Genomic DNA, 44,508 nt, shown 5'->3' with positions numbered 1-44,508 from the left:
CGGTCGACCTCGGTCCGCTGACCGGTGTCGCAGTGGCCGCGGGTGTAGACGCTGTAGTCCTCGCCGTACTCGTCCACGGGGACGGCGGGGTTGGCTTCCAGGAAGTCGGCCAGGGCGCGCAGGCCGGTGATGGTCTGGTGGCGGGCGAACAGGTCACCGGGAACGATCGGGTTGGCGGTCATGTAGATACCTCCCAGGTAGGGGTCAGGCGGCGGACTGGTCGCGGATCTGGCGGAGTAGTTCGGAGGCGAGCTGGTTGGAGACGCCCAGCCGGGCGCGGAGGGCGTCGCGGGTGATGGGGCGGCCGTGTCGGGTGTGGTGTTCGTCGGCCACTCGCCGGGCGAACTCCACCAGCGGCCCCGCCAGACCCGCCGGACCCGTCGCGGAGGCCGGGCGGGCCGGGGCGGGACGGCCGGAGTCGTCCGGCCGGGACGAGGCCGCCGGGTCGGCAGCGGGGAGCGGGACCTCGGTCTGCCCGTCCTCGACCAGGGCAGGGCCGGGGGCGGCCAGTTCGGGACGGACACGGTCCCGGACCGCCGAGACCGGCGACGAGGACGGCGACGAGGACGGCGACGAATCGGCGGGACAGCCGAAGGACGGCGGGACGGCCAGCCCATCAGGGGCCGACGCGTTAGAGCGAGCGGCAGGGCGCGCGGCGGGACGGTGGGCGGCGCGGCGTTCGAGCATGGAGACAGCGACCAGGAAGGCGGCGGCCGGGGTGCCGGCGGTGACCCAGCCCCACACGGTCGGCTCGGCCTGGGCCAGGTTGGCGGCCAGCGACAGCAGGATGCCGCCGACCAGGACCAGCGTTGGCCACGACAGCGGCCGGGTAGCCCGTGCGGTGCGCTTGTCGCGCTGCCGTTCCCGAGCGGCCATCACGCAGGTCAGGTCGATGCAGACCGCCACCGCCCAGGCCATCCACCCGTGCTGGCCGTGCTCACGAGCCGTGTCGCGGATGTGGGTGAACGACCCGGCCGCCGCGATGGCGGCCAAGATCATCACCGGCCCGGAGTCGGCCACGACCGGGAGTACGCGGCGGGTCATGCCGCCGTCCCGCCGGTCAGGTCGGCCAGCAGCGCGGCCAACTCCGCATCGCACTCGTGGTCCTCGGCCCAGCCGTAGGCGCGACCGGCCGAGACGGCGGTCATGGTCTCGGCGCACCGGCCGCAGGTGGCGGTGTGCAGGCCGCGGACGCCGTCCCACTCCACCACCGGCCCCACCAGGACGGACGAGCCGGGGCGGCGGGACGGCAGCGGACGGACCGGGACGGGGCGCGGACGCGCCGGGACGGGACGAGGACGGACCGGAGGACGGGTCAGGCGACGGGGCCGCAGGACGATCACGCGGGCGGTCACGGGCAACTCCATCGGGTCGGTTTCGGACATGGGTCGGGGAGGGACATAGCGCGATCAGGGCTCACGCCAGCCGGAAGAAGGGAGAGGGGGGAGGGCAGTGCCGTTAGGCGGCGGCCGGGCGGATCGTGGGCGGTCCGCCGATCAGGTCGGCCCAGTCCGGGGCCAGGTGCGCGAAGGTGCGGGCGGCCTGTTCGGCCTCGTGTTCGGGGACGTAGACGGAGCGGGCGCGGTGCCAGGTGCCGTCTTGGCCGGCCACCACGCACACCCCCGGGGTCTCGGCCGGGATCGCGCGGGCTGCGTCGAGGGCGGCGGGGTCGAGGTCGCCCAGGGTCATGGTGGCGGTTTCGGGGTCGTTGACCCGATGGCAGACGCGGCCGGACAGTTGGGAGCGCAGGGCGGTGACGCCAGGGCCGAGGTCGGAGCCGATGCGCTGCCCGCACACGATCAGGTGGACGGCGAACGCGCGGCCGAGCTGGGCCACCCGCAGCAGCGCGGTACCGGTCTTGGCCACCTGGTCTTTTTCGCTTTTGTCGGCCATGAGGAACAGTTCGGCCACCTCGTCCACCAGGACCACGATGGGCACGGGCCGCAGGTGGTCGGGCAGGTTCCACACGTTTCGCGCCCCGTGCGCCCGGCAGGTGGCCATGCGGGTCTCGACCTCGGCGACCAGGTCACCGAGCAGGCCCACGCATTCGGCGCGTGTGGTGGCCAGCGCCGACAGGCGGGGCGCGTACGGGGTGAACTCCACCCCGCCCTTGAGGTCGAAGCCGACCAGGGCGACCGGCTGAGGCGCCAGGCCCTTGAGGATGGCGTTGGCCAGGTTGGACTTTCCCGATTGGGTGGCTCCGGCGTTGAGCCAGTGCGGCACGGTGCGCAAGTCGATCACCCAGTCCGCGCCGTTCTCCAGCTTCCCGGGCCGCACGGTCAGCAGTTCACCGGTCTCCGGGACCGTTGTGACCTCGGTGAGGGGGTCGCGCATGGTCGCCCACAAGGTGACCTTGCCGGGGCGGACGTCGACCACGCGGACGGAGTGGACGCGCCAGGCGTGCGCGATGCCTTCGGCCGCGCGTTCGTAGTCGGCGGGAACCTGGCCGTCGTGCAGCCGGACCCGCACCCGCCAGCCGAGCCGGGTGGGGCGCAGCCAGCCCAGGCGGGGCGCCCGCTCGACGTCCACCCGCCGCATCCGCCGCCTGTAGGTGGCCACCGTGACCGACCGGGCCGCCGGCCCTGCCACCGGGACGGCGTCCAGGGTCAGGCGCCAGCGCCGCCGCCTGCGGGACAGCCCGCAGCCAGAGGCCACGTGCGCCCAGGTCAGATACACCAAGACCGTGCGGGAGGGGTAGCCGACGCCGTACCAGAACGACGCCGGGTGCCAGCGGCGCCAGGCCCACAGCCCGGCCACCATGACGGCGGCCGAGACTGCGAGCATCAGGACGTGATCGTTCATCGCCGGACCGCCGTTCAGGCCACGTCCGCCGACACCGGCACCGCCGAGCCCACCGACCCGACCGAGGCCGGGGCGGCCTGGACGGCCGGGATGATCTGCTCGGCGCGGTAGGCGATACCCCACCGCATTCGGCCGCCGAGCTGCTGCTCCCACGGGAAGGCGACCAGCCCCACCGGGGTGACCACCTGGCCGATCGACACCGCCGGGTCACCGGCCACGGCCACCTTGACCAGGTCGACGTTCCCCGCCTCGTCGGCCGCCGACAGACCCACCGTGTAGACCGTCTGCCCGTTGCGGTCCACCCGGACCTCACCGGTGTTCTGGTCGACCAGCTTGGGACGCGGCGGCGACACGCACACGAACGTAAGCGCCGAGACGTCCACCGGGATGTTTCGCATGAGCACTCCGCTTGTCGAGGCCCCTAGACAGTGCTCTCGACCCCATGCCGAGACTGTCTAGGGGGGTACTCAATCAAGGTAAGCGACGAGGTGGCGAACTGTCTAGGGGGGTCTACAAAATCTCAGTCGGTCAGTGCCCAGTAGACGGCGGTGGCGTCGTCGGAGGCTTTGCCGCGCGGCCAGCGTGCCCCGTCTGGGTCGCTGGCTTCGGCTTCGCGGGTCCGGGCGATGAGTTCGGCCGGTCCGCTCTTGTCGAGGACGGCCAGCAGGTCGGGCCAGGTCATCAGGCCGAAGCGGTCGGCCAGTCGGCTTGCCCCGTCGCTGAGCAGTGCGACGGCCTGCAACTCATCCAGCGGGGTCGAGCCGGTCAGCGCTTGCTCGGCCGCTTCGGGTTTGGTGCCGGCGACCCAGAACCCGCCAGGTCGGTTGCGGTACGCGGCATGCTTCTGCACTCGGCTGAGCAGCCCCGCCGCATGCTCGGAGGTCCCCAGGAGAGGCCGCTCGTCCGGGTCATCGAGCTTGCGGTTCACCTCGGCCAGCCGGTCATCACTGATCACCACCGGATCAGCGCCCGTCCGGTCCAGGACGAGGACCGAGTCCGACAGCACTAGATGTTCGAGCCGGTCACCCACCACCCGAGCGGCCACCACGGTCGCCGAGGGTGAGCCGGGATGGCGGAGATCGCACGTCCCCGAGTGCAGCGCGTTGACCCGCTCGATGCTCGCGGCCAGGGCATCCGCAAGGCTCAGCTTGGTCTCGATGGCTTCGGCCAGCAGCAGCCCGCCGAGGGTCCGGGCGTACCAGGACACCGAGTGCGAGCACCCCGACTCCAGCCCGGCCGGGGCGCCGGCCCCGTCGATGAGGACTCCGAGGCCGGGTGCCGCCGCCGCGAAGTCTTCGTTGTCCCGTCCTGGACGGGCCGCTTCGCTGGCGATCAGCACCCGCATCCTGTCTCCTTAGGCCGCCTCGTCGTGCCGGTAGAGGGGCGTCAGCAGTTCAGTCCGTACCGGCTCATGGGTGTTCGGGTCGTACTCCGTACCCACCACCACGGAGAACCGATCACCGCCGACCTGCCCCCACAGGGAACCGATGTCAGTGGTCAGCAGATGCACCACCCCAAGTGACCCCTCAGGATGGATGCCCGCGATCGCCAGGAACGAGCCCTTCCCATCCGGCCGGGGGAGCCGCCCCAGGTACCCGACGTCATACGGCCGCACCGGGTCCTCCTCCTGTCCGCTGCGGAACTCCTGACCTGCCCGGGTGTCGCGCAGCAGCCACCCGACCTCATCCCGCTCCCACTCCAGCACGGGGTCCTTCCCGTACGCCTCATGCATCGCCGGAGACATCCGAGGCCCGCAGATGACCAGCAGCCCAGCCCGGTTCAGGTCGATCTCACCCGACAGCGAAACATGGTCATAGCTGACCGACAGATCGAACGTGCGCGCCAGCTCTTCCAGCCGCTTGCCCGTGGTCAGGTCATCCAGCGCCACATACGTCCGGTCACTGGCCGGGTCGGGCCGCAGCGGCGTGACCACCGTGACCTCACCCGAGCCGAGGAACGCCCCCTCAGGCGCCGGCCCTGTGTGCCGGATCTGGTGGATACGCCCGCGGCTGAGCCCGGCCGCCGAGGCGATCTGCGCATACGACAGCCCTTGCGCGTGCAGCTCTTGAATCAGCCGCCGCCGCAACCGCGCCAGCTCCGTAACCTCCTGCTGTGCCTCAGCCAGACGTTCGGTCGCCGCGCGCAGCAGTTCGTACGGGTCCTCTATCTGCGCGATGCGCTCGAACTCGCCCGGCATGGCACCCTCTCCCGCTTCTCGCAGCGAGTCTAGGACTCTAGACATCACGCGGGAAAACTCGGCCCCTGTCGAGGCGCTCACCGCCCGCAGCCGTCGCCGACGACGCGGGATCGGCGGACCGCTCACGAACCGCCCCGCCGTTCCGACTCCCCGGCCGTGATCGCGTCGGCCACCTCGTCGGCATACAGCGCCTTGAACTCCTCACGATGCCGCCATGACAGCCGTACGAGCGCCCGCTCGTACGCCTTCGCGAGCACCGCCCAATCAGGCCCCTGACCGTTCCGCCAGTACGCCCTACGGCAGTCATCACACGGCCGCTCACCCTTACGAAGGTGAGCGATGTACCCGTCCCGGGTCCCGCACCGGGAGGAACGAGGCCACCTCATCACGCCTCACACGCGATGTCGGCCCACACCCGCAGCCCGACCCGCACCCGCTCACAGCCCCACTCCTTGGACAGCGCCCGCACGATGTGCAGCCCACGCCCGCTGAGCGCCGTCACGTTCGCCGGGTCGTCCCCGACGAGGACCGGTCGACTGTCCGCCCCCATGTCGATCACGGCCACCTCGACGCGATCGGGGAAGACCTCCAGTTGGACCACGAACAGCCCGTCCAGATCCCCACTGCTCGTGTGCTCCAGGGCGTTCGTGGCCAGCTCACTGACGACCAGTTCGACCGTGTCGGCCAGGACGTGATCCACCAGCACCAGCCGGGCGAACTTCCTCGCCAGACCGACCGACTCGGGTTTGCCATCGAACAACCGGGACCAGCGCGCCATACGCATCACCACCCAGGCGTCTAGGGGGCTACACACCCCAGGGCGATGCAGCGTATGACAGATCCAGGGGGCTATTCAATACGTTCAGTGAATAGAGCCTAGGGCCTTTCCAAGATCCCGGCCCGCCCGTTCCACCAGCCCGAGCGCCTCATCCCCGAACACCGCCGACCGCGCGAACCCCTTGAAGATCTCCACATACGCCCGCACGTCGGCCTCACCGGTCAGCGTCAGCTCACGCGTGAACGTCTCCACCGTCACCGCCGCCTCGTCATACAGCGTGAACCCATGCAGCGGCACCCCCGACCACCCCGAGTCCACACCCACCCCCGCGGGCACCACCCCCAGCCGCACATTCGGCCGCCCGGCCACCGCCACCAGATGAGCAAGCTGCCCCGGCATGCACGCCCCCGACCCCGGCCACGTCCGCAACACGTGCTCACTGATCACGAACGTGAAGCGGCGCCCCTCATCCCCGAGCACCGCTGACCGCTCCACCCCGTCCCCGGCCGAGACCGGTTTAGCGGCCTGGACGTAGCCGGCCGTCCGCAACAGCCCAGGGACCACCATCGCCTCAAACGACCGCACCACCGAGGCCGCCCGCTCCAGCTCCACCGCCAACCCCCGCCGGAACGACACCCCCGCATCCACCCGCCGAGGCACCGACCCCGCATACGCCTCACGCACCACCGAGGCCAGCCGCTCGAGCTCCGCCGGTGCCAACTCCAGCCCACCGAGCAGCCGAACCACCACCTCGACATCAGCCACCCGCCGACCTGTCTCCACCCGGGACACCGTCGGCTGAGGCACCCCAGCCCGCCGAGCCAACTCCATCCCGGACAGCCCGGCAGCCATCCGCAACCGCCGAAGCTCCCGCCCAACCTCAGCAAGCCGGTCCTCACCCATAACCGAGCGTTCTACCACCAGCGAGCACGGCAGCCGACCAGGACAAGTCAACCCGCACACTGTCACGCATCAGCTGAGACTCACCCGTCAACCATCAGCCGGGACAGTCCGCCCTCACAGGCTTCTCACCTGCGGATATTCAGAATAGGGGTCTGCCCGATGAGGACTTTCTCTACGTCTTCAAGGGCGCCGCTACGCGCCGCCGCCGGTCGGCCGGGCCGGGCGTGCGGCCTCTCCGGGCCGGTCCCGCCCCGGCCGCCCGGCTCCAACCCTGTGGAGATGGAGCACATGGCCACTCCAGCGTGGGATCCTGTAGGGCAGCATTGAACTCGTGGAGGTACTTCAGGATGGCGCTGGTTGTATCTGGCCAGATAAAACATCCTCCGATGCAGCCATCCGATGTGCATGCCTCTCTTCGTACCCAATTGCCGGGGTTGACAATAAGTGGACTTGATTTTGCTATAGATCTCAATAATTGCAAGGTTGAATTCTTTTGCAATACCACATCGACGTTGGATTTTACGGTGACTGTTCCGGCAAGTGGCTTGCCCGTTCCGGCAGCAGTTGCTCTGTTGGTCCGCGAGACTGATGCGTTGACGTCGGCACTGATCAGCTCTCTTGGAGGCCGATTCAGGAGAGCGGAGGTGAAGTACTGCCTTCTTGAGGACCATAGATCCCGTAGCGAGTTGCTTAGCTGGTCCGAAGAAGAATCTCCGATGACCTCTCGCCCGGCCAAGCTCTCTTATGTCATCAGTGTCCTTCTCATAGTCTTGGCAATCTTTCTAGTAAAGGGTCAGCTGGATCAGCCTCAAAGCGATGCCCGCGACTACAATGTCCTCTCCCTTATCCTCGCGATAGGATTGCCAGCCTTGACCCTCCCGCTCCCGTTCATATTTGAGCAACTGAGACCGCGCATAAGAGGGCGGTGGACGTTCTCCCACCGGCCGTGAGGACAATCATGATGAATTCGCCTCAAAACGAGTCACAGGTGGTCGCGTCTATCCTGCGCGCGCTGGAGAATCTCGGATGGTCCGAAGCCCGCGAGATAGCACCGGCCGGCTGGCAGCCAGATCTTGTGGCCGTTAATGGTGGGGGATCGCTGCTCTGCATGGAAATACGACTTGGCCGTCAGCCACTCCACTCCCAAATAGTCCGGCTTCTTGAACAGGCGCGAGCAGATCTGGCATCGAGTTGGCCCGGTCGATCAATTGTTGCATTGCTGACCACTAATCCAGTAAGTGCGCGCCTGCGTTCCGTGAGCACTTCATCAGGGATTGTCCTCATTGAAGCAGAATCTACTCATGATTATCGGCAGCTACCTTCAGAGCTAGCTCAAGCACTGGAAACTCTAGAAAATCGCCCATCTGGCGAAGTTGGACTCACCAATAAAGCCACTCTAGCAATCCAGGCAGAGAGGTGGAACGACGCGCGCGACCTCTATGTTCAGATCCTTGAGGGTCAGCGGAATATGTTGGGTGATGATCACCCGGTCGTATTGGAGACAAAGCACCGCCTAGCATTTCTCTTGACTCAAACAGGCGACCCTGATGGCGCGGTTCGGCTCTACGAGCAACTTGCTGAACAGCGTGAGCGTGCACTCGGAAGTGGACATCCAAAAACCATTGAATCTCATAGCAACCTAGCTTATTCCTATGAAACAGTAGGTGATCTAGGTCGAGCTATACCGCTCTATGGGCGCGTCCTGAGTGAGCGCGTCCAAGAACTCGGCGAGGACCATCCTGACACTCTTACCGCACGAAACAACCTCGCCTACGCCTATCAGGAGGTTGGCGATTTTGCCAAGTCGATTCCTCTCTTGCAAACCACGCTTGCCGACCGTGAGAGGATCCTAGGGAACGAGCATCCAGACACTCTTGTGTCGCGTAACAATCTCGCTTATGCATACTACGCAATCGGTGACCTCGAACGTGCTGTCCCGCTACTTGAGCAAGTGGCAGTCGATCGAATGAGAATTCTTGGCCCCGATCATCCGGACACTCTGACTTCGCGTAACAATCTCGCTAGCGCCTACGAGGCAATCGGTGACCTCTCGCGAGCTGCATCTCTTTACGAAGGCACTCTCAGGGATCGAATCAGAATATTGGGTTCGGATCACCCGGCCACTCTGACTTCGCGGAATAATCTCGCCAGCGCTTACGAGGCGATCGGCGATCTCTCGCGAGCCATTTCTCTGTATGAGGATGTGCTCACCACAAGCGTTCGCGTGCTGGGCGAGCATCATCCGGATTCCCTAACCGTCCGAAACAATCTTGCATATGCCTATCAAGCAGCGGGCGACGTAGACCGAGCGATCTTCCTGCTGGAAGACGCACTCGAGAAAAGTCTGCGCGTCTTTGGAGACAAGCATCGATTGACTGCAACTATTCGCAGCAATCTCAACCATCTAAGGCATGACGAGAATTAGATGGCGCCCAGGGACAGTGTGACACCACAGGCCGTTACGATCGCGTGGGTGGTTGAGTGCCGTTGGTGGTTGGGGCGATCGCTGCCGCGCCGCTTCCGGTGCTCGGGCCGTGGCCGGCCCTGCGCTCCGGGTCGGCTTGCCCTCTGAAACGTCGGGTACTGACGTAGGGCACGCGGGTTACTGCACAGCAGACAGGTACAGCAAGGGGGACACAACGGCTCACGTGCCCACACGTCGACACACGTTGCGAGCTGAGCAGAGCCGCGAAGGCCAATGATCGCCGATAGTTCGGGACGAAGAGGTATCGGTAGGTGACGCGGCCGGTTCGCATCATGGGCGTGGATCTTGCTAACCCCAGTGCTAACAACGGTCCTGGACAGCCGTGGATAGGGCTGGACGGCGCAGCGGCTCGACACCAGCTCAGTGGACGAGTGCGGACATCCCTGGACATTGCTGATCTTGCTACGGATCAGAAGGTTAGGGGTTCGAATCCCTTCGGCGGCGCACCAGGTCAAAGGCCCCTCGCGAGCATCGCGGGGGGCCTTTGCGTTGGCGGTGGGAGCCACGTTGGGAGCCACCGGTCGGTCAGGTCCCAAAGAGAGCGTTGGTCATCGACTCGGCCGCCGCGCGCTTGTCGTCCACCATCAGGTGTCCGTAAACATCCTTGGTGATGGCGATGCTCGCATGGCCGAGGATTTCCGACACCACGTGCAGCGGCGTGCCCTGGGCGAGCATGAGCGAGGCCCCCCGAGTGCCGTAGCTCGTGCGGGTGCCAGTGGCCGAGCCTGGCACGCTTGGTCAGCTTGGAGAAGGTGTGGGAGAAGTTGTCCGGGTCCATCGGAGTCCCGACCTCGGTGGCGAAGATCAGCCCGTGCTCCCGCCACAGCTCGCCCATGGCGATCTTCGCTTTGGCCTGCTGGGCGTGCAGACGCCGGAGCTTGCCGAGGATCTGCGGCGTGAGGACGAGCGTCCGCCGTGACTTGGGCGTCTTCAGCTCACTGATCACAAGCCGGGTCTTGCGGGCGCTGGTCTTGTCGCGGTTCTTGATCCGCTTCACCGCGTGCGTCAGCCGGATCGTTCCGGCGTCCCGGTTCAGCGCTGACCAGTGCAGGCCAGCACCTCACCGCGCCGCAGCCCGTACGCCGGCGCGATCATGATCGCGACCTCGAAGCGGTGGCCGGCCACCTCGGCAAGCAGCGTCTTGGCCTGGTCGAGCGTGAGCGTCCGTCCTTCCTTGGCCACTACGTGAGGCGCTGCCGAAAGCGCGGGAGCCAGGTGCAGCCGTACCGTGTCGTTGTAGTCGTCTTCGGTCGATTCGGCCACCGAGCCGGGAAGGTTGTCCGTCAGCCACCGATCAAGGGCGGCGGCGCTTCGCGCCTCCGCACCGTCCGCCCGGCGTCGCCGGGGCGGGCGTGCGGCGTGGGCGCCGGTCCCACCCTGGCGGGCCGAAGGCGGCCGCGCGAAAGCCACCGCCCACGCCCAGCCGCCCGGCTCACGGTCGCCATGGAGTACGCGTCGCCGCCGAGCTGGAGCACGCCAAAGGGATCAGGTTCGAACATGCCTCCGGCGGGGGCCTCCGACTCCGGGAAGACTCTCCCCCGCACCGTCGAGGCGGACGAGGTCTGAGGTGGGGAGCTTCCCGTCCGCCGCCGTCCCGATCGGAGATCTACCGGACCAGGGCCAGGGCACCAAGGTCGTTCGTCCGGTGGGACGCTCCACCTCGGCACCCTGGCCCCGCCCTGGTAGTGCAGAGCACGGGACGATGGCGGACGGGAAGCTCGGGGCTGAGGTGCGCTAGCGCAAGTCACACCTCATCGCAGCGAACAGCTCGACCTTGCTCCGGGGCGTACTGCCGTTCCCTCAGACAAGCCCCTCGCGAAGGAATCGCGCTCAGCGCCTTGTCTCATACCTGGTCAAGACCACGCCGCCGGGGAACGTCCGCGTCTCCACCAGGTTCAGGTTCACCCAGCTTTCCAGCGCAGTGAAGAACGGTGTGCCGCCGCCCACGAGGGCCGGATGGGTGACGATCTCGTACTCGTCGATCAGCCCGGCCCGCATGACCGCCCCGGCGAGCGTTGCGCCACCGACCCTCATCGGCCCGCCGTCCTCGGCCTTGAGCCGGGTGATCTCGGCGATCGCGTCGCCGGTGACCAGGCGAGTGTTCCAGTCGACCTTGTCGATCGTTGAGGAGAACACCACCTTCGGTGTGTCCCGCCAGTTCCGCGCGAACTCGATCTGCGCCGGGGTGGCGCCCGGCTGCTGGTCGCCGGTCGGCCAGTAGGCGCTCATGTTCTCCCACAGTCGGCGCCCATACAGAAACAGGCTGATCACCCGCTCCTGATCGAGCCACCACTGGAACAGCTCATCGCTGGGCTCGCTCCAGCCGAGGTCGTCGCCGGGCGCGGAAATGTAGCCGTCCAGGGTCAGGTTCATGCCGTAGATCAGTTTCCGCATAGCGCCATGCCTTCCGTCAGTCGGTCTCGAAGACTAGACCGGTCGAGCGGAGGAAACTGATCGGTGCGCACTCTGTTCATACGGACCGGCTCCTGACCCTCGCTCAAGACTTCCAAGCCGCTCGTCCCGTACACCTTGGTTCGTGATGGCACGGCCCTCGTGACGGCACACGGGACATACGCGGGATGGCGGACCGACCCATCCGGGTCACGACAGACACCCATCGAGGTCAGTGCACTAGCCTGCCCGAGATCATCAGCGCTCTTGAAAGCCGCTGGAGCGTGGATCCTGGGAGCCAGGGTGGGAGCCACGCGGGCGGGTGATCTTGAACTCGCGTGAACGAGTCCGGACAGGCGGCAGGTCGGCGGCCCAGCGTGCGGACTGATCCGAACGGGTTCGGTGATCGTTTGGGGATCTACGGATCAGAAGGTCAGGGGTTCGAATCCCTTCGGCTGCGCCACAGGTCAGAGGCCCCTCGCGAGCACCGCGAGGGGCCTCTGCCGTTGCCCGTACAGCGGCGGAGTACGGCCACACCACCGGATCGGGATCTCCGGGCCGCAGGCGGCGTTGGGCCGTCTTGGCCGTCAGGCTGATCGTGCGCGTCTCTGGGGCTCCGCCGCCTGATGCAGTTGCCTTTGGTACGCCCGATGCGCCGGGGCGGTGCGCCGCCTTGATGGCTCCGGGGCGCCGATCACACGCGTGGCCGGGTGGCGTTCAGACGGCTCCGCTGGTCGTCGCTCAGCCGCAGGCTTGCTGCGGCGACGTTCTCCTCCAGGTGTTCGATCGAGGCGGTGCCCGGGATCGGCAGTACGACCGGCGAACGGTCGAGCAGCCAGGCGAGTGCGACCTGAGCCGCGGTGGCACCGAGCTCGGCCGCCACGGTGGCGATCTCCCCTGGGGGCTCGGCGGCCGCGGGGAGGACAGGCCTCCAGGGCAGGAAGGCGATCCCCGCCGCGGCGCAGGCCTCAAGCACCGCATCGTGCTCGCGGTCGAGCACGTTATAGCGGTTCTGCACGCTGGCGACATCGATGATCTGCCGTGCCTGGTCGAGCTCGGCGACGGTGACCTCCGACAGCCCGATATGGCCGATCTTGCCTTCGGCCTGCAGCTCGCCCAGCGTCCCCACCTGGTCGGCCAGCGGTACCTCCGGGTCGATACGGTGTAGCTGGAGCAGGTCGAGCCGGTCGACCCGCAGCCGGCGCAGGGCCCGCTCGACCTGATCCCGCAGGACCTCCGGGCGCCCGCACAGAGCTGCCTCGCGCGGCGGGTCCGGCGGTACGACTCCCACCTTCGTGGTGATGAGCACCTCGTCCGGATAGGGATACAGCGCCTCGACGAGGAGTTCCTCGTTCGCGCCCCACCCGTAGAGGTATGCGGTGTCGATCAGCGTGACGCCCAGCTCGACGGCGCGCCGGGCCACCGCGATGGAGGCCTTGCGGGCTTCGTCGGGTTCGGTCGGCAGCTGCATGGCCCCGAACCCGAGCCGGCGCACGGTGATATCGCCCCCGATACGGAAGCTGTCGGATGTCATGTGTCGGTCTCTCCCTTGTCGCCACGGTAACGGTCATTCCGACCCAAGATCGCCGCTTTCGTCATGGGATCAGGAGTCGGGTCTTGCGGTTGCCGGTCTTGCCGCGGTTCTTGAGCCGCTTCACCGCGTGCATGAGCCGGGTGGTGCAGGCGTCCCGAGCAGTGCAGGTCCAGTACCTCGCCGCGCCGTAGCCCGTACGCCGGCGCGAGCGTGACCGTGATCTCGAAACGGTGGCCGGTGCCTTGGCCTGGTCAAGGGGCGGCGGTGCTTACGCCGCCGCCTGGTGCGCCTCGTACCGCCCGCCTGGTCGCGTGGCTGACGGCGGTCATCGGGACTACGCCGCCGCAGTGATCAGCCGACTCCGTGGTCGTTGATCCGCCAGGGCTGGTCCGCGCCGGTGCGGACCAGGATGTATCCCCAGGCTGTGTGACCGTTCGGCATCGACACGACTTCGCGCTGCTTGAGGATGAACGTCACGGGGACGTACACGGCGTCCTGGTAGCGCTTGCCGTCCGCCGACTCATGGCCACCGTTTGAGAGGGGAGTCTGGACCTGCAAATGAGAGATCTCCACGATGTTCCTGAACTGATCGTCCTCGCCGCCCTCCTGCTGCTGGGCGAAGTGCGGGGTCGACAGCCTGCGCCCCGCCTCCTTGTCGTGCGCGTTGATCGCCGCCACGTACGCCGTGACGACCTCCTGCGGCGATGCGCCGACCGGAGGAATACCGACCCGCGACTTCGGGCCCTCACTCCCGCAACCGGTGACCAGGGCGACTCCAGCGAGCAGAACGAGCAATGGTATACGAACGCCGCCTAGGCCAGGCTCCACATGATCTCCTTCGCATGTTGCGTCGTAACTTATAGGACCGCTGAGTTCGTTTCCGGCGGAGGCACTCCGGCTCCGGGAAGCCGGGGGCACATACCTTCTGGCTGCCGGTGGTGAAGATGTAAATCTGGTCTTTCCATCCTTCGACGTCCTTCGTCCTTGGACGAGCCGAGCCGAGCCGAGCAGGCCAGGCCAGGGCGCGAAGTCCGTTCTTCCAACGGGGAACTCCATTTTCACGCCCCGGCCCGCTCCCTGGAGGAACGACGCCAGACGGGCCGGCGGCCTTCCTCGACTTTCGTTACTCGCCCCGCTGTGAAGGCGCAGGGCAGGGACGTGATCTTCCGGACTTGGCCCTGGCCTTTTCCTGCGTGGGCAGGCCGGTTCCGATCACGGGGTCGGCCTTTTTGGTGACCGGGTGTGTCGGCGGTGCCTGCGGTTGGTGTCGAGTTCGTTGGTGGTTCCGGTGCTCGGCTCGTGCTCGCAGGGGTGAGGTGTGTCACGTCGGGGCGCTGTGTCACATCCGGGCGGTCTGTCTCGTCAACGAGGTGGAACCGTCCAACGGCAAGGAGATCGTCATGGAAGCTCGGCTCGACTACATCGGTAGTGACGTCGCGGGGAAGGCCCTCAAGCACCTCGTCTCGATGAACAAGGTCCTGGCGAACTCGACGCTGCCGATGGCGACCCAGGAGCTGGTGAAGATCCGGGCCAGCCAGATCAACGGCTGCGGCTTCTGCCTCGACATGCACACCAAGGACGCCGCGCACGCCGGGGAGACCGCCGTCCGGCTCAACATGGTCGCGGCTTGGCGGGAGGCGAAGGTCTTCACCGAGGCGGAGCGGGCCGCGCTGGAGCTTGCCGAGCAGGGCACCCGCCTCGCCGACGCCGCCGGTGGTGTCAGCGACGAGGTCTGGGCGAACGCGGCCAAGCACTACGACGATGAGCAGCTCGCGGCCCTGGTGTCCCTCATCGCCCTCATCAACGCCTTCAACCGGATAAACGTCATCATCCAGCAGCCTGCGGGCGACTACCAGCCGGGGCAGTGGGGGTAAGTAAAGCGGATCCCGGATCAGGCCGGGTCGGGCGAGGGCAGCCCGACCCGGCCTGACGCGTCTGCTGCGGAGTACTGCGGAGCCGAGGGAGGGATGCGCCACATCGGGCAGCGCGAGGACGAGCCCGCCACATCGGCGTCCGGTAGGGAGCCGTCAGGGCCGCGGCGTCAGACGGCCGCACCATGACGGCTTACCCCTGCCGGACCTGAGGGACTGCGGCGGGCACCAGGATCCGGCCTTAAAATAATGTTCTAGAATTTCGTTCGAGTAGAGGTCGGTGTCCCGCCGGCCGCCCCTGCACCAGCCGTACGAAGGGAGCGCGTCGTGCGCCGGACCCTGTTCAATGAGGACCATGAGGCGTTCCGGGAGACGATCCGGGACTTCATCGAGGCCGAGGTCGCCCCGGTCTACGCGGAGTGGGAGGCCGCCGGGCACCCGCCGCGCGAGTTCTACTACAAGCTCGGTGAGCTGGGCGTGCTCGGCATCCAGGTGCCCGAGGAGTACGGCGGCGCGGGCGAGACCAGCTTCAAGTACCAGGCGGTGATCTCCGAGGAGTGCGCCCGTGCCGGGGTGAGCCTGGGCGGCTACGGCGTGCATGTCAACCTGGTGCTGCCCTACCTGCTCAAGTACGGCAACGAGGAGCAGAAGAAGCGCTGGCTGCCGCCGTTCGTCTCCGGCGAGATGATGACGGCGATCGCGATGACCGAGCCGGGCACCGGGTCGGACCTGGCGGGCATGCAGACCACCGCCAAGCGCGACGGCGACCACTACATCCTGAACGGCGCCAAGACGTTCATCACCGGCGGCGTGCTGGCCGACCGGGTGCTGGTGGTGGCGCGCACCTCCCCGCCGACCCCGGAGAACCGGCGCGCGGGCCTGTCGATCCTGGTCGTGGACACCAAGAGCGAGGGCTACTCGGTGGGGCGCAAGCTGGAGAAGATCGGGCTGCGCAGCTCCGACACCGCCGAGCTGTCGTTCAGCGACGTGCGCGTCCCGGTGGCGGACCTGCTCGGCGAGGAGGGGCGCGGGTTCGAGTACCTGACCCACAACCTGGCCGAGGAGCGCCTGGGCATCGCGATGACCTCGTACGCCTCGGCCGCGGCCGCCGTCGAGTTCGCCAAGAGGTACGTGCAGGAGCGCACCGTCTTCGGTAAGCCGGTGGCCTCGTTCCAGAACACCAAGTTCGTGCTCGCCGAGTGCGCGACCGAGGTGGAGGCGGCCCGCTCGATGGTGGACCGCGCGATCGAGGCCCTGGACGCCGGCGAGCTCACCCCGGCCGACGCCGCCATGGCCAAGCTGTTCTGCACCGAGGTGCAGGCCCGGGTCGTCGACAAGTGCCTGCAGCTGCACGGCGGCTACGGCTACATCCTGGAGTACCCGATCGCCCGCCTGTACACCGACGCTCGCGTCTCTCGGATCTACGGCGGCACCAGCGAGGTACTCAAGACCATCATCGCCAAGTCGATCGGAGTCTGAGCACGGCCGCCGCCAGGGGTCGCCGTCCGCACCGGCGGCCCCCGGCGGCGGTGACATCACCGCCGTGCGCCCGTGCCGGCGCACGGCGGCCATCGCACCGGCCGGTCCGGCCGGCGAACCCCGCCCAGCGAGCGGCCAGGCCGGCCAACGCGATCCGGACCCTGCTGAACGGCAAATCCCCTGGTCCCGGACGATAGGGGAACGAGCCGTTTATTCCCTGTCCGGTGGATCATCGGCATGTCACCATGGGGGATGCCTGTTGATCAACAGCTGCTCGTCGCCTTTGCCGTCACCTCGGTGATCGCCATGGTCACCCCGGGGCCGGACATGGTGTTCGTTCTGGGGTGCGGGATGCGGGGTGGCCCGCGGGCCGGGCTGCTTGCGACGGCCGGGGTCGCCACGAGTGAGGCTGTGCACATCGCCGTGGCCGCCGTGGGGCTGGCGGCGCTGTTCGAGGCCGCGCCGACCGCCTTCACCGTGGTGCGGATCGTCGGGGCCGCCTATCTGATCTACCTCGGCGTGCAGATGATCCGTCACCGTAACGACGTTCAGGACGAGGGGACGGTCGCGGGGACGGGCATGTCGGGGCGTCGGGCGTACCTCAACGGTGTGCTGACCAACCTGCTGAACCCCAAGATGGTCACCTTCACGATCGCCTTCCTGCCCCAGTTCGTGAATCCGGAGCTGGGACGGGTGTGGCTGCAGTTCGCGATCCTCGGGGCCATCCTGATCGCGCTGGAGTTCCTCGTCGACGGCACGGTCGGCGTGCTCGCCGGGCGGATCGGCGGCTGGCTGCGCCGCCGGCAGGCCGCCCGCCGCCGGATCGACACCGCGACGGGCGGCATCTTCATCGGGCTGGGGGTCAAGCTCGCCGCCCAGCGATGACACCTGACCGCAGCGGGCGGCCGATCGGCGGTTTCTGCCTTCATCCTGGATCGAGGCCGGATTTCGCGGGGAACGCCGTGGCCCGGCAATGGATTCGCGGGCCGGCCCGGCGCTCAACGCCGCGTTCCGCAAGTCCCCCCGGAAGCAAGGAACGGATCCCGCGGTAAGGCCGGCTGACCGATTCCGGCCTGAAGTCGCATGTTTGCAGGTCAGGAAACAGGGCGCACGACACCGGCGGTGACAGCGCCGCGTGACCCGCCGATACTCGATTTCAGAGGGTTTGGGTGACCACGGCGGAGCGGGGCCGCCTGGCCCGCCCTTCGGCCCGCAGGCCGAAGGGTCAGTCGGGGCAGGTACGGGTCTGGAGCGGCGATGCGTAGGCCGATCGGGGTGCTGCTCACAGCAGGGATGATGGTCGCGGCCGTGCCGGGGCCGGTCCGGGCCGACGACGACGTGCCGCCGGCGACCAGGCTGGCCGCCAGGACCCATCCGGCCGTGCAACTGCTGACCACCCGGATCTCGGCCGAGGTCGTGGTGCCCTACCCGTCGTTCAAACAGGGCAACCTGGAGTCGCTGCTGCGCGACGTGGCCGAGGACGCGGTGGACGGCCGCATCCCCAGCGACGAGCGCAGCATGGTCAAGACCGCGATCACTCGGATGCTCGGCGACGTCGGCAAGTACCTGAAGCCGTCCGGGCCTGACCGGGTGGTCGAGGCGCAGTCCACCGCGCTGTGCACCGGCTGGTGGGTGACGCCCGACGGCCACATGGTCACCGCGGCGCACTGCGTGGCGCCGGACACCAAGGTCACGGCGGCGGCGTTCGCCAAGCAGGCCCAGGAGGACCTCGGCGCCGACGACGAGCGGATCGCCAAGGCCATCCTGAAGGGCGTCGACGCCGACGACGAGCTCAAGCGCAAGACCTCCGAGCTGCTCACCAAGTTCAACACCGAGCACCTGAAGCTGCGCGACCTGGAGAATGTCACCACCGTCCAGCTCTCCCAGCCCGGCGGCGGGGTCGACACCGCCCGGTCGCTGCCCGCCGAGGTGCTGGCCAAGGGCGAGAACTACCCCGGCAAGGACGTGGCGATCCTCAAGGTCGCCGGGCAGCGGAACCTGCCGACCCTGGAGCTGGGCGCCGACTCCGACGTCCACGTGGGCAGCTCGCTGTACATCGACGGCTTCCCCGGAACGGTCACCAACGAGGAGTCGCTGAGCCCCGGCAGCAGGCTGCAGCCGGCGTTCACCCAGGGGCCCATCAACGCGCAGCGCACCACCCAGCAGGGCGTGCCGTACTTCCAGACCCAGGCCCCGGCGTACGGGGGCAACTCCGGCGGGCCGGTGATCGGCGACTCGGGGAAGGTCGTCGGCATCCTGATCGCGACGCTCGGCGACGGGGAGGGTGGCAGCGCGCAGAACGAGCAACTGGTGCTGCCGGTGAGCGTGGTCGCCGAGAAGCTGAACGAGCGGAACGTGCAGCCGGTGGTCTCGCCGACCAGCGTCGCGTACAACACGGCGCTGGACCTGTACTACAAGCACCACTACAAGAAGGCGTTGCCGAAGTTCCGCGAGGTGCAGAACCTCGCCCCCGGCCACCCGTACGTCGGCAAGTACATCTCCGACTCGCAGGCCGCCATCACGGCGGGCAAGGACGAGACGCCGCTGCCGACGAGCACGAAGGTGGCCATCGGCGGTGGCGGCGCGGTGGCGCTGCTGCTGGTCGCGGGGCTCGTCACCGGGACGGTTGTGCTGACCCGCAGGCGCCGCAGGGCTCGCCTGGCCCCGGCCGGCTGGCCCGGCGGCCCGTTCCCGATGGGCCCGATGAGCCCAATGGGGTCGACGGGTCCGCCGCCCGGCCCGTTCCCGCCCGGACAGGGCGGCATGCCGCCCCCGCCCCAGGGACCTCCGCTGCGCCCTCCGATGGGGCCTCACCCGGATCCACCGCGGTACGGCCCGCCTCCCGAGGATCCGCCTCGCCCGCCGGCCGGGCCTGCGGGCCCGCTGACCCCGCCGAGCTGAACGGGCCGACAGCCGGCCGGGCGGTAGACGATCACTTGCCGGGAACGGTGTCACCGGTCACAAATGATCGGCAATATAGACGTCAGGCTGAACGATGGCGATGGTCGAGGCGTCCCATGGTGGAGGCGTAATAGAGGCGACGGGACGACGCGGAGCGGCAGTGAGCGACAGGGATGCGACGCCCATGAGCCGTGAGGCGGTCGACCACGCCCTCAAGACGCTGCGCGAGGACCGCGACCGGATCTCCGCCAACCTGCTCGACCTGGAGAACCACCACGGCTACCGGCTGCTCAAGGGCGCCCGGCTGGCCGGGCCGACCCGCCGCCGCTGGGATGACGTCACGGCACGGCTGACCCTGCTGTGGCGGCTGTTCGACGCCTACCAGCGGATCCTTGACGAGGCCGGGCAGGTGCGCGACCGGCAGACACGGCCCGGCGAGGCGACGCTGCGGGAGCTGACCGCGCTGCTGTCGGGCCCGTCAGTGGAGCTTCCGCTCGACGAGGTCCCGCTGGAGCGGCGCACGCTGCTCGGGCCGACCAGCGAACGTCTCACGCTGGCCGAGGCCGTCGGGCGGATGACCGCCGCCTACGACGAGGCCATCGGCCTGATCTCCGCCGTCGACGCCGCCTGGGAGACGCTGCTCGGCCCGCTGGACGCGGCGGAGGAGGAGTGGCGGGAGGCCGCCCGGCTCGCCCGCTCCCTGGCGGCCGGCCGGGACGCCGAGCTGGACCGGATCGGCCGCGAGCTGGCCGCCGCCGGGCAGCTGGTGCGGACCGATCCGCTGGCGCTGGTCCGGGATGGCCGGGCCGACACCGCGCGGCTGGACGCGGTGCGCGCGGACCTGGCCAAGGTCCGTGACGTGCTGGTCGAGGCGGTCCGGGTGCGCGAGGAGTACGACCGGCGGGTCGGCGGGATCGAGTCCGCGCTGACCCGGCTCGGCGAGGTGCTGGCGCAGGCGCGGGACGCCTACCGCACCGTCCAGGTCAAGATCGCCTCGCCGGGGGTGGACGAGCCCGCCGACCCCACCCCCGTGCTGCGCGAGCGGCTGGCGGCGCTGGCCGGGCTGCGCGACGCGGGCCGCTGGCCGGAACTGGCCGGCCGGGTCGCCGCCCTGGAAGGCGCCGTGGCCGCCGCACTGGAGCAGGCCGAGCGCAGCCGCCGCCTCATCGGCGGGCTGCTGGAACGCCGGGACGAGCTGCGCGGACGGCTGGACGCCTACCGGGTCAAGGCGGCGCGGCTGGGCTTCGCCGAGCACGACGAGCTGACCCGGCTGCAGGAACAGGCCCGCGAACTCCTCTGGACGGCCCCCTGCGACCTCCAGCGATCCACCGTCGTGCTGGCCCAGTACCAGCGAGTGCTCAGATCCCTCGAAACGGGGACGGACTGATGGAAAAGTGCACCCGGCCGGGCTGCCCGGGTTACATCGAGGACGGCTTCTGCAACGTCGACGGCCTGGCCCCGGAGCCCGCCCCCGCGCAGGGATCCGCACCGGCCCCGGACCAGATGCCCCCACCCGCTCCCGGCCCCACCGGCCCCGGTCAGGGCTCCGCCGGTCAGAGCCCCGGTTTCTATCCGGGATCCGGTTCCGGCCAGGGTCCCGGCTTCGGCCAAGGTTCCGGCCCAGGTCAGGGTTCCGGTCCCGGCCAAGGTTCCGGCTTCGGCCAGGGTTCCGGCCAAGGATCTGGTTTCGGCCAGGAGTCCGGCCTCGGTCAGGGATCTGGTTTCGGCCAGGGAGCCGGTGCCGGGCAGCCGCCCGGTGCGGGAGGAGGGCCCTTCGGCCCCGGATACCCCGGCGGCTCGTACCCTCCGAGCGTTCCCCCTCCCCTGCCGTCCTCCGGTGCGGCGGCGGGTTCCGGGACGTCCGGCGGTCGTACGGGCGGGACGGCGGGCACGGCCGGCACCCGAGGGTCCGGGTCGGGGCGTACCGCGTCCGGGCGCACCGCCTCCGGGCGCAGCGCGCGGACCGGCGGGAAGAGCGGGGCCACCGGCTCGTCCCGCCGGGGGATGCTCGGCGCGGGCCTGGTCGAGGTGCCGTCCGTTCCGTACCGCGACCCGGCCACGGCCATCATGCGCAACCCCGAGGTGCCCGAGCACCGGCGCTTCTGCAGCGTGGACGGCGAGCCGGTCGGGCGGGGCCGCGACGGGCGGCCGGGCCGCACCGAGGGCTACTGCCGCAAGTGCGGGCACGCCTTCTCCTTCACCCCGAAGCTGCAGCCCGGCGAACTGGTCGGCGGCCAGTATGAGGTGCTGGGCTGCCTGGCGCACGGCGGACTGGGCTGGATCTACCTGGCCCGCGACAAGAACGTCAGCGACAGCTGGCGGGTGCTCAAGGGCCTGCTGGACTCCGGGGACGCCGACGCCATGCAGGCCGCCGCCGCCGAGCGCGCCTACCTGGCGCAGGTCGACCACCCCAACATCGTCAAGATCTACAACTTCGTCCAGCACCCCGATCCGGGCACTGGCGAGCTCGTCGGCTACATCGTCATGGAGTACGTCGGCGGGCAGTCGCTCAAGGACATCCTGTCCCGGCTGCGCAGGGAGCACGGCGAGGAGACCGCGCTGCCGCTCCCACAGGTGATCGCCTACGGGCTGGAGGTGCTGCGCGCGATGGGCTACCTGCACAGCAGGGGCCTGCTGTACTGCGACTTCAAGCCCGACAACGCCATCCAGTCCGAGGAGCAGCTCAAGCTGATCGACCTCGGCGGGGTGCGGCGGATCGACGACGAGGACAGCCCGATCTTCGGCACGGTCGGCTACCAGGCCCCGGAGATCGCCACCGATGGCCCGTCGGTCACCTCCGACCTGTACACGGTGGGCCGGGCGCTGGCCGTGCTGAGCTTCCCGTTCCGGGGCTACACCGGCAGGTACGCGGGCAGCCTGCCGCCGCGTGAGCAGGTGCCGCTGCTGATGCGGCACGAGTCGTACTACCGGTTCCTGTGCCGGGCCACCCACGCCGATCCGGACGCCAGGTTCCAGGACGCGGCGGAGATGGCCGAGCAGCTCACCGGGGTGCTGCGGGAGGTGCTCGCCGCCGAGGACGGCCGGCCCCGCCCGGCGCCGTCCACCCTGTTCGGCCCCGAGCAGTACACAGCGGGCACCGACATCGCCGTCGGCGCGGACGAGGAGGACGGCGAGGAGGCCCACCGCCCCGTGCTGCCCCCGCTGAACGTGCGCGCCGCCGCCGCGGCCCTGCCGGTGCCGCAGGTGAGCGCCACGGACCCGGCCGCCGGGTTCCTGGCCGGGCTGACCGCCCGCGACCCCGCCGACCTGGAGGCGGCGCTGACCTCGGCGCCGACGTCCTCCCCCGAGGTCAGCCTGATGCTGGTGCGGGTACGCGTCGAGCTCGGCAGCCTGGAGGAGGCGGGCGCGCTGCTGACCGAGCTGGAGGTGACGCACCCCGACGACTGGCGGCTCGACTGGTACCGGGGGCTGTCGGCGCTGGCCGCCGGGGACTGCGCCGAGGCCGTGGCGATCTTCGACGACCTCTACGACCTGATGCCGGGGGAGATGTCGCCCAAGCTGGCACTGGCGTTCGCCCACGAGTGCGCCGGCAACCTGCCGGCGGCGTCCTTTTACTACGACATGGTGGCGCGCACCGACCCGGCGTACGTCAGCGCGGCGTTCGGGGCGGCGCGCGTGCGGATGGCCATGGGGGACCGGGTCAACGCCGTCCGGGTGCTGGACTCGGTGCCGCGGATCTCCAGCCACCATGTGGCGGCCCAGCTGGCCGCCGTGTCGGCCGCCGTGCGCGGCCGGCAGCCGGCCGAGCTGTCCCCGATGGAGCTGGCGGGGGCCGGGCGGCGGTTGCAGGGCCTGCGGCTGGACGCCGAACGGTCCGGCCGGTTCACCGCCGAGGTGCTGGAGGCCGCGCTGCGCTGGGCGCTGGCGTACCGGTCGCCGAACGGCCAGGGACAGCCAGACGTGCTGGACGTGCCGCTGTCGGAGAGCGCGCTGCGGCGCAGGCTGGAGGAGACCTACCGGGGACTGGCCCGGCTGTCGGACGACCCGCGGGCCAGGCACCGCCTGGTGAACCGGGCCAACGCGGTCCGCCCCCGGACGCTGTGGTGAGTACGACGGACGACCACCGGCCGGACCGATGGGGAGGCAACGACGACATGGAACCTTCGGCGGCCCCCCGCTGCCCGGCCTGCGCCGAGCCCGTCCACGCGGACGACGACTTCTGCGAGGCCTGCGGCCGGCCCCTGCGCGGCGCCGCCCCGCCCTCGTTCCAGCCCGTCCCGGTGCCGCCCGCCCCCGCTCTCCGGACGCCGCCGCCCGGCCCACCGCCCGCGCCGCAGTCGCGGCCGGCCGCCGCGCCGTGCGCGGAGTGCGGCGGGACGGACATCAGCGCGGACGGCTACTGCGAGCAGTGCGGGCTGCGTCAGCCCAGCGGGCGTGAGCATGTGGAGATCGAGACGGCCGCCGCCGTGGGGGTCAGCGACCGGGGGCTGCGGCACAGCCGCAACGAGGACGCCATGGCGGTGGCCTCGGCCTGCGGGAAGGTGGTCGCGGTGGTGTGCGACGGGGTCTCCTCCGCGCCTCGCCCCGAGGACGCTTCCCGGGTCGCCGCCGAGACCGGGGCGGCCATGCTCACCGCCCAGCTCACCGCCGGGGCCGACCCGCGGGAGGCCACCCGGGCGGCGCTGGCGCGGGCGGGCAAGGCGGTCGCCGCGCTGGCCGACTCCCCGCACGACGCGCCCGCCTGCACCTACGTGTCGGCCGTGGTGGACGACACCGCCGTCACCGTCGGCTGGACCGGCGACAGCCGCGCCTACTGGATCTCCGGGGGCGACGGCGCCCGCCCGTCCGCCGCGCTGACCGTGGACGACTCGTGGGCGGCGCGGATGGTGGAGCTGGGCCTGATGACCCCCGCCGAGGCGCACGCCGACCGCCGCGCCCACACGGTCACCGCCTGGCTGGGCGCCGACGCCGGTGCGATCAGGCCGCGCGCCGAGACGTTCGAGCCCGGCGGGTCCGGCGCGGTGCTGCTGTGCAGCGACGGCCTGTGGAACTACCTGCCGGAGGCCGCCGAACTGGCCGAGGCCGTGCACACCGCCCGTGCGCGCGACCCCCGCCGGCCGCCGCTGGAGATCGTCCGGACGCTGGTGCGGACGGCACTGGAGGCGGGCGGCCACGACAACATCACGGTGGTGCTGATCCCGTTCCCGCCGTCCCGGGCGGAGGCGGCGGACCGTGTCCCGCACGGCGAGGCGAGGAGCTGATCGAGATGCCCGAGTTCACCGTCAAGGTCGACCAGAACCGGTACCTGCCCGAGGGCGGCCGCGAGGTGCACGCCATCGTGACCGTCGAGGCGAGCGGCTCGGGCGTGGGCCCGGTCGGCGGCGCGCCCGGCGACCCGGCCGCCGAGGTGATCATCATCGACACCTCCGGCTCCATGTCGTTCGGCGGCAAGATGGCCGAGGCCAAGCGGGCGGCCAAGGCGGCGGTGGACGCGCTGCGCGACGGCGTGCACTTCGCCGTGGTGGCCGGGTTCAACTTCGCCCGCCCGGTCTATCCCAAGGGGGAGACCATGGCGGTGGCCGACGCGCGCACCAAGGAGGAGGCCAAACGGGAGATCGGCCGCCTGGAGGCCGCCGGCGGCACCGCGATCGGCTCCTGGCTGCGGATGGCCGGCAAGATGATGGCCGCGCAGGGCGGCGGCGGGGTACGGCACGCGATCCTGCTGACCGACGGCAAGAACCAGCACGAGACCGACGCGGAGCTCGACGTTGCCCTGGCCGAGGTCAACGGCGGCTTCGTGTGCGACTGCCGGGGGGTCGGCACCGACTGGGAGGTGGGCGAGCTCCGCAAGATCGCCTCGACCCTGCTGGGCAGCGTGGACATCGTGGCCGACCCGCGCGACCTGGAGGCCGACTTCCGGGCCATGACCGAGAACGCCATGGGCAAGTCGGTGGCGGACGTGGCGCTGCGGGTGTGGACGCCGCAGCACGGGGTGCTGAAGTTCGTCAAGCAGGTGTCGCCGAGCCTTGCGGACCTGACCGACAAGCGCACCGAGTCGGGGCCGCAGTCCGGCGACTACCCGACCGGGGCGTGGGGCGATGAGGTCCGCGACTACCACCTGTGCGTGCAGGTCCCGCCGGGCGAGGTGGGCCGACAGATGCGGGCCGCCTGGGTAAAGCTGGTCGCCCCCGACGGCGCGGGCGGTGAGCAGGTGCTGGCCAGCGGCAACGTGCTGGCCGAGTGGACCGACGACGAGGCCAGGTCCACCCAGATCAACGCCCGGGTGGCCGGCTACACGGGGCAGGCGGAGCTGGCCGAGGCCATCCAGGAGGGCCTGGCGGCCCGGCGGGAGGGTGACCTGGACACCGCCACCGCCCGGCTGGGCCGCGCGGTGGTGCTGGCCCGGCAGGCCGGCAACCAGCAGATCGCGGGGCTGCTGGACAAGGTGGTGGACGTCATCGACCCGGTCACCGGCACCGTTCGGCTGAAGAAGGACGTCGACAAGGCCGACGAGATGTCGCTGGACACCCGGTCCACGAAAACGGTACGCACCCGCAAGGACGGAGGCTGACGCCATGCCGACCTGTCCGAACGGCCATCCGTCCGCCGCGGACGACTACTGCGACGTCTGCGGCGGGCTGATGACCGGGGCGGCGCCGACACCGCCGCCCGCCGCCCGGACCACGGGCGGCCACCCTCCGGCCGCGGGCGGGGCGGCCGGAGCCTCCACCGGGGCGGGCCAGCCGCCCGGATCGCCGGACGAGCCGTGCCCGGTCGACGACACGCCGCGCACCGGCCGGTTCTGCGAGACCTGCGGGTACGACTTCGAGACCGGCAACCGGCCCGGCGGCCCGCTGGTCACCAGCCCGACGCTGCAGATGCCGGTGGGCGCGCCGGCCGCCTCGACGCCCTCACGGCGGCAGCCGGCCGGGCAGCCGGTGCCGCGTCCAGTGGCGGGGCCCGGGGGCTGGTCGGCGGTGGTGGCGGCGGACCGGGCGTATTTCGAGACCGTGCTGGCCGAGCTGGGGCCCGACGCCGGGTCGCTGTCGTTCCCCCCGTACGCGCCGGAGCGCCGCTACATGCTGGTCGGCCCGCAGGTGCGGATCGGCCGGCGCAGCGCCTCGCGCGGCTTCACCCCGGAGATCGACCTCAGCGCCCCTCCGGAGGACCCGGGGGTGTCGCACGTCCACGCGGTGCTGCTGGCCCGGCCGGACGGCACCTGGGTGCTGGTCGATCCCGGCTCCACCAACGGCACCACGCTCAATGGGTCGGCCGATCCGATCGAGTTCAACGTGGAGGTCCCGGTGCACGACGGAGACCGCATCCACGTGGGCGCGTGGACGACCATCACGCTGCGGAAGGATTGAGGTCGCCGTGAGTACTACGGTGCAGCATCCGGTGGGGCAGGGCGGCCCGCTTCCCACGCCTGCCGGTCCCGCCGGCCGGCCCGTTCCCGAGGCGTCCGTCCCGGCCCGGCGGCCCGGCACGCTCAAGCGGATCAGACGCCGCGTCCACCTGCGTACCGTCCCGGCCCGCGTCCGCGCGCTGGCGCTGGCCGCGGTGGTCACGGTCGGGGTGCTGTTCGGCGTGGCCAACTGGGGGGTGGGCAACGCCCGCACTGGGCTGGACACCATCGGGCACGACGCCGGTCCCCAGGTCGTGGCCACCGGGGACCTGTTCTTCGCGCTCAACGACATGGACGCGCAGGTCGCCAACGTCCTGCTGCTGGGCCGCGACCACGGCCTCGGGCGCGGCCGGGACGCCTCGCTGCGGCTGTACGAGCAGCGCCGCACCGAGGCCAACCAGGCGCTGCTGCAGGCCGCCCAGCTCGCCGGGGACGACCCGACCGAGCAGCGCACGGTGCGCGCCGTGCTGGACGGCCTGGGCCGCTACGAGCGGCTGGCCGGGCAGGCGATGCAGCTCGACCAGCAGCAGGGGCACGCGGCCGGTCCGCCGTCGCCCCCGGTGCAGGCGCTGTACCGGCAGGCGACCGACTTGATGAAGCTGGAACTGCTGCCGCAGGCCTACAACCTGACGTTGGAGAGCGGTTCGATCGTCCGCAAGACGTACGAGACCAGGCACTCGGCGGTGCTGGCCGGGCGGCTGTGGACGCTGGCGGCCGGGGCGCTGGTGATCGTGGCGCTGGTGGCCGTCCAGGTGTACCTGGCGCGGCGGTTCCGGCGGCTGCTCAACCCGGCGCTGGCGCTGGCCACGCTGGGCACGCTGGCGCTGGTGGTGGCGGCGGCCGGGCTGCTGGGGTCGCTGGCCGGGCGGCTGGAGACCGCCAAGGAGGACGGGTTCGACTCGGTGCTGGCGCTGTCGCGTACGCGGGCCATCAGCAACAGCGCCTACGCCGACGAGAGCCGCTACCTGCTCGACCCGGTCCGGGCCGACACCTACGAGCAGGTCTACTTCGACAAGTCGCAGGCGATCCTCTACCTCGACGCGGAGCGGACCAAGAGCCTGGGCGACTACTACGTCAACCTCGGCCCCGCCGTGGAGCAGTTCAAGCCGGAGGGCGGGTCGGAGGTCACGTTCCTGGGCTTCTTCGGCGACCAGGCCCGGCAGGCCGAGCCCGGCAGCCAGGAGGCGCGTGCCGTGGCCGAGGTGCTGGCGGGCTACCGCGCGTTCCAGCAACAGGACCGCGACGTCCGCGAGCAGGTGGCCGCCGGCCGGCGCGGGCAGGCGCTCGCCCGGCATCTGAACGCGCGCGAGTTCGAGCGGTACGACGCGGCGCTGGTGAAGCTGGCCCGTCAGCACCGCGCCACGTTCGACGGCGCCATCAAGGAGGGCGACCAGGGGCTGCGGGGCTGGAACGTGATCCTGCCCGGCGCGTGCGTCGCCATCGTCATCGGAATCCTCGTCGGCGTCCGGCCCCGCCTGGCCGAGTACCGCTGAGCCGTACCACCGGAGGTTGCGAGCATGCGTTCGTCCCGTACCGCCGCCTGCCTCACGGCCGCCGCCGTGGCGGCCACCACGCTCGCCGGCTGCGGCACCGGCGACGGCGGGTCGATCCTGGACAAGGAGACCCTGACGATCGGGGTGAAGGCCGACCAGCCGGGGCTGGGCCTGCGGCGGCCGGACGGCGCGTTCGAGGGCTTCGACGTGGACGTGGCCCGGTACGTGGCCGGCAAGCTGGGGTTCGCCGGCGCGGACGTCAGGTTCACCGAGACGCCCTCCAGCGTGCGGGAGAAGGTGCTGCAGGAGGGCCGGGTGGACATGATCGTGGCCACCTACTCGATCACCGCCAGCCGCAAGACCAAGGTGACTTTCGCGGGGCCGTACTACGTCGCGCACCAGGACACCCTGGTGCGGGCCGGCGACGCCGCCATCCGGAACGTGCGCGACCTGCGCGGCCGCAGGCTGTGCAAGGTGACCGGCTCCAACTCCTGGCGGCGGGTCACCGAGGAGCGGCGGATCGAGGCGCAGTTGGTGGAGACCTCCTCCTACAGCGACTGCGTCAACCGGCTGGCCGGAGGCGGGCTGGACGCGGTGTCCACCGACGACCTGATCCTGGCCGGGTTCGCCGCCCAGCGCGGCGAGGCGGTGCGGATCGTCAACGCCCCGATCTCGGACGAGAAGTACGGGGTGGGCCTGCCCAAGGGCGACATCGACGGCTGCGAGGCGGTCAACACCGCGCTGACGCAGATGTATCAGGACGGCACCGCGGGACGCCTGCTGGGCAAGTGGTTCGGCCGCACCGGACTGCGGACGACGAACAGCGTGCCGCAGTTCGAAGGGTGCGGCTGAGCCCTGTACCGGGTGACGAAAATCGCTTACCCGGCGGTAGGAATGGGGAAACACTGGACTTACCGTCCAGTATTACAGATGATTTTTCCGATCTGCTCCCAGTTCGACCGCCGGCGTGTGAGATATCCCCTTCATCCTGCCGTTGAGCTGTGAGCGGTCATTCCCGGCGATGCGGGTTCGGGCCCTGTTCGGATGGGGCGTTACAGTGGCCGTGCGGAATTCGGGAGGCTGGGTGTTCTACACGTTCATGTCACGCGTGGTGGCTCCGATCCTGCGCGTGCTATTTCGGCCACGGGTGGAGGGACTGGACAACGTGCCGGCCTACGGGCCGCTGATCATCGCCAGCAATCACCTGTCGTTCATCGACAGCTTCGTCATCCCGCTGGTGATCCCCCGGCCGGTGACCTACATCGCCAAGGCCGAGTACTTCGAGCAGACGGGCCTCAAGGGCCGGTTCGTCCGCTGGTTCCTGACCACGCTGGGGCACATGCCGATCCAGCGGGGCGCGCAGCGGGCCGCGATGGGCGCGCTGGAGCAGGCCAAGGGGGTGCTCGACAACGCCGGGGCCTTCGCCATCTACCCGGAGGGCACCCGCTCCCGGGACGGACGGCTGTACCGGGGCCGCACCGGCACCGGCTGGCTGGTGCTGGCCTCCGGCGCCCGGGTGCTGCCGGTCGGCCTGCAGAACACCGAGACCCTCCAGCCGGTGGGCGCCTCGCTGCCGCGGGTGTGCTGGCCCGGCAGGCCCCGCCCGACCGTCCGGATCGGCCCGGTCATGGACTTCTCCCACTATCGCGACCTGCCGCCGGCCAAGGCCCGCCGCATCATCACCGACGAGATCGTCGAGACCATCCAGAAACTGTCCGGCCAGGACTACGCCGGGGTCTACAACGAGACCGCCGACGCCTCCTGAGCCCGCCGGCCGGAGGTAAGGCCCGGATCGCCGGATCCGCCCGTTCACCAGGGCGAGGTCACGGCGTGTCGTTACTGGCGTGTCGCCCCAGGGGCGCGAGTAGGGTCGCGGGCATGGCTTCGTCACGCAGCGTCAATGTCCTCTTTCCCATCGTGGTCTCCGCCGCCGTACTGGCCACCGGGTGCGGCGGCGGGGACGGTGGGGACACCAAGGCCCGGCAGACCGGTGACCGGGTGGCCCCCGCCGGGACCGGCTACACCTCCGACCAGCTCCGTCAGGCGCTGCCCACCGAACTGCTGGGCTACCGGCGGACCGGTGAGCCGGAGGCCGGCGAGTACGGCTCGCTGAAGAGCATCCAGAACTTCAACCAGCTCCAGCAGCGGGTCACCTACGACAAGCCCGAGTGTTCGCGGATCACCGGGGCCGGCACCACCTCCGACACGGGACTGCGCACCGTGCCGGCCTCCGTCGCCATCTTCGGCAAGGGCAGGGGCCAGTCGGCGTCGGTCGCCCTCATGGCGGTGCCGCCCTCGGTCGCCCAGCAGCACGTGCAGGTGCGGATGCCGGCCGAGTGCAAGACGTTCCGCATCAAGATCGGCGACCGGTGGTCCAAGCACGAGGTGGTGGAGGCCGGCCCGGGCAACGTCGGGCAGGGCTCGCGCATCGTCGGGGTGGCCACCACCAGCGGCAAGAGCGCCGTCAAGACCTGGTACGTGGTGCTGCGCGGGCAGGGCTACATGGCCACGATCGCGCTGTTCGGGCCCACCGTCACCCGGGCCCAGGCCGAGCAGCTCGCCCGCCAGGCCCATGACCACGCCGAGCGCATCCTGCCCTGACGGGCCGGCCCGGGGAACGGTCCCGGCACCCCGCGGCGGGCTTGCGGGGCCGGCTCCCGCAAGCGGGACCCCACAGGCGATCGGGGCCGATAACGTTCAGAGCATGACCGTGCCCAGGGTCGCCGTCTCGGTGGACCTCGTCGTGCTGACCGTCCGCGAGCAGCGGCTGTGCGCGCTGACGTGGCGGCGCGACCGGCCGCCCTACCACGGGTGCTGGTCGCTGCCCGGCGGGTTCGTCCACCTGGACGAGGACCTGCCGGTCGCCGCGTTCCGGCTGATGGCCGAGCGGGCCGGGCTGGCCGACGTGCGGATCCACCTGGAGCAGCTGGCGACCTACGGGTATCCGGACCGCGACCCGCGCCAGCGGGTGGTCAGCGTCGCCTATCTGGGGCTGGCGCCCGACCTGCCCGCCTCCAGCCGGGCGCAGGTGCTGTGGACGCCCGTGGACGACCTCGTCGACCGCGACCGCGCCGCCTTCGACCACCGGCGGATCCTGCGGGACGGGATCGAGCGGGCCCGCGCCAAGCTGGAGTACACCTCGCTGGCCGCCGCGTTCTGCCCGCCGGAGTTCACCGTGGCCGAGCTGCGCCGGGTCTACGAGATCGTCTGGGGCACCCCGCTGGACCCGCGCAACTTCCACCGCAAGGTCACCGGCGCCGACCGCTTCCTGATCCCCACCGGGCGCACCACCACCCGCGACGGCGGACGCCCGGCCCAGCTGTACCGGCGCGGGGACGCCGAGCAGCTGCGCCCGCCCATGCTGCGGCCGCGCCCCTGACCGGTCGCCCCTGCTTCTCCGTACGTGCGGGTTCCTTCGTAGTCTTGAGGCATCATCCGTCACACCTGGAGGACAACGGTGTCCGAGGCAACCACCCCTCGCTTCCGCTCCGTGCTGGACCGGTTCGCCGCCTACAAGCCCGGCAAGACCGTCGTGTCGGCCGACGGCCGGTCCTACAAGCTCTCCTCGAACGAGTCGCCGTCCGGCCCGCTGCCCTCGGTGCTGGAGGCGATCGGCGAGGCGGCGCGGCAGGTGAACCGCTACCCCGACAACAACGCCACCGCGCTGGTGGAGGCGATCTCGGCTCGCTTCGGGGTGCCCGCCGACCACGTCGCGGTGGGCTGTGGGTCGGTGGGCGTCACCCAGATGCTGCTGGAGGCGGTGGGCGAGCCCGGCGCCGAGGTGCTGTACGCCTGGCGCTCCTTCGAGGCGTACCCGCTGCTGGTGTCGCTGTCGGGGGCGGAGTCGGTGCAGGTCCCGCTGCGCGAGGAGAGCCACGACCTGGCCGCGATGGCCGACGCGATCACCGAGCGGACGCGCCTGGTCTTCGTCTGCAACCCCAACAACCCGACCGGCACGGTGGTGCGCCGCGCCGAGCTGGAGGCCTTCCTCGACCGGGTGCCCGCCGACTGCCTGGTGGTGCTGGACGAGGCCTACCGCGAGTACGTCCGCGACGACGAGGTGCCCGACGGACTGACCCTGTACGGCGACCGCCCCAACCTGGCCGTGCTCCGCACCTTCTCCAAGGCGTACGGGCTGGCCGGTCTGCGCACCGGCTTCATGGTGGCGCACCCGGTGGTGGCCGAGGCGGTCCGCAAGACGATGCTGCCGTTCAGCGTGAACGCGCTCGCCCAGGCCGCCGCCGTCGCCTCCCTGTCGGCAGGGGACGAGCTGTTCGAACGCGTCGAGGCCACCGTCAAGGAGCGCGAGCGGGTCGCGCACGTGCTGCGCGACCAGGGTTGGGCGGTCCCGCCCACCGAGGCCAACTTCGTCTGGCTGCGGCTCGGCGACCGGACGATGGACTTCTCGGCCGCCTGCGATGCCCGGGGCGTCAGCGTCCGTCCCTTCGCGGGCGAGGGCGTCCGGGTCTCCATCGGCTCCCCCGAGGAGAACGACGCCTTCCTCGCCGTGGCCGGTGACTACCCGCACCGCAACGTCTAGGGCGGCGTCTCCCAACGTCCGCCGGGCCGGGTACGGCCGGGGCCGTCGGCATGGCCGGGACGGCACGCGCGATCCGGCTCTGCGGACGCCGTGGCCACCCGGTGAAGCCGCACGGTCACCGCACTAGGGGGTCTCCAGGGCGACGTCCTCGACGGCGGGGGCGTCGTCTGGCCGCCGTTGCAGGGCGGCGGGCCTGGGGCGGCTCTCGGTGGAGACCACGATGCCGACCCCGAGCACAATGAAGGCGCCGCCCGCCAGCATCCCCCAGGTCACGGCCTCGCCGAGGACGAGGGCGCCGAGCAGCACGGCCACCGCCGGGTTGACGTAGGCGTAGGTGCCGACGATCGACAGCGGCGCGTTGCCCAGCAGCCAGGCGTAGGAGGTGAAGGCCAGCAGCGACCCGAAGACCACCAGGTAGCCCAGCGCCAGCCAGGAGCGGCCCGAGACCGCCGTCAGGTCAACGCGCTCGCCGCGCCCGAAGCCGATCGCCAGCAGCGCCAGCCCGCCGGCCGCCATCTCGTACACGCTGGCGGTGAAGCTGCTGCCGGGCATCGCCAGCCGGCCGGCCAGGAACGATCCGACGGCCCAGGACAGCGAGGCGAACAGCACCACCGCCATACCGAGCACGCTGCCCGACGCCTCGCCGCCGGACAGCACCGACAGCAGGGCCACCCCGGCGAAGCCGGTCACCACTCCGGCGAGCGTGGCCGTCGGCGGCCGGTCGCCGCCCAGGGTGCGCAGCATCACCAGCCACAGCGGCACCGCGGCGACCAGCAGCGCCGCCAGGCCGCTGGAGATGTGCTGCTGAGCGACCGCGACCATGCCGTTCCCGCCGGTGAGCAGCAGCACCCCCACCAGCGCGGCCGACCCGAGCTGCCGCCGGGACACCCGCAGCACTCCCGGACCGTGCCGCACCGCCAGGAACGCCGCCAGCAGCGCCGCCGCGACCAGGAAGCGCATCCCCCCGCTGACCAGGGCCGGGATCGTCTCGATGACGATCTCGATGCCGAGGTAGGTCGAGCCCCACACCAGGTAGACCACGACCAGCGCGGCCCAGGCCAGCGGGGTCATCGTCAGAGGACGGGTGTCATGAGCATGGGGGGTCATGGGTCATGACGATAGGGCATGCCCCGGCCCTCCGGATAGCAGGTATCGGTCCGCGCGTTTCCGCGAGAGCCCAGGGTCGGCTCCGGCGTTTCGGACAACCGTAGTGGGGCGTCCGCGACCGGAACCGACCGCCTCGAAGGCCGGCTCAGGCGGTGGTGCACTGCCCTTCGGCGGCGAGGCGATGGGCGGCCGGGGCGCCCGGGGCCGCGGTGGCCTGGCCGGCGTAGGCGCCGGGACAGGTGTCGTAGGAGTGCGAGACCTGCACGGTGGTCTCGCCGTCCACCGTCACGGTGAGGGTCTCGGCGCTGCCGTGGGCGGCCTCGCCGGCATAGAACTGGACGGAGACGGTGACCTGGCCCTTGCCCGAGCCGGTGACCTTGACCTGCGCGGTGGCGACGGTGCCCTGCGAGTCCAGCGACAGGGCGATGACCTGGACGGCGGTGGCCACGAAGGACTGGCCGGGCGACGGCGGGGACGTGCTCGGACCCGGCGAGGAGGGCTGCTGGCTGGGCCGGTCGGACGGGCGGTCGTCGGGGCTGCGCGACCCGCCGCCCCGGACGTCCGGGCTCGCGGACCTCTTCGGCGAGGGGGAGATGAGCTTGGTCGACGGGCCGCCCGTGGGGCCGAGGCCGACCGGGGCGGGCGCCTCGGCGGAGGGCGTGCTGGACGCGGACACGCCGGGCAGCGCGTCGCCGCCACCGCCGGAGCCCCCGGCCGCGTACACCACCGCGCCCGTACCGGCCAGCAGCATCAGGGCGGCGGCCGCCACGGCGAGCACCCCGCCGCGGGCGCGCCGGCGTCCGGCCTTTCCGAACGCGGCGGCCCTGGCCTTCTCGTCGCTGACCATCTTGCGGGACAGCGGGAACAGCAGCGTCAGCACCGCCGCCCGTTCGACGAGCAGGGCCCGTCCGCGCTCCTGCCAGCCGGGGCCGTAGGCGGCCGATGCGACGGTCTCCAGACGGCCGAGGAAGACCCGCGCGGTGACGGGGCGGTCGTCGGGATTGCCGGCGAGCCCGGCGGTGAGCAGCGGAACGAGCGGACCGGGCGCCTCGTGCGGCCGGGCCGTGCCGGTGCCCCCGGTGGGCGGCTCGCCGGTCAGACACTCGTAGAGGACCGCGGTCGCCGCGTAGATGTCGGCGGCGGGCGTCACCCGGCCGCCGTACCGCAGCTCGGGCGCCTGGTAGTGCGGTGACCCGCCCGCGGCGGGGGCGCCCGTCCAGGCGGTGACGCCCAGACCGGCGAGCTTGCCGTTCCCGTCGCCGTCCACCAGGACGTTCCCCGGGGTGACGGCGCCGTGGACCAGCCCGGTCCGGTGTACGGCCCCCAGCGCCAGCAGGACGGTCTTGAAGATCACCAGGGCGGCCTCCGGGGCGAGCCGGCCCTCGGCCTTGATGAGGCGTTCCAGGCTGATCCCGTTGACCAACTCGCCGACCAGCGCGACGCCGTGCGGAGACTCGGCGTGTTCGTGCAGCCGGACCAGCGTGTCGTCGTCGAGCCCGGCGATCAGCCGCGCCTCGTCCCGGAAGGCCTGCCCGGCGCCCGGACGCGGTGGCAGGTACTTGATCGCAACAGGGGTGCCGGTGGACTTGCGGACGGCGAGCATCACCCGTCCGGTCGATCCTCCGCCGAGCTCACGGACATGGCGATACCCCGAAACCGCCCATTCCCCGCTCACATCACATCCTTTGCTCCGAGCCGCCCTCGGACCGCCCCGCCGTCGGGGCCTCCGTTGCGTCGAGCCGTGGTACGACGGCGACGGTACGGTGCATTGGACACTATCGCCGCCGCTTCGTCCTCAATCATCGTGGACGACCGCTATAGGTCAGACGCCCCATCCGTCCCGATGGTTGTCATGCCTTGATCACCTTCTCCCGGCGAGCGGCCGGACCGGTGCGATGCGGCCGACCGGTGACCGCCACGAGACGGCCGATCCACCGGTTGACCAGGCGACCTCGGACCGAGGGTGAGCCTGTTCGCGATCAGCCGGATCCGCGAGCGCCGGAGGGCTGCCGGCCGGGGCGGGGATACCCGGACGGCGGCAGGCCGGTGACCGCCACGGGGAGGTCGATCCACCGGTTGACCAGGCGGTCTTGGACCGGAGTGAGCCTGTGCGCGATCGGGTGGATCCGCCGGCGCCGGAGGGTTGCCGGCCGGGGCGGGGATTCCCGGGCGGCGGCTGGCCGGTGACCGCTGTGGGGCGGTCGGTCGGCCGGGTGATCAGGCGGCCTTGGACAGGGAGCGGGCCTGTCCGCGGTCGGGTGGACCGGTGGGCGCCGGAGGGCGGACGGTCAGGAGGCGGCCTTGGGACCGAGTTTCTCCACGATCAGCCGGTAGAGCTGACGGGGGCGGCCGGGCTGCGGGGTCCGGTTGGGGGGCAGCGGCCAGGCCAGGCCCTCCTCGACCAGGGTGCGCAGCAGCCGCCGGGCGGTGCGGGGGGTCACCCCGAGCATCCGGCCGGCGTTCTCGGCGTCCACGATGAGGGGCTGGGAGTCCGCCCCCGAGCCCCGGCCGGCGCCCTCCTGGTCGAGCTTGTCGGCCAGCCGGGCCAGGATCTCCAGGCCCTTCGGCTTGGGCTGCGGCTGGCTGCGCGGCGGGGTGCGCGGTGCGGGCACCAGCGCCCGGCCGTCGCGGTCCAGCGCGAAGCCCTGCGCCCGCTGGGAGGACTGCGAGCGGGCCAGCGCCGCCCGCGCGTGCGTTTCGGCCTCGTGCGCGGTGCGGCCCATGCCGATGCCGACCTCGATGGCCAGCCCGAGTTCCTCGCGGACCTTTTCGACGAACGGGGGTGTCCGGAAACCCTCGGTGGAGGTGGTGACCGAGCCCCGGGTGGCGGTGACCAGATAGCTGTGGTCGTCCACCGGCCACACCGAGGCGTTCATCCGGTGCGCCTCCTGCAGCAGCGTGCGGTGCAGCGTCAGTTTCAGCTCGTCCCGCCAGTAGCGGGGGGTGACCCGACGGGGGGTCTCGCGCAGCGTCGGCACGTCCACCAGGATCACCACGAGCTGGGACTCCTCCAGCCGGTGGTGGGCGCCCAGCAGCGCCGCGGTCTGCAGCGAACTGCGGATGGCGGCGCCGGTGGGGCGTACCCGGATGGTCGGCACCCCGGCCATCTCCATCCGCTCGGCGGTGGCGTGCACGCAGGTCATCGCCACGGTGGTGGTGCCGCGCCGCCACAGCCGCTCGTGGAAGGCGGCCAGCGTCCCGGGCCCGGCGGCCTCCTCGCGCAGGTGCACGTGCTCGGTGCCCAGACTGACCTCGCTGTAGGCCTCCTCGACCTCGGCCCGCGCGAGCACGTCGATGCTGACCTTGGCCGGGTCGAAGCGCTCGTCGAGCGCGGCCCGCAGCAGCGCGCCCTGCAGCGCCGCCCCGTTGAGCGGCACGTACGTGGCCGGCATGGTCAGCACCCCGGCCTTGCGGGCGAAGTCGTAGGGCACCGGGCTGGCGAACAGGCACACGTCCACCCCGGCCCCGAGCCGGACGACCTTGTCGGCGGCCTCCTGCTCGTCCCGGTAGGCCGCCGCCACCAGCCGGCTGGGCACCGGCGTGGGGCCGTGACCCATGAGCATCACGCGTTCCACCAGATCATGCGGGCCGACCACCCCGATCGTCAGATCGGGCGCGGACCCCGTCGACCTCGACGCGGTCATGGGCACCCTCCCCCGGGGGGTGGTGGTGGCCCCTTGCGGTCGTGCGCGGTCGCGCATGTTCCGCCCAACGGTTGACTCATGGCTAGTCGCCCCTGCCTTCTGACCCAGCACCGCAGTTCCCGCGATTCGTTCCTCATTGGGCAGATCGGGTCAGGGCGACGAAGTGTGACGCCCAGACGCGAAATCGAATCAAGAGTGCGGCGAAAAAGTAACCTATGCGACCCTTGAGTCAGTAATTTGTCACCATACGGTCAGGCTCGATCGGGCATCTTCGGATGTCCGAAGTGCCCGGGTCAAGTCTTCACCATGCGAAAGGCCCCTGTCACGGGGCCTTTTCGGCGGTGACAGGGGCCGTGGTGGTGTCAGCGGGCGGTCAGAGTGCGGGTCAGATGACCCGCCCTCGGGGTCCGCTCCGGGCGTACGGGTCAGCCGACCTCGCGGGTGATGTCGGCGCCGAGCTGGGACAGCCGCTCGGCGATGTGCGCGTGGCCGCGGTCCAGGTAGTAGGCCTGGGTGATGGTGGTCTCGCCCTCGGCGCCCAGCCCGGCCAGCACCAGGGCGCTGCCGGCCCGCAGGTCGTGCGCCACGACCTCGGCGCCGTGCAGCGGGGTGGGGCCGAGCACCTTGGCCCGGTTGCCGTCCACCTGGATGTCGGCGCCCATCTTGGTGAGCTCGTCCACCAGCTTGAACCGGCCGTCGAAGATCCGCTCGTAGATGTAGCTGGGACCGTCGGCCAGGCAGGACACCGCCATGATCGGGGACTGCAGGTCGGTGGCGAAGCCGGGGTACTCGTCGGTGATCACGTTGATCGGGCGCAGCGGGCGCTCGCGGCGCACCTGCAGCACCGCGCCCTGCTGGTGGAACTCCACGCCCATCTGCTCCAGCTTGTCGGCGGCCACGCCCAGGTGCTCCAGGGACGCCCCGACCAGGCTGACCTCGCCGCCGGTGATGGCGGCGGCCATCACGAACACGCCGGCGTCGATGCGGTCGGGCATCACGGTGTGCTCGACGGCGGTGAGCTCGTCCACGCCCTCCACGGTGATGAACCCGGTGCCGCCGCCGCTGATCCGCGCGCCCATCCGCTGCAGGAACTCGATGTTGTCGAGCACCTCGGGCTCCAGTGCGCAGTTCTTGATCAGCGTGGTGCCGGTGGCCAGCGCCCCGGCCATCACCAGGTTCTCGGTGCCGGTGTGCGAGGGGGTGTCGCAGTACAGGGTGGCGCCGCGCAGGTCGCCGGCCTTGATGTGGATCACCCCGGCGCCGTCGTCGGCCACCTGCTCGGTGACCGTGGCGCCCATCCGCTTGAAGCCGTTGTAGTGGAAGTCCAGGTTCCGGCTGCCCAGGTTGCAGCCGCCGACGCCCTCGATCACGGCCTCGCCGAGCCGGTGCAGCAGCGCCGGGACGAACAGGAAGGAGCCGCGGAAACGGGCGGCGATCTCGGCCGGCAGCACCGGGCTGGTCAGCGTGGAGGCGTCGATCACCAGGGTGCGCTCGGCCTCGTGCAGCTCGGCCTTGGCGCCCACGGCCTGGGCCAGCTCCACCGCACGCCGCACATCCTCGATGATCGGAACGTTCCGCAGCACCGTGCGGCCCTTGGACGCCATCAGGGACGCGCCGATCATCGGCAGCACGGCGTTCTTCGCGCCCTGGATGAAGACGGTGCCCTGCAGCTTGTGGCCGCCGCGCACGCGGTAACGAACCTCGTGGCCCATGCTCATTACGCCTTAGCTCCTTATGGGATGCGGGTGTCGAGTTGCGGGTCACCCGCCCGTTCGCCGGCGGGTCACGAGTGCCGGGCCGCCGCCGCCTCGCGCTCTCGTAGTAAACCACCGGGTGGACGGTCGGGATGCCCGTTGCGCCCCCTTCGGGGGAGCCGCCCCTTCAGCTGTTTAGATCGCCGAACGCCCTGGAAGGTTCGCACCTTCCGGCCTTCGGAGTGTGACCCGTGCCGCATGTGTGCAAACCAGGACCATGGTAAACCGACTGACCCAAGTTACCCCTGATCATTCGAAAGTTCGCAGCCCTGCCGAAAATGCCCGCCGGTCGGACCCGCCCGGGTCACCGGAAGGTCCGCCCGGTCAGCCGCTCGTACGCCTCGACGTACTTGGCCCGGGTGCGCTCGACGATCTCGGGCGGCAGCGGCGGCGGCGGATCCCCGGCGGCGCGGTCCCAGCCGGCCTCCGGCGAGACCAGCCAGTCGCGGACGAACTGCTTGTCGAACGAGGGCTGCGGGCGCCCCGGCCGCCACCGGTCGGCCGGCCAGAACCGGGAGGAGTCGGGGGTCAGCACCTCGTCGGCCAGCACCAGCTCGCCCTCCGGCGACCAGCCCAGTTCGATCTTGGTGTCGGCCACGATGATCCCACGCTCGGCGGCCAGCTCGGCGCCCCGCCGGTAGACCTCGACGGTGATCTCCCGCAGCCGCCCGGCCACCTCCGCCCCGACCGCGGCCTCCACCTCGGCGAACGTCATCGGCTCGTCGTGGTCGCCGACCGCCGCCTTGGTCGTCGGGGTGAAGATGGGCTCGGGCAGCCGCGACCCGTCCATCAGCCCCTCCGGCAGCGGCACCCCGCACACCGAGCCGCTGCGCCCGTACTCCTTGAGCCCCGAGCCGGTGAGGTAGCCGCGGGCCACGCACTCGACCGGCACCATGTCCAGCCTGCGTACCACCACCGACCGCCCCGCCCACTCGGCCGGAGCGCCGTCCGGCAGCTCGGTCGAGATCACATGGTTGGGCAGTACGTCCGCCAGCCGCTCGAACCACCACAGGGAGAGCTGGGTGAGGATCCGCCCCTTGTCCGGGATGGGCGAGTCGAGGACGAAGTCGTAGGCCGAGATCGTGTCGCGGGCCACCATGAGCAGCTCGCCGCCCGGCAGCTCGTACAGGTCCCGGACCTTGCCACTGTGCAGATGCTTCATGACGCCTTCATGTCGTCGACGGTCCTGGACGCGGTGCGCGCCGGTCGGCGTCCGCCGGGTACGGGCGCCGGACCGGCCACTGCGCACATGACAACCCTCATCGCGTCTCCAGGATTTCCACCGGGTCGCCGACCCGGACGGTGCCCGGGGTGCGGGGGATCCCGTTCTGCCCGAACCGGATGCCCCGGCCGATGGTCCGGTAGGAGGCCAGCGTGCGCAGCGGCTCGCGGCCCCGTTCCCCGGTGTCCTGGTCGGTGGTCGTGACCACGCACCGCGCACATGCCTTGACCAGCTCGACCACCGTCTCGCCGACGCGCAGCAGCTTCACCGAGTCCTCGCCGAACGCGCCGAGTCCCGACACCACCAGGTTGGGCCGGAACCGGTTCATCGGCAGCGGCGTGTGCTCACCGCTTCCCGACCGCGCCAGCCTGCCGTTCAGGTCGGCCAGCGACTCCTCCGAGATCAGCAGCAGCGGGTAGGCGTCGGCGAACGCCACCTCGCCGCCCCCCCGGCCGGTCTCCCGATGGCCGGTGAACCGGACCAGCCGGCAGTCGACGCCCAGCAGCGCCGAGAACCAGTCCGCGGCCTCGTCGCCCTGGTCAACGCCCTCGCACTGCGAACGGTGCACGTACACCTCGCGTACCGGCCCGTCCTCGGTCGCCTTGTGGACGAGCGGAGCCGGCGACGCCGCCGGATCGGCCACCCGCACGGTGAGGACCTCACCGTCGTAGGACGGCCGCAGCAGCGCCATCAGGCCCAGGTCCCGCTGCGACAGGAACCGGCCCTCCGGCGTGACGAGCATGAACTCGCGGTCGTACCGCAGCCCCTTGGGCTCCAGCTCGGCCGAGGTCAGCACCGTCCCGCCACCGCCCTTGAGCGGGTACACGTTCAGGCCGGTCAGCACGGCGCTCACTCAGCGCTCCTCGGGGACGTCACGACAGGGCGGTGAGCCGCTCGAAGACCGGGCCGAGCCGCGCCACGAACCGCTCCGGGCGGCACACCTCGTCCAGCCGCGCCTCGTCCAGCGTCAGCCCCGCCTCGGCGGCGTGCTTGCGCAGCGTCTCCCGGAACGGGACGCCGCTCTCCCAGGTCTCCATCGCCGCCTTCTGGACCAGCGGGTACGCCTCGTCGTCGCGGGACATGCCCGCCTCGACCAGCTCCAGCAGCACGGTGGAGGTGTAGATCAGCCCGCCGGTGGACTCCAGGTTGGCGCGCATCCGGTCGGCGTCCACCACCAGCCCGGACATCAGCCGGATGGTCAGGTTGAGCATGTAGTCCAGCGCGATCGAGGCGTCCGGCAGCGCGATCCGCTCGGTGGAGGAGTGCGAGATGTCCCGCTCGTGCCACAGCGGGATGCCCTCCAACACCGGGACGACCTGCGCCCGCACGATCCGCGCCATGCCCGCCAGCCGCTCGGACATGATCGGATTCTTCTTGTGCGGCATCGCCGAGGAGCCCTTCTGGCCCTTGCCGAACGGCTCCCACAGCTCGCGGACCTCGGTGCGCTGCCCGTGCCGTACCTCCAGCGCGATGGCCTCGCACACCGTCGCCATGATGGCCAGCGCCGAGACCCACTCGCTGACGCCGTCGCGGATCACCACCTGGGTCGACACGTCGGCGGGCTTAAGGCCCAGCCGATCGGCCACGTACCGCTCGACCGCCGGGTCGATGTTGGAGTACGTGCCCACCGCGCCGGAGATCGCCATCACGCCCACCGCCGCGCGGGCGGCCCGCAGCCGGTCCCGCGAGCGCGCCATGGCGAACGCGAAGTCGGCGACCCGGTGCCCCCACACGTCCGGCTCGCCGTGGATGCCGTGCGTGCGGCCCACCCGCAGGGTGCCGCGGTGCTCCAGCGCGTGGTCGCGCAGCACCGCCACCAGCCGGTCGGCCTTCTCCAGCAGGATGTCGGTGGCCTCGACCAGCTGCACGGCCAGCGCGGTGTCCAGCAGGTCCGAGGACGTCATGCCGAAGTGCACGTACGCCGCCGCCTCGCGCGGCTCGGTGTTGTCCGCCCACGCCGACAGGAACGCGATCACGTCGTGCTGGGTGACCGCCTCGATCTCGTGCACCCGCTCCGGGGTGGGCGGCGGGGCCTTGCGGACCGGCTCGGCCACCTCCGCCGGGATCGTGCCGGCCTCGGCGTGGGCTTCGACCACGAGGGTCTCCACCCGGCACCACAGCTCGTACTTGTGCGCGTCGCTCCAGACGCGCCCCATCTCCGGAAGGGTGTAACGCTCGATCACGACACGAGTTTATTGTCGCGGCTCCGCTGCTCAGCCCTGGGACGCCTGCAAGGCGATGTCGGTGCGGTGGTGGGAGCCGCGCAGGCGGATCTTGAAGGCGGCGTCGTAGGCGGTGGCGCGGGCGGCGGCCAGGTCGGGCCCGGTGCCGACGACGTTGAGGACGCGCCCGCCGTTCGCGACGACCCGGCCCTCCTCGTCCAGCTTCGTCCCGGCGTGCAGCACGTACGCGCCGGGGACGGCGGCGGCCTCCGCCAGGCCCTCGATCACGTCGCCCTTGACCGGGGAGGCGGGGTAGTTCTCCGCCGCCACCACGACCGTCACCGCCGCGCCCGGGTGCCACTCCAGCCGGGTCGCCGGGTCCAGCCCGCCGATCGCGCACGCCTGCAGCAGCCCGGCCAGGGGCGTCGCCAGCCGGTCCAGCACGACCTGGGTCTCCGGGTCGCCGAAGCGGGCGTTGAACTCCACGACCCGCACGCCCCGGGACGTCAGCGCCAGCCCCGCGTACAGGACGCCCACGTAGGGCGTCTCGCGGCGGCGCAACTCGTCGATCGTGGGCTGCACGACGGTGGCCATGACCTCGTCCACCAGCCCGGGAGGCGCCCAGGGGAGCGGCGTGTAGGCGCCCATGCCGCCGGTGTTGGGGCCCCGGTCGCCGTCGTAGGCGCGCTTGAAGTCCTGCGCGGGCAGCAGCGGGACGGCGGAGTTGCCGTCGCTCAGCGCGAACAGCGACACCTCGGGCCCGTCCAGGAAGTCCTCGATCACGACCCGGCCACAGGAGGCGGCGTGCCGGACGGCCTCGTCCCGGTCCTCGGTGACGACGACGCCCTTGCCCGCCGCGAGCCCGTCGTCCTTGACCACGTACGGCGGCCCGAACGCGTCGAGCGCCTCGTCCACCTCGCGGGACGACTCGCACACCCGGGAGTCGGCGGTCGGCACGCCCGCCGCGGCCATGATCTCCTTGGCGAACGCCTTGGAGCCCTCGATCCGGGCGGCCGCCCGGTCCGGCCCGAACACCGGCACCCCGGCCTGCCGCAGCGCGTCGGCGACCCCGGTGGTCAGCGGCGCCTCCGGGCCGATCACCACCAGTTCGGGCCGCAGCCGGGCGGCCAGTTCGGTCACCGCGACCGGGTCGGTGGGGTCCAGCACGTGGTTGTGGGCGATCTCCAGGGTCCCGGCGTTGCCGGGGGCGACGTGGAGCGCGGTGACGACGGGGTCGAGGTGCAGGGCGCGGGCGATGGCGTGCTCACGGCCACCGGAGCCCAGAACGAGGATGCGCACGTCGCCCGAGCCTATCGGCCGGACGCGGCGCGCGGGGCGGCGCCCGGGGCGGTACGCGGGGCGGTGCGCGGGACAGTGCGCGAGGCGGTGCCCGGGGCGAACCGCCGGAACGCACGCTCGGGCCGTCTTCGATCGTGTATGAATGCTTTTGTTGAGACGGGTACCACATCTGTGGCGGTGAACCTTCGGCGCCGCCGGGGCGTCTTTGTTATCGATTGATAGCCTTGTGCGGCTGTGCCCTGACGCCGAGGAGTGAAGGGAGGTGGTCGGGATGAGTCCTGGTGATCCTTGCAGTACGGCAGAGGTCCCTCACAGTCCGAGCGTGACCGTTCATCCGTCCGCCTTCATCCGGCGTCCGGCCGTTGCCCTCGTGCGCTCCCCGCGCTGAACCCGCGGGTCGAGCGCGCTCTGCGTGCGCACGGCCGGCGGGAAGGGAACCCCCGATGGCAATGACCCGCGTTCGTCCTGGCCGGGCGACCATGGCGCTGTTCAAGCCGCTGGCGCGTCCGCACCGTACTGCCCCCTCCGTCCCCGCCCCCCGCGATTCGGCCGTCATCGACTGGGCCGCCTACATCGACGG

At 71.0% G+C, this 44,508-nt stretch carries 40 protein-coding genes and 1 pseudogene (1 of these 41 running past the window's edge); 17 read left to right on the top strand and 24 right to left on the bottom strand.

What is annotated here, in order from left to right:
• The 10 genes from C4U03_RS33965 to C4U03_RS33925 all read right to left on the bottom strand — a co-directional run.
• A partial coding sequence (locus C4U03_RS33965; protein ID WP_146087617.1) for a hypothetical protein occupies window positions 1-182 on the bottom strand: 182 nt, incomplete at its 3' end.
• A gap of 22 nt (window positions 183-204) precedes the next feature.
• The gene (locus C4U03_RS33960; protein WP_103943901.1) at window positions 205-1,044 is read right to left on the bottom strand and encodes a DUF2637 domain-containing protein; all 840 of its coding nucleotides are present in this window, start codon (window positions 1,042-1,044) and stop codon (window positions 205-207) included.
• The gene (locus tag C4U03_RS33955) at window positions 1,041-1,355 is read right to left on the bottom strand and encodes a hypothetical protein (protein WP_146087616.1); all 315 of its coding nucleotides are present in this window, start codon (window positions 1,353-1,355) and stop codon (window positions 1,041-1,043) included. Before C4U03_RS33955 ends, C4U03_RS33960 begins: the two co-directional genes overlap by 4 nt.
• A gap of 103 nt (window positions 1,356-1,458) precedes the next feature.
• On the bottom strand, window positions 1,459-2,802 hold the full coding sequence (locus C4U03_RS33950) for an FtsK/SpoIIIE domain-containing protein (RefSeq protein ID WP_103943899.1): 1,344 nt from the start codon (window positions 2,800-2,802) through the stop codon (window positions 1,459-1,461).
• A gap of 14 nt (window positions 2,803-2,816) precedes the next feature.
• Entirely contained in the window at window positions 2,817-3,200 is a 384-nt protein-coding gene (locus C4U03_RS33945; protein ID WP_103943898.1) for an SCO3933 family regulatory protein, read from the bottom strand.
• Window positions 3,201-3,322: 122 nt separating this feature from the next.
• Window positions 3,323-4,147, bottom strand: coding sequence for a protein phosphatase 2C domain-containing protein (locus C4U03_RS33940; RefSeq protein ID WP_103943897.1), 825 nt, complete (start codon window positions 4,145-4,147; stop codon window positions 3,323-3,325).
• A gap of 9 nt (window positions 4,148-4,156) precedes the next feature.
• Entirely contained in the window at window positions 4,157-4,999 is an 843-nt protein-coding gene (locus tag C4U03_RS33935) for a sigma-70 RNA polymerase sigma factor region 4 domain-containing protein (RefSeq protein ID WP_103943896.1), read from the bottom strand.
• Window positions 5,000-5,121: 122 nt separating this feature from the next.
• Window positions 5,122-5,256 carry a hypothetical protein gene (locus tag C4U03_RS42690; protein WP_268817567.1) on the bottom strand — a complete coding sequence of 45 codons (135 nt, stop codon included), beginning with the start codon at window positions 5,254-5,256 and terminating at the stop codon, window positions 5,122-5,124.
• A gap of 128 nt (window positions 5,257-5,384) precedes the next feature.
• Window positions 5,385-5,777, bottom strand: coding sequence for an ATP-binding protein (locus tag C4U03_RS33930; RefSeq protein ID WP_103943895.1), 393 nt, complete (start codon window positions 5,775-5,777; stop codon window positions 5,385-5,387).
• A gap of 84 nt (window positions 5,778-5,861) precedes the next feature.
• The gene (locus C4U03_RS33925; RefSeq protein ID WP_235018313.1) at window positions 5,862-6,629 is read right to left on the bottom strand and encodes a helix-turn-helix domain-containing protein; all 768 of its coding nucleotides are present in this window, start codon (window positions 6,627-6,629) and stop codon (window positions 5,862-5,864) included.
• 1,009 nt (window positions 6,630-7,638) lie between these two features.
• Between C4U03_RS33925 and C4U03_RS33920 the strand changes: the two genes are divergently transcribed.
• Window positions 7,639-9,105, top strand: coding sequence for a tetratricopeptide repeat protein (locus C4U03_RS33920; RefSeq protein WP_103943893.1), 1,467 nt, complete (start codon window positions 7,639-7,641; stop codon window positions 9,103-9,105).
• A gap of 585 nt (window positions 9,106-9,690) precedes the next feature.
• Here C4U03_RS33920 and C4U03_RS42210 read toward each other — a convergent pair.
• From C4U03_RS42210 to C4U03_RS42685, 6 genes and pseudogenes are all read right to left on the bottom strand, one after another.
• Entirely contained in the window at window positions 9,691-9,840 is a 150-nt protein-coding gene (locus tag C4U03_RS42210) for a hypothetical protein (protein ID WP_146087615.1), read from the bottom strand.
• A gap of 22 nt (window positions 9,841-9,862) precedes the next feature.
• A pseudogene (locus tag C4U03_RS43075) lies at window positions 9,863-10,162 on the bottom strand (hypothetical protein); the annotation flags it as partial.
• A 35-nt stretch (window positions 10,163-10,197) separates the two neighbouring features.
• Window positions 10,198-10,428: a site-specific integrase gene (locus C4U03_RS33910; RefSeq protein ID WP_103943891.1), complete on the bottom strand. Its 231-nt coding sequence runs from the start codon at window positions 10,426-10,428 to the stop codon at window positions 10,198-10,200.
• A gap of 567 nt (window positions 10,429-10,995) precedes the next feature.
• Entirely contained in the window at window positions 10,996-11,559 is a 564-nt protein-coding gene (locus C4U03_RS33905) for a dihydrofolate reductase family protein (RefSeq protein WP_103943890.1), read from the bottom strand.
• A 691-nt stretch (window positions 11,560-12,250) separates the two neighbouring features.
• Window positions 12,251-13,090 (bottom strand): aldo/keto reductase, encoded by an 840-nt coding sequence (locus C4U03_RS33900; RefSeq protein WP_103943889.1) that lies wholly within the window; start codon window positions 13,088-13,090, stop codon window positions 12,251-12,253.
• Between the two features lie 351 nt (window positions 13,091-13,441).
• Window positions 13,442-14,146, bottom strand: coding sequence for a DUF4829 domain-containing protein (locus C4U03_RS42685; protein WP_268817568.1), 705 nt, complete (start codon window positions 14,144-14,146; stop codon window positions 13,442-13,444).
• 344 nt (window positions 14,147-14,490) lie between these two features.
• On the opposite strand from C4U03_RS42685, the gene C4U03_RS33890 reads away from it, so the two are divergent.
• From C4U03_RS33890 to hisC, 15 genes are all read left to right on the top strand, one after another.
• Window positions 14,491-14,964, top strand: a complete 474-nt coding sequence (locus C4U03_RS33890) for a carboxymuconolactone decarboxylase family protein (RefSeq protein ID WP_103943914.1) — start codon at window positions 14,491-14,493, stop codon at window positions 14,962-14,964.
• Between the two features lie 324 nt (window positions 14,965-15,288).
• Window positions 15,289-16,440: an acyl-CoA dehydrogenase family protein gene (locus tag C4U03_RS33885; protein ID WP_103943887.1), complete on the top strand. Its 1,152-nt coding sequence runs from the start codon at window positions 15,289-15,291 to the stop codon at window positions 16,438-16,440.
• Window positions 16,441-16,692: 252 nt separating this feature from the next.
• Entirely contained in the window at window positions 16,693-17,325 is a 633-nt protein-coding gene (locus C4U03_RS33880; RefSeq protein ID WP_103943886.1) for a LysE family translocator, read from the top strand.
• Window positions 17,326-17,697: 372 nt separating this feature from the next.
• Window positions 17,698-19,341: a S1 family peptidase gene (locus C4U03_RS33875; RefSeq protein WP_103943885.1), complete on the top strand. Its 1,644-nt coding sequence runs from the start codon at window positions 17,698-17,700 to the stop codon at window positions 19,339-19,341.
• Window positions 19,342-19,525: 184 nt separating this feature from the next.
• The gene (locus C4U03_RS33870; RefSeq protein ID WP_235018311.1) at window positions 19,526-20,728 is read left to right on the top strand and encodes a hypothetical protein; all 1,203 of its coding nucleotides are present in this window, start codon (window positions 19,526-19,528) and stop codon (window positions 20,726-20,728) included.
• 617 nt (window positions 20,729-21,345) lie between these two features.
• The gene (locus tag C4U03_RS33865; RefSeq protein ID WP_456119810.1) at window positions 21,346-23,409 is read left to right on the top strand and encodes a tetratricopeptide repeat protein; all 2,064 of its coding nucleotides are present in this window, start codon (window positions 21,346-21,348) and stop codon (window positions 23,407-23,409) included.
• A gap of 47 nt (window positions 23,410-23,456) precedes the next feature.
• Entirely contained in the window at window positions 23,457-24,563 is a 1,107-nt protein-coding gene (locus C4U03_RS33860) for a PP2C family serine/threonine-protein phosphatase (protein ID WP_103943912.1), read from the top strand.
• 5 nt (window positions 24,564-24,568) lie between these two features.
• The gene (locus C4U03_RS33855) at window positions 24,569-25,873 is read left to right on the top strand and encodes a vWA domain-containing protein (protein WP_103943883.1); all 1,305 of its coding nucleotides are present in this window, start codon (window positions 24,569-24,571) and stop codon (window positions 25,871-25,873) included.
• 4 nt (window positions 25,874-25,877) lie between these two features.
• The gene (locus C4U03_RS33850) at window positions 25,878-26,669 is read left to right on the top strand and encodes an FHA domain-containing protein (protein WP_103943882.1); all 792 of its coding nucleotides are present in this window, start codon (window positions 25,878-25,880) and stop codon (window positions 26,667-26,669) included.
• Window positions 26,670-26,676: 7 nt separating this feature from the next.
• Window positions 26,677-28,200 (top strand): hypothetical protein, encoded by a 1,524-nt coding sequence (locus C4U03_RS33845; RefSeq protein WP_235018310.1) that lies wholly within the window; start codon window positions 26,677-26,679, stop codon window positions 28,198-28,200.
• A gap of 24 nt (window positions 28,201-28,224) precedes the next feature.
• A complete protein-coding gene (locus C4U03_RS33840; RefSeq protein WP_103943881.1) occupies window positions 28,225-29,052 on the top strand; it encodes a glutamate ABC transporter substrate-binding protein in 828 nt (275 codons plus the stop codon).
• Window positions 29,053-29,284: 232 nt separating this feature from the next.
• Window positions 29,285-29,965, top strand: coding sequence for a lysophospholipid acyltransferase family protein (locus C4U03_RS33835; RefSeq protein WP_103943880.1), 681 nt, complete (start codon window positions 29,285-29,287; stop codon window positions 29,963-29,965).
• A 113-nt stretch (window positions 29,966-30,078) separates the two neighbouring features.
• Window positions 30,079-30,801 carry a hypothetical protein gene (locus C4U03_RS33830; protein WP_103943879.1) on the top strand — a complete coding sequence of 241 codons (723 nt, stop codon included), beginning with the start codon at window positions 30,079-30,081 and terminating at the stop codon, window positions 30,799-30,801.
• A gap of 103 nt (window positions 30,802-30,904) precedes the next feature.
• Entirely contained in the window at window positions 30,905-31,579 is a 675-nt protein-coding gene (locus tag C4U03_RS33825; protein ID WP_103943878.1) for an NUDIX hydrolase, read from the top strand.
• Window positions 31,580-31,657: 78 nt separating this feature from the next.
• Window positions 31,658-32,740, top strand: a complete 1,083-nt coding sequence (hisC, locus tag C4U03_RS33820) for a histidinol-phosphate transaminase (RefSeq protein ID WP_103943877.1) — start codon at window positions 31,658-31,660, stop codon at window positions 32,738-32,740.
• 123 nt (window positions 32,741-32,863) lie between these two features.
• On the opposite strand, the gene C4U03_RS33815 is transcribed toward hisC, so the two are convergent.
• The 8 genes from C4U03_RS33815 to purD form a co-directional block, all read right to left on the bottom strand.
• The gene (locus C4U03_RS33815; protein ID WP_235018309.1) at window positions 32,864-33,847 is read right to left on the bottom strand and encodes an EamA family transporter; all 984 of its coding nucleotides are present in this window, start codon (window positions 33,845-33,847) and stop codon (window positions 32,864-32,866) included.
• A gap of 145 nt (window positions 33,848-33,992) precedes the next feature.
• The gene (locus C4U03_RS33810; RefSeq protein ID WP_146087614.1) at window positions 33,993-35,522 is read right to left on the bottom strand and encodes a serine/threonine-protein kinase; all 1,530 of its coding nucleotides are present in this window, start codon (window positions 35,520-35,522) and stop codon (window positions 33,993-33,995) included.
• 613 nt (window positions 35,523-36,135) lie between these two features.
• On the bottom strand, window positions 36,136-37,491 hold the full coding sequence (locus C4U03_RS33805) for a transcriptional regulator (RefSeq protein WP_235018308.1): 1,356 nt from the start codon (window positions 37,489-37,491) through the stop codon (window positions 36,136-36,138).
• A 425-nt stretch (window positions 37,492-37,916) separates the two neighbouring features.
• A complete protein-coding gene (gene murA / locus C4U03_RS33800; RefSeq protein ID WP_103943909.1) occupies window positions 37,917-39,203 on the bottom strand; it encodes a UDP-N-acetylglucosamine 1-carboxyvinyltransferase in 1,287 nt (428 codons plus the stop codon).
• Window positions 39,204-39,549: 346 nt separating this feature from the next.
• The gene (locus C4U03_RS33795) at window positions 39,550-40,407 is read right to left on the bottom strand and encodes a phosphoribosylaminoimidazolesuccinocarboxamide synthase (RefSeq protein WP_103943875.1); all 858 of its coding nucleotides are present in this window, start codon (window positions 40,405-40,407) and stop codon (window positions 39,550-39,552) included.
• Between the two features lie 97 nt (window positions 40,408-40,504).
• Window positions 40,505-41,320 (bottom strand): MOSC domain-containing protein, encoded by an 816-nt coding sequence (locus C4U03_RS33790; RefSeq protein WP_103943874.1) that lies wholly within the window; start codon window positions 41,318-41,320, stop codon window positions 40,505-40,507.
• Window positions 41,321-41,339: 19 nt separating this feature from the next.
• Window positions 41,340-42,650, bottom strand: coding sequence for an adenylosuccinate lyase (gene purB / locus C4U03_RS33785; protein ID WP_103943873.1), 1,311 nt, complete (start codon window positions 42,648-42,650; stop codon window positions 41,340-41,342).
• A gap of 30 nt (window positions 42,651-42,680) precedes the next feature.
• On the bottom strand, window positions 42,681-43,928 hold the full coding sequence (purD, locus tag C4U03_RS33780; protein ID WP_103943872.1) for a phosphoribosylamine--glycine ligase: 1,248 nt from the start codon (window positions 43,926-43,928) through the stop codon (window positions 42,681-42,683).
• A gap of 443 nt (window positions 43,929-44,371) precedes the next feature.
• Between purD and C4U03_RS33770 the strand changes: the two genes are divergently transcribed.
• Window positions 44,372-44,508, top strand: the 5' end (the start) of a protein-coding gene (locus C4U03_RS33770) for a magnesium and cobalt transport protein CorA (RefSeq protein ID WP_200827653.1). Its footprint extends 967 nt past the window's final position; only the first 137 of its 1,104 coding nucleotides appear in the window; it begins with the start codon at window positions 44,372-44,374; its stop codon lies off the right edge, out of view.

This window comes from Thermomonospora echinospora (assembly GCF_900108175.1).
Lineage (GTDB): Bacteria > Actinomycetota > Actinomycetes > Streptosporangiales > Streptosporangiaceae > Thermomonospora > Thermomonospora echinospora.
This window is presented reverse-complemented; position numbering and strand designations above follow the sequence as displayed.

Excerpts from the sequence above, each read along its gene's own strand:
- C4U03_RS42685 (WP_268817568.1), bottom strand. The coding sequence starts at position 14,146 with ATGGAGTTCCCCGTTGGAAGAACGGACTTCGCGCCCTGGCCTGGCCTG.
- C4U03_RS33870 (WP_235018311.1), top strand. The coding sequence starts at position 19,526 with ATGAGCCGTGAGGCGGTCGACCACGCCCTCAAGACGCTGCGCGAGGAC.
- C4U03_RS33880 (WP_103943886.1), top strand. The coding sequence starts at position 16,693 with ATGCCTGTTGATCAACAGCTGCTCGTCGCCTTTGCCGTCACCTCGGTG.
- C4U03_RS33840 (WP_103943881.1), top strand. The coding sequence starts at position 28,225 with ATGCGTTCGTCCCGTACCGCCGCCTGCCTCACGGCCGCCGCCGTGGCG.
- C4U03_RS33865 (WP_456119810.1), top strand. The coding sequence starts at position 21,346 with ATGCTCGGCGCGGGCCTGGTCGAGGTGCCGTCCGTTCCGTACCGCGAC.
- C4U03_RS33855 (WP_103943883.1), top strand. The coding sequence starts at position 24,569 with ATGCCCGAGTTCACCGTCAAGGTCGACCAGAACCGGTACCTGCCCGAG.
- C4U03_RS33925 (WP_235018313.1), bottom strand. The coding sequence starts at position 6,629 with ATGGCTGCCGGGCTGTCCGGGATGGAGTTGGCTCGGCGGGCTGGGGTG.
- C4U03_RS33815 (WP_235018309.1), bottom strand. The coding sequence starts at position 33,847 with ATGACCCCCCATGCTCATGACACCCGTCCTCTGACGATGACCCCGCTG.
- C4U03_RS33905 (WP_103943890.1), bottom strand. The coding sequence starts at position 11,559 with ATGCGGAAACTGATCTACGGCATGAACCTGACCCTGGACGGCTACATT.
- C4U03_RS33940 (WP_103943897.1), bottom strand. The coding sequence starts at position 4,147 with ATGCGGGTGCTGATCGCCAGCGAAGCGGCCCGTCCAGGACGGGACAAC.
- C4U03_RS33795 (WP_103943875.1), bottom strand. The coding sequence starts at position 40,407 with ATGAAGCATCTGCACAGTGGCAAGGTCCGGGACCTGTACGAGCTGCCG.
- C4U03_RS33935 (WP_103943896.1), bottom strand. The coding sequence starts at position 4,999 with ATGCCGGGCGAGTTCGAGCGCATCGCGCAGATAGAGGACCCGTACGAA.
- C4U03_RS33890 (WP_103943914.1), top strand. The coding sequence starts at position 14,491 with ATGGAAGCTCGGCTCGACTACATCGGTAGTGACGTCGCGGGGAAGGCC.
- C4U03_RS33960 (WP_103943901.1), bottom strand. The coding sequence starts at position 1,044 with ATGACCCGCCGCGTACTCCCGGTCGTGGCCGACTCCGGGCCGGTGATG.
- C4U03_RS33850 (WP_103943882.1), top strand. The coding sequence starts at position 25,878 with ATGCCGACCTGTCCGAACGGCCATCCGTCCGCCGCGGACGACTACTGC.
- C4U03_RS33825 (WP_103943878.1), top strand. The coding sequence starts at position 30,905 with ATGACCGTGCCCAGGGTCGCCGTCTCGGTGGACCTCGTCGTGCTGACC.
- C4U03_RS33950 (WP_103943899.1), bottom strand. The coding sequence starts at position 2,802 with ATGAACGATCACGTCCTGATGCTCGCAGTCTCGGCCGCCGTCATGGTG.
- C4U03_RS33945 (WP_103943898.1), bottom strand. The coding sequence starts at position 3,200 with ATGCGAAACATCCCGGTGGACGTCTCGGCGCTTACGTTCGTGTGCGTG.
- C4U03_RS33930 (WP_103943895.1), bottom strand. The coding sequence starts at position 5,777 with ATGGCGCGCTGGTCCCGGTTGTTCGATGGCAAACCCGAGTCGGTCGGT.
- C4U03_RS33860 (WP_103943912.1), top strand. The coding sequence starts at position 23,457 with ATGGAACCTTCGGCGGCCCCCCGCTGCCCGGCCTGCGCCGAGCCCGTC.
- murA (WP_103943909.1), bottom strand. The coding sequence starts at position 39,203 with ATGGGCCACGAGGTTCGTTACCGCGTGCGCGGCGGCCACAAGCTGCAG.
- C4U03_RS42210 (WP_146087615.1), bottom strand. The coding sequence starts at position 9,840 with ATGCTCGCCCAGGGCACGCCGCTGCACGTGGTGTCGGAAATCCTCGGC.
- C4U03_RS33830 (WP_103943879.1), top strand. The coding sequence starts at position 30,079 with ATGGCTTCGTCACGCAGCGTCAATGTCCTCTTTCCCATCGTGGTCTCC.
- C4U03_RS33920 (WP_103943893.1), top strand. The coding sequence starts at position 7,639 with ATGATGAATTCGCCTCAAAACGAGTCACAGGTGGTCGCGTCTATCCTG.
- C4U03_RS33900 (WP_103943889.1), bottom strand. The coding sequence starts at position 13,090 with ATGACATCCGACAGCTTCCGTATCGGGGGCGATATCACCGTGCGCCGG.
- C4U03_RS33875 (WP_103943885.1), top strand. The coding sequence starts at position 17,698 with ATGCGTAGGCCGATCGGGGTGCTGCTCACAGCAGGGATGATGGTCGCG.
- C4U03_RS33805 (WP_235018308.1), bottom strand. The coding sequence starts at position 37,491 with ATGACCGCGTCGAGGTCGACGGGGTCCGCGCCCGATCTGACGATCGGG.